Genomic DNA, 42,816 nt, shown 5'->3' with positions numbered 1-42,816 from the left:
AGCTCACGTTCTCATTGGCGAGAAATCGGCCGTATCGGACTATCTTGGCCCGATCGCCATCCGCCGCTCGACGCAGGCACGAGCTCGCGCGCGTGACCATCCCTTCGAGCAGGGCCGCCCCCCTTTATCGAGACGACCATCCCCGAACCGCCCAAGCCTGAATTGTTCATTCAACATCTTGGCACCTCAATGGAATCGAAGTGCCAGATACAGAATCACAGCAGCCCGTCGCCGCGGAAGGCCAAATCAAAACACCGAGTCATTCCGTCGCAGCCGCAATCTGTGCATCTGCTAGCGCTTTTCGCGGGGACGACGGAGAGATATCACTCCGCCGCGGTCACCGCGCCCTCGGGGGTTTTGTTGCCCTTGCCATAGCGCTGGTCGATGTAATCGATCACCAGTGCCTTGAAGTCGGCGGCAATCGTCGGCCCGCGCAGCGTGCGGAACTTCTTGCCGTCGACGAACACGGGCGCTGCCGGTGCTTCGCCGGTGCCAGGCAGCGAGATGCCGATATTGGCGTGCTTTGATTCGCCGGGGCCGTTGACGATGCAGCCCATCACGGCGACGTTGAGCTGCTCGACGCCGGGATACTGCGTCTTCCAGGTCGGCATCTCGTCGCGGATGAAATCCTGGATCGAGCGTGCCAGCTCCTGGAACGTGGTCGAAGTCGTGCGGCCGCAGCCCGGGCACGCCGCAACCAGCGGCACGAAGGTGCGGAAGCCCATGGTCTGCAGGAGCTCCTGCGCGACCTGCACCTCAAGGGTACGATCGCCGCCGGGTTCGGGCGTCAGCGAAATGCGGATGGTGTCGCCAATGCCGTCCTGCAAGAGGATACCGAGCGCGGCAGAGGAAGCGACAATGCCCTTCGATCCCATGCCGGCTTCGGTGAGGCCAAGATGGATCGCATAGTCCGAGCGGCGGGCCAGCTCCTGATAGACCGCGATCAGGTCCTGCACAGCGGAAACCTTGGCCGAGAGGATCATGCGGTTCTTGGGCATGCCGAGCTCTTGGGCGCGCGCGGCCGACAAAAGCGCGGACTGCACCATGGCCTCGCGGGTCACCGCGCGGGCGTCGCGCGGATTCGGCGAGGCCGTATTCTCGTCCATCAGCTTGGTCAGCAGCTCCTGATCGAGCGAGCCCCAATTGGCGCCGATGCGGACCGGCTTATTGTTCTTGTTGGCGATCTCGATGATGTCGGCAAATTGCGTGTCGCGCTTGTTCTTGAAGCCCACATTGCCAGGATTGATGCGGTACTTGTCGAGCGCCTCGGCGCAGGCCGGATACTCGGCGAGCAGCTTGTGGCCGATATAATGGAAATCACCGATCAGCGGCGTAGTGATGCCGCGCTTGCGCAGGCCGTCGCGGATGTGCGGAACGGCGGCAGCCGCCTCCTCGCGGTCGACGGTGATGCGCACCATTTCCGATCCGGCGCGGGTCAGCGCCGCGACCTGCGCGATCGTACCTTCGACGTCGGCGGTGTCGGTGTTGGTCATCGACTGCACGACGATTGGAGCACCGCCACCGACGGCAACATTGCCGACCATGACCTGGGTGGTTTTGTGCCGGGCCTTCGGGCCGGCGACGTCATCTTGCGGGATAATTTCGGGCTTGTTCATGGGGCCTCGAATATCAGGTTTTGGTGACAATCACCAAGGGGGCGGCGAAGGCACAGTGCGCCTCGTCACACATGTTTTTTCGTTTGCATATTCAATAGCTTAGGCCATGCATCGCGGCCAAAAGCAGGGCGAAAGACCTCAGTCTTTCGTTAACCGCTATATTGGACAGGAATCGCCGAATTGAAAGGGTAAGCATGCAAAGGTGCATCTTTTCATGACCCGATGCGGGTTTTAGCATTGCTGAAACATAAATAATGGGAGGCGGGCGTGCCGGCGCGAAACGATCTGATCACGACGGCGGAACTCGCCGACATCCTCGGCCAGCCTGCTCTGCGCCTGTTCGATTGCACGACCTATCTCGAGCCTGCCCCTGACGGCTCCAGCCAACCCTATCTCACCGTGCCCGGGCGACACACGTTCGAAGCCGGACATATTCCCGGCGCGGATTTTCTCGATCTGCAGGGTGAATTCTCTGATGCCAGCACCGAGCTGCGCTTCATGATGCCTGATGTCGCGCAGCTCGAGCGCGCGTTCGGCGCTCACGGCGTCTCCAACGAAAGCCGGGTCGTGCTGTACAGCATCGGCACACCGATGTGGGCCACGCGGTTCTGGTGGATGCTGAAAGCGCTCGGTTTCGAGAACGCCGCTGTGCTCGATGGCGGTCTCGACAAATGGAAGCTCGAGGGGCGCCCACTCGAAACCGGACCGGCGAAGGGATACAAGCCGGCAACCTTCATAGCCAAACCGAAGCCGGGATTCTTCGTCGACAAGCATCAGACGCTCGCCGCCACGACCGAGCACGGCACCATCATCGTCAACGCGCTCGGCCCGCAATTCCACAAGGGCCTGGAGCCCAGCCGCTACGGCCGGCCCGGCCGCGTGCCCGGCAGTTGCAACGTCTCGGCGGCCACACTGCTCGACCCCAAGACCAAGGCCTTCGTCCCGCTCGGCGAGGCGGAGGCGAAATTCAAGGCGCAGGGCATCACCAAGGACAAGCGCGTCCTCGCCTATTGCGGCGGCGGCATCTCGGCGACGGTCGATCTATTCCTGCTACACCGCCTCGGCTACGACAACCTCACCCTCTACGATGGCTCGATGGGCGAATGGGCCAGGGACTGGTCGCTGCCGATCGAGACGGGTTAACTGCGTCCCTTCGGGTTCGTTCATGGAACGTTTAGCAGGCGGTTGACAACGGTTCTTGTCAGGCCAATCTAAGGCTTAGAGGTGAAAAATGAGCCCTGCCTTGGTACTAACGACGGTTAATGCACCTCATAGCAAGCAGCTAGATGCGCAGGAGCTTGCCTTTTGTCTTCTCCATCCCGAAGCGGCACAGGCAGTACCCGGGCACATGTCTGCGTTTTTTGGTGAAGTCAGTCCAAAGCTGCAAATCGAGTTTGCCAGCTCTTGCAATATTTCCGAGCAACAGCTCGCGGCGGCAGCCAAGGCGTTCGCCATCTATTCCGGCGAATCATATCCACACATCTCGTGAGCGCTCCGAAACCTTTGCCTGATTGGGCGCGGTTATTCCGCATAGCTCGCCGCCTTGAGTAAATTGAACCCGGACTTCGTGAATGGCGCGATTGCGGACCTGGCAATCAAGACCCCCTACAAGTCGATAGCCAAAGCAGCGATCGAGCGGACAACAACGATTCTCCGCGCAGTCTAACCAATCAATCCGAGATGGCTTTGGGCGCAGAACGGGTGTGTTGTGGCAGATCACGCCGGCACGTTCGGATCCGGCACAACCTTCGGATCCGGCTTGTTCACGAGATAAAGCCCCGCGATGACCAGCAGCGCCGCGACACCGAAGGCAATCGTCAGCGTGTCGTGCAGGATAAAATAGGCCGCGACGACGCCGAACAATGGCGTGAAGAAGGTAAACGACGAGAGCTTGCTCGCCGAGTAGGTCTTCACCAGAGCGAACCACAGCACGAAGGTGCAGCCCACTACCCAGATCGCCTGATAGGCCAGAAGCGAGATCGACAGCGCGCTTGGCATGTGGGTGATCTTCTCGCCGAACAGCAGGGATGCGCAGCCCAGGATCGGGATCGACACGGCGACCTGGTAGCTCAGCGCCTTCTCCGGCGCTGCGTTGCGAAGTTTCGTAGCCTTGACGATGAGCGTAGTCGCGCCCCACAGCGCTCCTCCGCCGACCACCAGCAGATCGCCCAGCAAGACTTTTGCGTCGACATTTGCCTGCGGCACGCCGATTGCCAGCGCCACACCTGCAAAGCTCAGGCCCAGCCCGCTCCATTGCAGCAGGCTGAGGCGCTCGCCGAGAAACTGATAGGAGCCGAGCGCGACGAAGAATGGCGCGGTGTAGAGAAACACGGCCGCGCGCGATGCCGAGGTGAACACCAGCCCCGTGAAAATCAGCACGAACTCGATTCCGAATAACATGCCGGCCAAGAGGCCGGGCCACAGCGAACCGTCGCGCTCGAAGAATTTCACGCCGCGCAGCCACCCTGCGAACAGCATGACCGGCAACGCGCCGGCGGAGCGGATCAACGCCTGTAGCATCGGCGGGACGTCGGGCAGCGCGAGCTTGACCGCGATCTGGTTGAACCCCCAGCTCAGGCACAACATCAGCACCAAGGCGATGGCGCCCGGTGTTAGCGCACGCCCGGCGGAAGGTGCTATTTGCTTGGAAGACATCTCTCCTCGTGGCCGGCCTGGCGCCGCTTCTTGTTATTTCTGGCAATGAGCGCAGGTGCCGGCGATCTCGACGACGGAGAGCTTTGGCGCGAAACCCGATGCCCGCGCTGCTGCATTAAGGCTTTGCGCGACAGGGGCTGCGGGAATTTCGCCGACGGAACCACAGAGCTCGCAGATCAGGAACGCCACCATCGAGGTCTCGTCATGATCATGCGCGCAGGCGAGAAAGGCGTTGCGGCTTTCGATGCGGTGAACGAGGCCGTTTTCCATCAGAAAATCGAGCGCGCGGTACACCGTGATCGGCGCCGGCCGCGGCATCGATTTGGCGAGTTCGTCGATCACCTCGTAGGCGCCGAGCGGACGGTGGCTCGACAGCAGCGCGCCGAGCACCTGACGCCGGATCGGGGTGAATTTCTGCGAACGCCGTGCGCACACCGCCTCGGCATGTGCGATCGCTTCCGCAGTGCAGCGGCCGTGGTCGTGACCAGGCGCGGGAAATGTAGGCTTTGTCAGGCTCATATCAGCCTTTTGTAGCAGTTTGAGAGCCAATCCCAAAGCCCGGCCGGCTGGATGGTTCCCAGCCATGTGCTGGAAGCGGATCAGGCCGCTGTAAACTCAGCATGCGCAATTCATAAGCAAGCTTAATATATCGCTAGCTTAGGGAGGCTGAGGGCATGCGCAGTTCCGTGGATATGAATTTCCTGTTCACGCTCGGCGAGGTGCAGCGGATGGTGCGCGCCTATGCCGACCGGCAGGCGGCACGCTATGGCATCACCCGCGCGCAATGGGCGGTTCTGGCCAAGGTCGAGCGCGCCGAAGGCCTGAAGCAATCCGAACTCGCCGAGCAGATGGAGATGCAGCCGATCACGCTGACGCGGCTGATCGACAAGCTTTGCGACAATGGCTGGATCGAACGCCGCGGCGACGAGAACGACCGCCGCGTCAACCGCCTCTATCTGCGCAAGGCCGCGCGGCCGCTGCTCGGCAAGCTCGCCGGGCTTCGCTCCGAGCTGACGGCGACCGCGCTCGATGGCATCAACCCGGCTGATGCGCATCGCCTGCTCGACCAACTCGACCTGATCAAGGAAAACGTTCGCAACGCGATCCAGATTCCGGCGAACGAGGCTCCACGAAAGGAGCAGCGTTATGGCTGATCCCGTACTCAAATTCCCGCCCGAGCAGAAGGGTGCGCCTGCGTCGCGGCCGAAACTCGCGGCCGAGCCGCGCCGCCGGCTGATGGCCGGCTTGCGTCGCTACCGCCGCTTTCTGCTGCTCGTGGTGCTGCCGCTGGTCGCGCTGGTGGCCGGCGTGACCTTCTATCTCAATGGCGGCCGCTACGTCACCACTGACGATGCCTATGTCGGCGCGCAGAAGGTCCTGATCACGCCCGACATCTCCGGCAAGATCGAGAAGGTGGTGGTGAAGGAAGGTCAGCAGGTCAATCCGGGCGACGTGCTGTTCGAGATTGATCCCGTCCCGTTCCGCCTCGCGCTGGCGCAGGCCAAGGCCAACCTCGCGCAGGCAAAGGTCACCTATGACAATCTGATCGCCGACCTCAAGATCTACGGCCAGATGAGCGAGCTGTCGCAGCAGGGCATGGAGTTGAAGCGGCGCGACGTCGAACGCAAATCTTCGCTGGTGAAGAACAATTTCGGCTCGCAGCTCGATCTCGACAATGCCTCCACCGCTCTCGTCACTGCGAGTGCGCAGTTCCAGTTGCTACAGCAGAAGATCGCCACCGCCAAGGCGCAACTGCTCGGCAATCCCGATCTGCCGCTCGAGGAATTCCCGCCTTACGCGCAGGCAAAAGCCGCGCTCGACCAGGCCCAGCGCAACCTCGACCACACGGTGATGCGCGCGCCGATGGCCGGCATCGCCACGCAGGTCGAACAGATTCAGCTCGGTCGCTTCGTCACTGCCGGCACGCCGGTGTTCAGCATCATCGACACCGCTAATCCCTGGGTCGACGCCAACCCGAAGGAATCCGACTTTACTTATGTCGCGGTCGGCCAGTCCGTCACGCTAGAGGTCGACGCCTTCCCCAATCACCCGTTCAAGGGCACGGTCGGCTCACTTTCGCCCGGCACCGGCGCACAATTCGCGATCCTGCCGCCGCAGAACGCGTCGGGCAATTTCGTCAAGGTGGTGCAGCGCGTACCGGTGCGGATCTATTTCGACAAGAACGACAAGTTCGTCCGCAAGCTCAAGGCCGGCATGAGCGTTTACGCCACCATCGATACCCAGCATAGCCGTTCGCTGTCGGCGCTGCTCGGCCTGTCGCCGGCAGCAGCGAACCAGGATCACGAATAGCGCGATGGCAACGCCGGGGCAGCCATCGGCATCCGTTCCCGGCCTGCGCCGGAACATGGTGACGATCTGCGCCATGACGGCGACCATCATGCAGGCGCTCGACACGACCATCGCCAACGTCGCGCTGCCCTACATGCAGGGCTCGCTGTCGGCTTCTCAGGACCAGATCAACTGGGTGCTGACCTCCTATATCGTCGCGGCGGCGATCATGACCGCGCCGGTCGGCTGGATCGCCAACCGTTTTGGCCGCAAGAATATCTTCGTCATCTGCTCCGCCGGCTTCACCATCGCTTCCGTGATGTGCGGGCTGGCGCAGGACATCACCCAGATGGTGGTGTTCCGTCTGCTGCAGGGTGTGTTTGGCGCGGCGCTGGTGCCGCTGTCGCAGGCCGTGATGCTCGATTCCTACGCGCTGCACGAACGCGCCAAGGCGATGGCGATCTGGGGCATGGGCGTGATGATGGGGCCGATCATGGGCCCGTCACTCGGCGCCTGGCTGACCGAGACCTATTCCTGGCACTGGGTGTTCTTCGTCAATCTGCCGTTCGGCGTCATCACCGTGCTCGGCCTTTTGATCTTTATGGATGAGACCAAGAAGGATCTCGACCTGCGCTTCGACTGGTTCGGCTTCACCGCGCTGGCAATCGCGATCGGTGCGTTGCAGCTTGCACTCGACCGCGGCGAGCAGCTCGGCTGGCTGGAATCCAACGAGATCATCGCCGAGTTTATCATCGCCGTGATCGGCTTCTATTACTTCCTCGCCCATTCGCTGACGACGCAACATCCGTTCATCCAGTTCGCGCTGTTCAAGGACAAGAATTTCGTCGCCGGCTGCGTGTTCATGGCCGTGATGGGGCTGGTGCTGTTTTCCACCATGGCCCTCTCCTCACCGTTCCTGCAGAACGTGATCGGCTATCCGATCATCACCGCCGGGCTTCTGCTGGCGAGCCGCGGCTGCGGCACGTTCGTGGCGATGATGCTGGTCGGCCGCATGATGAACCATATCGAGGCGCGGACGCTGATCGTTGCAGGCCTCGGTATCACCTGTCTGTCGCTGTTCTACATGACGGGCTGGACCGACCAGACCGGCGTGACCGAGATCGTGATCATCAGCGTGGTGCAGGGCTTTGGCTTTGGCCTGGTGTTCGTGCCGCTTTCCACCGTGGCATTCCTGACGCTGCCCAATCATCTGCGCACCGACGGCACCTCGATGCTGACATTGATGCGCAATGTGGCCAGCTCGATCGGGATCTCGCTCGTGATCTCGCAACTGACGCAGGGCACGCGCTACACCTACGCGGTGCTGTCGGAACACGTCAATCCGTTCAATCACGCCCTGCAGATGCCCGGGGTGCGCGATATGATCGATCTCGCCACCGACAAGGGCCGCGCCATGGCCGACATGATGGTCAAGGTGCAGGCGCAGATCATCGCATTCTCGTACGACTACCAGCTCGTGATGATCTTCACCGCCTGCGCCATACCGCTCGCCATCATGATCGGTTCGACCAAGGCGACGCTGCGCAAGCAGTCGATCGCGCCGGATCATGCGGTGATGGAGTAGGCCGCCGGCTCGCGGTTACGGCCGCGTCGGTACAGAAAGTGCGTCAAGCCGCGCGTAACTCGCTTCCATTCCATCTTCCATGCCGGTCGCCAGCATCGCAGCGCGCGTCGCGGCATCTGGCAAGGTCATCCGCATGGTCATCAATGTACCGGTGCCGTCGGGTGCGAAATTCGTTTCGACATGATTGTCCGGCGTTGGATCGGGCATATGCATCCGTTCAACGTGAACGAGCCGGCTGAACGGCACCACCTCGATAAACTCCCCAGTCAGGTAGAACCCACCTCCCTTGCCGTCGCTCCATTCGTAACGGATCTTGCCGCCCGGTCGCGCCTCATTGATGCAGACCGGCATCGTCCAGCCTTCCGGACCAAGCAGCCATTTCTGGATCAACGCGGGTTCGGTGTGCGCGCGATACACCGCCTCGGGCGGAGCGGCGAAATGCCTGGTAACAACGACGTGGGTGTCGCCTTCGGTCTTCAGCGTCAACTTGCCCATCGGAATGCCTTTCATTCTTCGGTTTTCATGGCGGCCAGAACGTCGTCCAGCCGGTTGTAGTTCGCGGTCAGGGTCTGCCGCAGCATCCCGAGCCATTGGTCGATCTCGGCAATGGCCGTCGGCGCCAGTCGGCACGGGCGCTTCGTGCCTTCGACCCGCCGGAGGATGAGACCTGCGCCCTCAAGCACCTTGAGGTGTCGGGAGATGGCGGGCTGCGTCATCTCGAATGGCTCGGCCAGCTCCATGACGGTGGCTTCGCCCAACGCGAGACGCGCCAGGATCGCGCGACGAGTTGGGTCAGCCAGCGCGGAAAAGGCTGCATCGAGGTTCGACATCGACCATCTCAGATCAGTTATATAAAAGATATGTTATATAATAGGTCGGTTATTGTCAAGCTCATGCAAAAGGGACGACGCCGAAGGAAACGGCTATGCGCATCGCGCGCGAAAGATGCCACGAGATCGACCGAGCCGATGTTGCTTTAGGGTGGTGATCCGCTCTGCTTGGCCTGCAGGCTCAGCCACATGCCGCCGAGCGACAGCGCGCCGCCGATCAGATGGATCATGGTCGGCGCCTCCCCGAGAAACAGGATCGACAGCAGCGCGCTGACGATCGGCCCGAGGTAGAGGCTCAGCGACGTCGACACCGCGCCGAACTTCGCGCCGAGATAGGCATAGGCCGAATAGGCAAACAGCCCAGGAACAAGGCCGGCGAACAGATAGGCCAGCGCCGCACGCCCGCTGAACGCGGCTGAAGGCGCCGACCACATTTCATGGACAGCGAAGGGTAGCGAGAATAGCGCGCCCGCGGCCGCGAACAGGCCGATCCGCGCCAAAAAGCTTATCCCGCTGCCGACGCGGTTCTGTAGCAGGGTGTATCCTGCCCAGCCCAGCATCGCCATCAGTGCGAGCAGGTCCCCGGTCACCACGCCTGCCCCGATGGCGTGCTGCCCTTTGGTAATGATCAAGGCAGCGCCCGCCAGCGACAGCAGCATGCCGATGATCTGATTTCGACGGATCGATTCCTGGCCGGATACAAAAGAGAACAGCAGGACTGCGAGCGGCGACAGCGCCATGATCAGCGCCAGGTTGATCGCCGAGGTCGTGACGCCAGCGAGATAGACCGGACCGCCGCACACGAACATGCCGAGAAATCCGGCCGCCACGATCCCGAACGTCTGTCCCTGCAACAGGCCGGGCTTTTCCCGCAACGCCATCACGATGGCGGGAAGCAAGCCGAGCGCGACGATGCTCCAGCGGAAGAAGGCAATCGAGAACGGCGGAACGGTTCCGGCCACGCCGCGCGCCAGGATCATGTTGGAGACCTGGGCGGTTGCAACCAGCAGGAAGCCGAGCAGGCCCAGCACTTCACGCGCTTTGCTGGCGGCTTCCTTGGGTTCGACCATGCCGGATCCATTATCTGCGAAACCGAGGCGACATTCTTCACGCCGAAGAGTATCTGCTTGCCATCACGGCGTCGAACGCGTTCTGGATTACGTCGACCGGCGGCTTCAATCCAGTAAACAATTCAAACGCTTCCGCGGCCTGATAGATGGCAAGCTCGCGCCCCGTCATGAGTCTGGCGCCTCTTGCCCTTGCTGCGGTTAGCAGCGGCGTCCATAGCGGCGTATAGACCGCATCGGCCACCCACAAACCGCGATTCAACAGCGCTTCCGGCACAGCCATGCCGCGATCCGGCAACATGCCGACCGGCGTTGCGTTGACCACGCCCACAACACCCTGCAGCGCGTCCGCGATGTCATCGGCAACCCGCGTTTCCAGACGGTCGCGCAATTGCATCGCCAGCCGTTCGGCCTTGCCGCGATCGACATCGAAGGTACTGATTCCGACAACGCCAAGACTCGCGAGCGCAAATGCGATCGCCTTGCCGACTCCGCCGGCGCCGATTAGCGCGACCGCTCCACGATTGGAAGCAGCGACCAGATCGGCAATAGCCCGCTCGAAGCCTGTGGTGTCTGTGTTATGTCCGATCAGCCGTCCATCGCGCACGACGACGGTGTTCACCGCGCCGATGTCACGCGCCCGTGCCGACATTTCATCGAGTAATTGGACGACGGCTTCTTTGTATGGAAACGTGACGTTCACGCCGGCAAAGCCAAGGCGTCTGACACCCTCGAGCAACGCTCGCAAGCCGGCTGCATTGGCGCCCGCGACCTCGATCAGTTGATAGTGGCAGCGAACGCCCAACGCGTCGCCGGCCTGTTCATGCATTGCCGGCGCTGCAGACTGCGCGATCGGCGCACCGATCAACCCGGTCAAAAATCTTTCACGGGCCGAGCTTGGAGTTTGAGCCATCAGCGCCATGTCCTGCGGCAATTGAAGACATCAGCGCAAGCTTCCGCGCCAACGCCGATTATACGTCGAAAAATACCGTCTCTTTGTCGCCCTGCAAATGAATGTCGAAACGATAGACCGGATTGCCGTTGCCCGGCTGTCGCGTTGCGATCAGCGTCGAACGACGATCGGCCGGCACCAGCGCAAGCACAGGATCGGCGGCGTTGGCGGCCTCGCCGTCGAAATAGATCCTGGAATAGAGGTGCAGCAGCATGCCGCGTGCATACACCGCAAGCACGATATGCGGCGCCTGCGGCTTGCCGTCGGGATCGGGCACAACGCCTGGCTTGATGGTGCCGAAGGCGTAAGCCCCCTTTGCGTCCGTGCCGATGCGGCCGAAGCCCTTGAACGATGAGTTCGGCAATGCCCGCTTGTCCTGCGGATCGGAGAAGCGCCCCTGCGCGTCCGCCTGCCAGATCTCCAGCATGCAATCGACAACAGGCACGCCGTCGCCGTCGAACACCGTTCCCTCGACGCGGATACGTTCGCCCGATGTATCCGGCGTGACGAGGTTGTTGTTGAACGCGTCGTTCCAGTCGTATTTGCCGCTCGGCGTCAGGCCATAGGCGAAATAGGGACCGACGGTTTGCGACGGGGTGACCCCGTCAGGTTTGGCCTGCGACACTTACTTGTTCTCCATCGGCGTGGCGTTGCGCCCACGCAGCACAATGTTGAAGCGATAGCACAGCGCCCAATCCGGCTTGGTGTTCTCCAGATCAAACGAGGAGATCATCCGGTTGCGCGCCTTCTCGTCGGGGACCGAATTGAAGATCGGATCGAATGGGAACAGCGGATCGCCGGGGAAATACATCTGCGTCACCAGACGCGAGACGAAGGAGTGGCCGAACACCGAGAAGTGGATGTGGGCGGGACGCCAGGCGTTGTGATGATTGCCCCAAGGATAGGCGCCGGGCTTGATGGTGATGAAGCGGTAATAGCCTTCCGCGTCGGTTTGCGCGCGGCCGGCGCCGGTGAAGTTCGGATCGAGCGGCGCGGGATGCTGATCGACGACGTGGACGTAGCGCCCGCAGGAATTGGCCTGCCACAGTTCGACCAGCGTGTTCGGTACGCCGCGGCCATCCTCATCGAGCACATGGCCGTGCACGATGATGCGCTCGCCGATCGGCTCGCCCTTGCCGTGGATGGTGAGGTCGTGATCGCCCTCGCGCACCGTCTCGTGGCCATAGACCGGCCCGGTCAATTCCGACAGCGTATGCCGCATCGGGATCAGCGGCTTGGTAGGCGAGCGCTTGACCGTGCTCTTGTAGGCGGGAGATAGCCGCGGCGGATGTGCCGCGAGACTTTGCACTGGATAGACCAATGTCATGACCAACTCCTCCCTCGCATCGCGCTATCAGCGCAAAATTGTCTTGGCAATTTTGTCGCGGAGCGGCGCCCGCCAGATCATTATATGACATAACTAATTTGGGAAAGCGTTGTTTTTCGCCCTCCCAAACAGCTGTTTCAATTGACCTTTTCGATCGCCACCGCGACGCCCTGGCCGACGCCTACGCACATGGTTGCCAAGGCAAGCTTCCCGCCCCGCTTCTCCATGCCGTGCACTGCCGTTAGCGCCAGCCGCGCGCCGCTCATGCCGAGCGGATGACCGAGCGCGATCGCGCCGCCATGCGGATTGACGAAGTCCGCATCGTCCTTGACGCCCAGTTGCCGCAGGCAGGCTATGCCTTGCGAGGCGAAGGCTTCATTGAGCTCGATCAAATCGAAGTCAGAGATCTTGATCCCGAGCCGCTCCATCAGCTTCTTGGTCGCCGGCACCGGGCCGATTCCCATGATGCGCGGCGGCACGGCGGCCGAAGCTAGGCCGAGGATGCGCGCCCGCGGCGTCAGCCCGTGCTTCTTCACCGCAGCTTCCGAGGCGAGGATCATCGCGGCGGCGCCGTCATTGACGCCGGATGCATTGCCGGCGGTGACCGTGCCGGGATTGCGCACGATCGGCTTCAACTTCGCGAGCCCCTCCAGCGTGGTTTCGGGACGCGGATGTTCGTCCTTGTCGACCGTGATGGGACCAGCCTTGCCACCGGGCACCTGGATCGGCGTGATTTCTTCGGCGAAATAGCCGGCCGCGATTGCCGCGCCCGCACGCTGCTGCGAGCGGATCGCCATCGCGTCCTGATCGGCACGCGACACCTGGAATTCCTCGGCGACGTTCTCGCCGGTCTCCGGCATCGCATCAACGCCATACTGCGCCTTCAGCAAGGGATTGATGAAGCGCCAGCCAATGGTGGTGTCGTAGATCTCGGCCGAGCGGGCGAAGGCTTCCGGCGCCTTGCCCATCACGAACGGCGCGCGCGTCATCGATTCGACGCCGCCGGCAATCGCGAAATCGATCTCGCCGGCACGGATCGCCCGCCCCGCCGCGCCAACCGCATCGAGGCCTGACGCACAGAGGCGGTTCAGCGTCTGGCCGGGAACCGATTCCGGCATGCCCGCCAGCAACAGCGCCATGCGCGCGACGTTGCGGTTGTCCTCGCCGGCCTGGTTGGCGCAGCCGAAAAACACCTCATCCACTTGCGACCAGTCGAGATTGGGATGCTTCGCCATCAGCGCCTTGATCGGCGCGGCGGCCAGATCATCGGCGCGGACCTTGGCGAGCGAGCCGCCGAAACGACCGATCGGGGTCCGGACGGCATCGCAAATGAATACATCACGCATAGAATCTCTCCCTGAATGCCGTGCTTTAGGCGTTTGATCCAGAATTGATGGCGAGTTTTAGGAGCGTGCCCGCGACAGGTCAATTGACGCACCCCTGTCCCGCGGCGCTTTCGCGGCGGGGCCGTCATGCCCAGAGCGTATGATCGTCGAGCCGCCAGGCGTGGAAAACTCTGACAACACAGGTATGGGAATAGGACCGGGCTGTGAAATTTTGTAGCTTGCCGCCCTGGAGCCTTGGCGGCTCCAGCTTCTCGTTTGGACGCGTTTTCTTCACGCGAACCGGTACCCACTTCACTTGAAAACGCTCTGATGACGATCCAGCAATCCATTCCCGCCCCCGCAGCTCCCGAGGTCACGCCGGCATCCGACACGCCTTCGCGGGTGACGCCGATGATGGAACAATACCTGGAGATCAAGGCCGCCCATCCCGGCCTCCTGCTGTTCTACCGGATGGGCGACTTCTACGAGCTGTTCTTCGAGGACGCCGAGATCGCCTCGAAAGCGCTCGGCATCGTGCTCACCAAGCGCGGCAAGCATCAGGGCATGGATATCCCGATGTGCGGCGTGCCGGTGGAGCGCTCCGAGGATTATCTGCACCGGCTGATCAATGCCGGCCACCGCGTCGCCGTCTGCGAGCAGACCGAGAATCCCGCCGCGGCACGCGCCCGCGGCAACAAGAGCGTGGTCGCCCGCGGCGTGGTGCGGCTAGTGACGCCGGGCACGCTGACCGAAGACACGCTGCTCGACGCCCGCACCAACAATTACCTGCTCGCCATCGCGCGCGCCCGCGCCTCTTCCGGCGGTGACCGCATCGGACTTGCCTGGATCGACATTTCGACGTCCGAGTTCATGGTCACGGAATGCTCGACCACGGAACTCGCCGCTACGCTGGCGCGGATCAATCCGAACGAGGCCATCGTCACCGACGCGCTCTATGGCGATGCGGACCTCGGGCCGATGCTGCGCGAGCTACCCTCGGTGACGCCGTTGACCCGCGATGTCTTCGACAGCGCCACCGCCGAGCGGCGGCTGTGCGATTATTTCGCGGTAGCCACCATGGACGGTCTCTCCGCGATGTCGCGGCTGGAAGCAACCGCGGCGGCGGCCGCCGTTACCTATATCGACCGCACGCAGGTCGGAAAACGTCCACCGCTGTCGCCGCCTTCGCGCGAAGCGGCCGGCACCACTATGGCGATCGACCCCGCCACCCGCGCCAATCTCGAATTGACGCGGACGCTCGCCGGCGAGCGGCGCGGCTCGCTGCTCGATGCGATCGATTGCACGGTGACTGCCGCCGGCTCGCGGCTGTTGGCGCAACGCCTCGCAGCTCCGCTCACCGACAGCGCGGCGATCGCGCGGCGGCTGGATGCGATTGCGACATTCGTTGCCGACAGCGCCGCGCGCGACGATATCAGAACCACGCTGCGCGCCGCCCCCGACATGTCGCGCGCGCTGGCGCGCCTATCGGTTGGACGTGGCGGCCCGCGCGACCTTGCAGCTTTGCGCGACGGCATCCTCGCCGCAGACCAGGCGCTGGCGCGGCTCGCGCAGCTCGAAGCGCCGCCAACTGAAATCATCGCCGTGATGGAGGCGCTGCGCCGCCCCTCGCGCGACCTCGCGCGCGAATTCGAGCGCGCGCTCGGCGAGCAACTGCCGCTGATCAAGCGCGACGGCGGCTTCATCCGCGAAGGCTATGAGGCTGCGCTCGACGAGAGCCGTAATTTGCGCGATGCCTCCCGCCTCGTCGTCGCCGCGATGCAGGCGCGCTACGCCGAGGACACCGGCATCAAGGCGCTCAAGATTCGCCACAACAACGTGCTCGGCTATTTCGTCGAGGTCACCGCGCAACATGGCGAGAAGCTGATGGCGCCGCCCCTCAACGCGACCTTCATCCATCGCCAGACGCTGGCGGGACAGGTTCGCTTCACCACAGCCGAGCTCGGCGAGACCGAAGCCAAGATCGCCAATGCTGGCGACCGCGCGCTCAACCTGGAGCTGGAAATCTTCGAGCGGCTTTCTGCGATGGCCCTTGCCGCCAGCGACGATCTACGCGCCGCGGCGCATGCGTTTGCAATGCTTGATGTCGCAACGGCGCTGGCGAAGCTCGCCGTCGATGACAACTATGTGCGGCCTGAGGTCGATAACTCGCTCGGCTTCGCGGTCGAAGGCGGCCGGCATCCCGTGGTTGAACAGGCGCTGAAGCGCGACGGCCAGCCGTTCATTGCCAATGCCTGTGATCTCTCGCCGGGACCTGCGCAGAAGTCCGGGCAGATCTGGCTGATCACTGGTCCGAACATGGCGGGCAAGTCGACCTTCCTGCGTCAGAACGCATTGATCGCGCTGATGGCGCAGATCGGCTCCTATGTGCCCGCGTCGCGGGCGCGGGTCGGCGTCGTAGACCGCTTATTCTCGCGCGTCGGCGCGGCGGATGATCTCGCGCGGGGACGCTCCACCTTCATGGTCGAGATGGTCGAGACTGCCGTGATCCTCAACCAGGCCAGCGAGCGCTCGCTCGTAATCCTCGACGAAATCGGCCGCGGCACCGCGACCTTCGACGGCCTATCGATCGCATGGGCTGCGATCGAGCATCTGCACGAGGCCAACCGCTGCCGCGCGCTGTTCGCCACGCATTATCACGAACTGACCGCGCTGTCGGCCAAGCTGCCGCGGATGTTCAACGCGACGGTGCGGGTGAAGGAGTGGCAGGGCGATGTCGTGTTCCTGCACGAGGTGCTGCCGGGCTCGGCCGACCGATCCTACGGCATCCAGGTCGCTAAACTCGCTGGCCTGCCGCCGGCCGTGATCGCGCGCGCCAAATCGGTGCTGGCGAAACTCGAGGCGCAGGACCGCGGCCAGACCGCCCGCGCGCTCGTCGACGATCTTCCGCTGTTCGCCGTCCCCTCCCGCGCCGCCGCGGAGCCGACGCCGCCGAGCGAGGCGGAGCTGTTGGTCGAAGCCGTGAAGGCGCTGCACCCCGACGAGATGTCGCCGCGCGAGGCGCTGGAGGCGCTGTATGCACTGAAGGCGAAGCTGCCGAAGGGGTGAGGCTCTCACCCCGTCATTGTTAGCGAGGCGAAGCAATCCATCTCTCCGTGCGTGCGGAACGATGGATTGCTTCGTCGCTTGCGCTCCTCGCAATGACGGTCTAGCCAGTGGCCTTCTTCCTTCGCCCCAGCCACCACAGGCCGAGATTCCATCCGACACATGTCGCGAGCGCCAGGCTCAGCCCGATCGCCGAGCCGAACTGCAATGCCGCGACATGCAGGACCGCAATCGCAATGCCCAGCCCGATCAAGCCCCAGGCGCTGTTGGCAAGCACGGCGGCCGTCGGCGGGCCGCCGATGCGTGGATGCAGGATCAGCATCATCGAAGTGAACACGATCGGAAACAGCGCGATCATGCCGCTCACCTTGGGGCCGACCCAGCTTGATGTCGTGACCACGGTCGCGACGAGCGTTGCGACCAGCGATGCTCGCAATGGAATGTCGTACCAGCGGCGCCGGATCGGCGGCATCTTGGCGTGGCGATAGCGCGCGAGCAGCGGCACGCAGATGCCGAATGCGATCGCGTTCACGATGAGTCCGCCTGCGAGCGACCATTGCACCGAGCGGATGATCGCGGCGAGCACGAGCCATACGGCAACGGCCGCGAGGCAGCTCACTAGCGCGCCGTGGCGCTGCGCCAGCACGACATAGGTCAGCCCGAGGAAGATGGTCGCGGCATTGATCGGTAGGCTCGCCAGCGCGCCCTCGGCGATGAAGGCGGCGTCGTGATCGAGTGCGAGGAATACGTAGGACGGCCCGGCCGAGATCGGCAGCGTCGCGATTAGCGCGCCGATCACCGGTCCCGACCGCTCGGTGATGATCGAGGCCGTCACCACGAACGCCGCGGTGATTGCCATGCGCAGGCCGAGCGTGAGGATGAAGGCGAGTTCGGGGGACATGCTCTATCCGTCGTCCCTGCGAACGCAGGGACCCATACGTCGCGGCGTCTCGATTTTGGACAGTGCGGATCGATACTACCCGCACCCATTGGCGTCGGTGGTTATGGGTCCCTGCGTTCGCAGGGACGACGCCGAGCTAGACCCGCTTCATCGATACCGCCACTTTCGGGCCGTTCTTGATGGTCTGATAGACCACGCAATACCGCTCGGTCAGCTTTTGCAGCAGGTCGAGCTTGTCCTGCGGCGCGTCGGTGCCGATTTCGAAGCGCAGGCGAATCTCCTGGAAGCCGACCGGGGCTTCCTTGTCGACGCCGAGCGTGCCGCGAAAATCGAGATCGCCCTCGGCGATGACGATGCCGCTCTTGAGCGGTACTTCGACGGCGGTAGCGACCGACTTCAATGTCACGCCGGCGCAGGCAACCAGGGCTTCCAGCAGCATATCGCCGGAACAGAGCTCAAGCCCGGAGCCGCCGGTGGCGGGATGGAGCCCCGCAACCGCCAGCGCGCGACCGGTCTCGACCTTGCAGGCGATGCCTTCATTGTCGATCGAGCCTTTGGCTTTGAGGGTGATAACGGCGGCGGAGGGATCGGACTTGTAGCGCTCCTTGATCGGGGCCTGCATCGCGCGAAGTTCGGCGGCGTCCATGTTGTTCTCCCGACGTTGTTTGTGCACCGGATATAGAGGGCTATCGACGCGCTGTCATCTCGGGGCCATGGGCCATCCACACGCCGCGTCGGAAATCCACGTTTTCCCAACAGCTTATGGCTGGCATTCGGGTCGGCGACAGCATAGCTTTGATCTGACCGTACAATCCTCCGTGACAGCTTTTGTGCCGTCCGTTATCGGGTAGCCATGGACAGCATCGTGATTGAGGCCCCCTCGGGGGAAGATGATCGTTTCGATACCGCGCGGATCACCGCGGCGGTCGATGCCCTCGCCGAGAAGCATGCCGGCCGCGAGGACGTGTTTCGCTCGGCGCTGGCGCAATTGCTCAAGGCCGAGATGATCGCGGCGCGCGCCACCGCGCAGGCCATTCTGCTCAGGGATCGCCACGGCCGCCGCTGCGCCGAGCGGCTCTGCTTCATGCAGGACGAAATCATCCGCATCCTCTATTCCGCCGCCACCCGGCATCTCTATCGCTCGCATGTCCCCTCCGGCGCCGAGCGCATGGCCGTGGTCGCCACCGGCGGTTATGGCCGCGGCCTGATGGCGCCGGAATCCGACATCGATCTCTTGTTCATCCTGCCCTACAAGCAGACCGCCTGGGGCGAGCAGGTCGCGGAAGCCATTCTCTATTGCCTGTGGGACATGGGGCTGAAGGTCGGCCACGCGACGCGCTCGGTCGACGAATGCATCCGCCAGGCCCGCGGCGACATGACGATCCGCACGGCGATCCTGGAGACGCGCTTTCTGACCGGCGACCGGCCGCTCTATGACGAACTCGTCGCGCGCTTCGACAGGGACGTGGTGCAGGGCACGGCTTCCGAATTCGTCACCGCCAAGCTCGCCGAGCGCGAGGAGCGGCATCGCCGCGCCGGGCAATCGCGCTATCTGGTCGAGCCCAACGTCAAGGACGGCAAGGGCGGCCTGCGCGACCTGCATACGCTGTTCTGGATCGCCAAATACGTCTACCGCGTGCGCGAGACCGGCGAATTGGTCGAGCGCGGCGTGTTCGACGCGCAGGAATACCGGACCTTCCGCCGCTGCGCCGATTTCCTGTGGTCGGTGCGCTGCAACCTGCATTTCGTTTCGGGCCGCGCCGAAGAGCGGCTGTCGTTCGACATGCAGCGCGAGATCGCGGTCCGCCTCGGCTACACCTCGCATCCCGGCCTGCAGGATGTCGAACGCTTCATGAAGCACTACTTCCTGATCGCCAAGGACGTCGGCGACCTGACCGCGATCCTGTGCGCCAAGCTGGAGGACGAGCAGGCCAAGCCCGCGCCGGTCCTGAGCCGGATGGTGGCGCGGCTGCGGCCGGGCGCCAAGCGGCGGCGGGTGCCCGACAGCGATGACTTCATCATCGACAATAACCGCATCAATCTCACCGCGGCCGACGTCTTCAAGCACGATCCGGTCAACCTGATCCGGATCTTCCGCCTGGCGCAGAAGAACAACCTCGCCTTCCATCCCGATGCGATGCGCACGGTGACGCGCTCGCTGAAGCTGGTGAACACCCAGCTTCGCGAGAATCCGGAAGCCAACCGTCTCTTCATGGAGATCCTGACCTCCGAGAACGCCGAGATCGTGCTGCGGCGGATGAACGAGACCGGCGTGCTCGGTCACTTCATTCGCGCCTTCGGCAAGATCGTCTCGATGATGCAGTTCAACATGTACCACCATTACACGGTGGACGAGCATCTGATCCGCTGCATCGGCTTCCTGCAGGAGATCGAGCGCGGCGGCAATGACGAGTTCACGGTCGCGAGCGACTTGTTCCGCAAGATCCAGCCCGAGCATCGGCCGGTGGTCTACATCGCTACGCTCCTGCACGACGTCGCCAAGGGCCGCCCCGAGGACCATTCGATTGCGGGCGCGAGGGTGGCGCGACGATTGTGCCCGCGGCTCGGCTTCAGCGCTGGCGACACCGAGCTCGTGGCATGGCTGATCGAGGAGCATCTGACGATGTCCACGGTGGCGCAGTCTCGCGACCTCTCCGACCGCAAGACGATCGAGAATTTTGCCGCCGTGGTGCAATCGGTCGAGCAGATGAAGCTTTTGACCATCCTGACCACCGCCGACATCAGGGGCGTCGGTCCCGGCGTGTGGAACGGCTGGAAGGCGCAACTTTTGCGCACGCTCTATTACGAGACCGAGCCGGTGCTGACCGGCGGCTTCTCGGAAGTGAACCGCGCGCAGCGCATTGCACTGGCCCAATCCGAATTTCGCGCCGCCTTCAACGAGTGGCCGGAGGCCGAGCTCAACGCCTATATCGCGCGGCACTATCCCGCCTACTGGCTCAAGGTCGATCTGCCGCGAAAAATCCGCCAGGCGCGCTTCATCCGCGCCAGCGAGCAGGCTGGCCATCAGCTCGCGATCAATGTCGGCTTCGACGAAGCGCGCGGCGTCACCGAGCTGACGATCCTGGCAACCGACCATCCGTGGCTGCTCTCGATCATTGCGGGCGCCTGCGCATCCGCCGGCGCCAATATCGTCGATGCGCAGATCTACACGACCACCGACGGCCGCGCGCTCGACACCATCTCGATCTCCCGGGAGTATGACCGCGACGAGGACGAGGGACGGCGCGCGACTCGGATCGGTGAGATGATCGAGCAGGTGCTCGAGGGCAAATTGCGGCTGCCGGAAGTGGTGGCGCGCAAGGCGGCGAACCGCGGCAAGGTCCGCGCCTTCGTGGTCGAGCCCGAGGTCACGATCAACAATCAGTGGTCGGACCGCTACACCGTGATCGAAGTCTCCGGCCTCGACCGGCCGGGCCTGTTGTATCAGCTCACGACCGCGATCTCGAAGCTCAACCTCAACATCGCCTCCGCCCATGTCGCGACCTTCGGCGAACGCGCCCGCGACGTGTTCTACGTCACCGACCTGCTCGGCGCCCAGATCACCGCACCGACCCGCCAGGCCGCGATCAAGAGCGCGCTGCTTCATTTGCTCTCCGCCGAGGACAAGGTCGCGCAGCCGGCAGCGTAGCTTCTTGGTGGCTTTGTTCCCAATCACTGCTCGTCACCCACAAAGGTGCGTTCCCTCTCCCCTTGCGGGAGAGGGCTAGGGAGAGGGGTGGCGGCAACGGCGGTGCGCGTGGCTTACCCCTCTCCCCAACCCTCCCCCGCAAGGGGGGAGGGAGCGCAGCTTGCGTGCGGCGACAGCGTGGTACGTCATTGCGAGCGCAGCGAAGCAATCCATCCTTCCGCGTATGAGCTGACAATGGATTGCTTCGCAGAGCCTGTCATCGGGCGCGCATTCGCGCGACCCGTTGGCTCGCAATACGTGGAGATCGCGCCATACATACGACCGTCATCCCCGCGCATGCGGGAGATCCAGTACGCCGCGGCTTATCGGTTTGGTCACTGACGTCTCTGGAATACTGGGGTCACCCGCCTTCGCGGCTGACGACAACTGAATGTGCGTTCGCGATCTCGCGACATGAACTGCCCGAGGTTTGCATCGTCTTGCCCTCACCGAATTCAGAGGGCGCAGGGAAGACCGGGTGCGCGCCGCACCCGCGGTCTCGTGTGCTGCTTGCGCATAAAGAAAACGCACACGAGCATACAGGTTCGGCGGGAGCATCCCGGCCTTCCCTGCGCAATGGCTTTACGGCTTATACGCGCTCTCTCTGGTGAACGGCTCTTTTGCCACCATCGCCCGTAAGCAGCTTTCGCTCCTTAAGGACTTAACGCCAGCACCGCGGCGTCCAGACCACACGACTTCGCCGTACGCCTCCGGCGCGCAACGTCTCTCGCGCCATCCGCGTCCATCGCATCTCACCGCGCGTTCGTGACGTTCGCGAGCGCCCCTCATCTTGCGGTGAGACGGGCGCAGTTATGCCGCTGATTTGGGTGAGAACGGAAGCGGAATATTTTTGACGCTTATCGATTTTTGGCTTGACACGATTTCTGAAAATCAGAATTGATTTGCCCGTCGTGCCAGCTTGTCGCAGTCCGTCACATGAGATTGCGCTTGCGCCGGAGGCAAATCAGTTGGCCCAGGCGCGACTCTGCTCAAGCTGTTCGGGATCACTCCAACGGTGGACCTCGATGGTTGCCAGGCTCGCCGCGACGAAGGCGGCATAGTTTGCTTCGGCAACGAGGATGGCCAGATCAAACAGACCGATCAAGCCTTCCCACGGGTTTTCTCGCTCTGCGGCAATTGCCCGTTTGCCTCCATCTATAATCGATAGCTGGAAGCGGCGTTGACGCCGCCGAACCCTCGCTTGAGGTTCGATCTTATCGGAGCAATGGATCAAGTGCAGGCGCGCTTTCGACATCTTCGACCCCGGAAAAAGTTACGGTTCGGCAATCTCCACTGCAGTTACTCCAAAACGTAATTGGCTCGGATGGAACCGACCATTGAACGGAGGTTGATCCGGACGTTACCATGGGTTGGCGGGATCATACCGAGGTTTAGGGTCGCCCCGGCCTCCGCCCGCTGTGGCCGCCCGGCGGCTGAGTGCCGCGGCAGGGGTGCTGCATTTTATACGTACGGCACGGAAAAACTGCTAGCATCCAGCCTGTTAGGGGGTGACGTCGTTGCTGCTGATGATGCCAGTCACCTAGCGACGCGGCGCGACCCGGCTTGCGATGTATTCTGTGCTGCCGATGATGCGTTATCCGACCATCAGTTCCTCGCGCTTGGCCGAGCAGTGGCTGCTCGGCGGCATGGCGCTGGCATTGGCGGCGGCGGCCGGCATTTGGCTCCTGCTTGGTCCGGCCCCGACGGCTCCCGCCTATTTCATTGCCGTCGCGCTGCTTGTCCTCTCCCTTGTCGCCTCGTTGATCATGATGCGCCTGGTGGGCAGCGCCCACAGGCAGATGGAGGCCGTACTGCGCGGCCGAACCAAGGCCGAAGAGCGCGCGATCGAGGCGCTCCGCAAGAGCGAGGCGCAGTGGAAGGAGGTGTTCGAGCACAATCCGGTCATGTACTTCATGGTCGATGCAGCCGGCACCGTGCTCTCCGTCAATACATTCGGCGCCGCGCAACTCGGCTATTCCGTTCAGGAATTGCTTGGACAATCCGTTCTGAAGGTGTTTCCCGCCGAGGAGCGACAGATGGCACAGAGCAACGTTGCCGTGTGCCTGGAAAACATCGGCCGCACCCACACTTGGGAAATCTGCAAGGTCCGCAAAGACGGTTCGACGCTATGGGTTCGTGAAAATGCCAAGGCCGTGCGTCTGCTGGATGATCAACCGATCGTCCTGATTGCCTGCGAGGACATCACCGAGCGCAAAAAGGCTGAGAACGCGCTGCGCCAGAGTGAAATGTATCTGGCCGAAGCCCAGCGATTGAGCCACACCGGCAGCTTTGGCTGGCGCGCCGGCAGCGACGAAATCATCTGGTCGGAAGAAACCTTCAGAATCTTTGGATTCGACAAGGCGCCTTCAATCAAGCGGGCCACCGTGATTCAACGCATCCATCCCGATGATCGCGAGCGCGTTCTGCGGATCACCGGGCGTGCGTTGAGCGATTCGAAGGATTTCGAGCATGGCTATCGGCTGCTGATGCCTGACGGCTCAGTCAAGCATGTCCACGCCAGGGCCCATGCGGTGAAGGATACATCGAGCGGCATCGATTTTGTCGGGGCAGTTTCGGACGTTACCGCCCGCAAGCAAGCCGAGGCCGATTTGCATCAAGCGCAGGCGAATCTCGCGCATGTCACGCGTGTAATGGCGCTCGGCGAGCTGGCCGCGTCAATCGCCCACGAAGTGAACCAACCCCTCGCTGCCGTCGTTACCAATGCCAATGCTTGCCAACGCTGGCTCAAGCGCGAACCGCCAGATCTGAACGAAGTGCGCGAAATACTGCAAACGATCATCAAGGACGGCAATCGGGCAGGCGAAGTGATCCAGCGCGTCCGGGCGCTGGTGAACAAGACCAGCGACCAGAAAGTGCCGCTGGATATCAACGAAGTCGTCAACGACGTCGTCAGCCTGGTGCAGCATGAGCTGCTCAGTCACCGCGTCCTGTTGCGGCTGGAACTCGCGTCCGCTCTCCCGCCGGTGCTTGCCGACCGGATCCAGCTGCAGCAGGTCGTGCTTAACCTTGTCATCAACGCCATTGAAGCCATGCAGCCGGTCGCCGATCGTCCGCGGGAACTGATGATCCGAACGAGCCGTGACGACGCCGGGCAGATCGCGGTCGCCGTGAAGGACTGCGGTGTGGGACTGGCTGCCGAGAACGCCGACCGAATGTTTGATGCGTTCTTCACCACAAAATCTAGTGGCATGGGAATGGGACTGTCGATCTGCCGCTCGATCGTCGGCGCCCACGGAGGGCGGCTGTCGGCTTCTGATAATGCTGCCGGCCCCGGCGCGACATTCCAGTTCACTCTGCCGTTGCATCAGGAGGAAAGTCCATCGTGACCGGGCGCTCCGTACCGCCGCCAGATTCCGTTGCAAGCGCCGAGGAGGCAGTCGTTTTCGTCATCGACGACGACGAATCGGTACGTCAGGCGCTGCGAAACCTTTTCCGATCGATTGGCTTGCGAGTCGAGGTGTTCGGCTCGGCTCATGAATTTCTGCAGCACAAGCTTCCGAATGTCCCGAGTTGCCTGATCCTTGACATCAGATTGCCCCGCTTGAGCGGCCTCGACTTCCAGGCCGAGTTGGCAAAAGCCGACATTCATATTCCCATCATTTTCATGACGGGTCATGGCGATATTCCAATGACGGTCAGGGCGATGAAGGCCGGGGCTGTCGATTTCCTGACCAAGCCATTCCGCGATCAAGACATGCTGGACGCCGTAGCAGCGGCGATCGAACGCGACCGGGCCAGACGCGACGAAGCAAAGGTCCTTTCGGAGCTGCAAGCCCTTTTCGCGACCCTGACCCCGCGGGAGCGGCAGGTGATGAAGCTCGTCACGGCTGGGCGCATGAACAAACAAATCGCAGCCGAAATTGGAATCGCCGAAATCACCGTGAAGATACATCGCGGGCACATCATGCGGAAAATGGGGGCGAAGTCGTTGCCCGATCTGGTGAGGATGGCCGAGCTGCTCGGGGTTGGACCCGCATCCGAGGGGCCGCAAACCTAAGTATGATTCTCCAGCCGCAATTTGCGGCGCAATCTCCCGTTAGTGCGGTTCGCCAAAGGACAACCTCGAGCCGTCTCCAGGAAAATACTTTCTTGTCCAACCCACCAGTCATATCGATCATCGACGATGATGGCTCGGTTCGGGCCGCCACTGGAAATCTGGTCAGGTCGCTTGGCTACGTCGTCCATACATTTGCCTCGGCCGAAGATTTCCTGCGATCTCTCCACTTCCGCAACACATCCTGCGTGATAACCGATGTCAGAATGCCGGGTATGAGCGGGCTCGATCTGCAAGCCCACCTGCTCGCCAAAGGTCAGACCCTTCCTTTCATCTTCGTCACGGCGTTTTCCGTCGACAGCGATCGCGATCGGGCGCTGAAAGCGGGAGCAGCCTGCTTCCTGAGCAAACCATTCGACGGTGAGACCCTGATCGAATGCCTCGAAACCGCGCTGGCGCAGCGGGGCCGGGCGGCGAGCAAATGAGCCAGTCCGGCGGCGCGCGAGGCGTCTATACGCAAGGATGATCTCGCCAAACATCTAGACAAGTTGAGGAAAAACGGAGATGGCGCGAGACTTCGCAGCGTCCGCCCTCGATATACGACGGCGACCGCAAAGCATCACATTGTTAATCGGCAAGTGGCAGTTCCTTAAGAGGAGGTCGCCATGCGTTTAGAACCGCGTTGCTTACATTGCGACGGTGAAGACCCGAAGATCATCTCTCTGCGAAATCCCACACGTGAACGCTACTGCGGACGTTTCTGTCTGAACAAAGGTCATGAAGAGTTCATTCGCTGGATACGGCGTGCAAATGCGGAGATCACGTCATGAACAATTGTTGCGGCAATCCGGAATGCAAGCGCCCCTTCGGTCTCGTCCGGCGCAGCTGGTACTTCGAGCAGTTTTGTTCGGTGAAGTGCCGCGAGATGTACAAGCGTCAGGTCCAACGCAACCGTGCCTACTGGAAATGGCTCTACCAGATTCCAGAACCTGCGACCCAAAGAGAACTTTGATCCGAGAGGCCCATGCGGAGAAGCCACCATGGCGACGGTAAACGCGATGCTGGTCGGCGCAATCCTCGCGTGGGCTCCCATGCTGATCGTCCTGCTCTATATCCTGCGCGATCTGCGAAACGCCCCTCGCGATCGGGATTAACTTAGAAGCGGCGGTCCGGGCGTCTTTTGCCGGCCGCCCCGCCATTCCGCCGCTCACATTCCCGGCCGCTCAAATCGCCACGCCCTCGTGCCTGAGCAGCCAGCGCTTGCGCTCCAGCCCGCCGCCGTATTTCACCAGCGAGCCATCGGCGCCGATCAGGCGGTGACAGGGCAGGACGACGCTGATGGGATTGGAGCCGTTGGCATGGCCGAGCGCGCGAACTGCGCGCGGCATCCGAAGCTGAGCCGCGAGCGCGCCGTAGCTCAGCGTCGTGCCGGCAGGAATTCCGGGCAGCGCATTCCAGACCTTCTGCTGGAACGGCGTGCCGGCGACGCGCCATTTGACCGCAGTGAGACGGTCGAGGTCGCCTTTGAAATAGCCGGTCAATGCCGCACGCAGATCGCGCGGCGCGCGCGCATCTGTCAAGTCGACCGCGCCGTAGTGCAGGCGCAGCAATTGCCGCATGCGCAGCTCGTAATCTTCCCAGTCGAGCGCGCGAAGCAGGCCATCGGCATCGGTGACCAGCAGCGCTGTCCCGATGGGCGTTGCCAGGCGATCAAGGTTAAAACTCTCCGGCATCGTCATTCCCTGAGAATACCAGTCCATATCAGGCATTTTCACCCCACTGCCCGCCAGCATCCACCCGAATTCCGTGGCCAGCTGGGGGACCGCACCAGCTTGCATTGGCAAAACCGTTCCGCCACACTCCCTGCCAACGATGACGGCCGGCCATCCTGTGACCGGAGGGATCATCGACTGACATTAGGGAGATATCGACATGAGAAGCGGCAGTTTCCATCTGGTCGCCGGCGCGGCGCTCGCGCTTGCGCTATCGGCTTCGTCGGCTTACGCGCAGAAGAAATACGACCCAGGCGCGTCGGATACCGAGATCAAGATTGGGCAGACCGTGCCGTTCTCGGGCGCCTATTCCGTCTATGCCAATATCGGCAAGACGCAGGCCGCCTATATGAGAATGATCAACGAGCAGGGCGGTATCAACGGCCGCAAGATCAACCTGATCCAGTATGACGATGCCTATTCGCCGCCAAAGACGGTTGAGCAGGTGCGCAAGCTGGTGGAAGGCGATGAAGTCCTTCTCACATTCCAGCTCATCGGCACCGCAGCCAACGCCGCCGTGCAGAAGTATCTCAACAGCAAGAAGGTGCCGCAGCTGTTTGCCGCCACCGGAGCTTCGAAGTTCACTGACCCCAAGAACTTCCCCTGGACCATGGGCTACAACCCGAACTACTTCGTCGAGGGCAAGATCTATGGCCAGTACATTCTGAAGGAGCATCCGAACGCCAAGATCGGCATCCTCTACCAAAATGACGATCTGGGTAAGGACTATATCAACGGCCTGAAGGCTGGCCTTGGCGACAAGGCGGCGAAGATGATTGTCGCGGAGGCTTCCTACGAAGTCGCCGACCCGACCATCGATTCACAAGTGCTCAAGATCAAGGACGCGGGCGCAGATCTGTTCTACAGCGCCTCGACGCCGAAGCAGGCGGCGCAAGCGATCCGGAAAATCCACGAGCTCAATTGGAAACCGGTGCACATCCTCGACATCAACGCGAGCCCTGTCAGCGCGACGCTGAAACCGGCAGGCCTGGAAGCATCAAAGGGCGTGATCAGCGTCAATTATGGCAAGGATCCCGCAGACCCAACCTGGAAGGATGACCCCGGCCTGAAGAAGTATCTCGACTTCATGGACAAATATTTCCCGGAAGGCGACAAGATGAACACGGTCAACACCTACGGCTATTCGACCGCGCAGCTTCTGGTCCAGGTGCTCAAGCAGTGCGGCGACAATCTCACGCGTGAGAACGTGATGAAGCAGGCCGCCAACTTGAAGGATGTCGTGCTCGACCTCGGCCTGCCCGGCATGAAGATCAACACCAGCCCGACCGACTATCGCGTCAACAAGCAGCTTCAGATGATGCGGTTCAACGGCGAGCGCTGGGAACTGTTCGGCCCGATTCTCGAGGACGCCGGACCATCCGGTTAGGCCTGACCACTTAATCGATCGGCGGATCGCCGCCGGTGTCGTGGCCCTGCCCGACACCGGCGGTTTGTTTTTCGCGCGGCTCGATCGCGAACTTCTGCATCATTGTGCGGCGAACGAGCGCTACTGGATTCATTTTATCAGATGGAACTTACTACCTGCGTCGCCGCGCGACGCGTCTTGCAATGCAATATCGCTTCCGCCACTATTGTGGCAGCGATGGCATCCGGCCGGGTTGAAACTCCGGACAAGATCATCGGCTCAATCATAAACAGATGAGGAATTCAGCATTATGAGGAAGGGTATTTTCCATCTGGCCACCGGCACGGCGCTCGCGCTTGCGCTGTCGGTCTCGACGGCCTCCGCGCAGAAGAAATACGACACCGGCGCGAGCGACACCGAGATCAAGATCGGCCAGACGGTGCCATTCTCGGGACCAGCGTCGGCCTACGCCACGCTCGGCAAGGGACAGGCCGCCTATTTCAGGATGATCAATGAGCAGGAAGGCGGCGTGAACGGCCGCAAGATCAATCTGATCCAATACGACGACGCCTATTCGCCGCCGAAGGCGGTGGAGCAGGTGCGCAAGCTGGTCGAAAGCGACGAGGTGCTGCTCACCTTCCAGATCATCGGCACGCCCTCGAACGCCGCCGTGCAGAAGTACCTCAATTCGAAGAAGGTGCCGCAGCTGTTCGCGGCGACCGGCGCATCGAAGTTCACCGACCCGAAGAATTTTCCGTGGACGCTCGGCTTCAACCCCAACTACTTCGTCGAGGGCCGCATCTACGGCCAGTACATTCTGAAAGAACATCCGAACGCCAAGATCGGCGTGCTCTACCAGAATGACGATCTCGGCAAGGACTATCTGAACGGCCTCAAGGCCGGCCTTGGCGACAAGGCGGCGAAGATGATCGTGGCGGAAGCCTCCTATGAGGTCTCCGACCCGACGATCGATTCACAGGTCCTCAAAATCAGGGATGCCGGCGCGGATCTGTTCTTCTCGGCGACGACGCCCAAGCAGGCGGCGCAGGCGATCAAGAAAAACTTCGAGATCGGCTGGAAGCCGGTGCACATCCTCGACATCAACGCGACCTCGGTGAACGCGGTGATGCTGCCGGCGGGCGCGGAAGCTTCCAAGGGCGTGATCAGCGTCAACTATGGCAAGGATCCGATGGACCCGACCTGGAAGGACGATCCGGGCATGAAGAAGTACTTTGCCTTCATGGAGAAGTATTATCCGGAAGGCGACAAGTACTCCAGCTTCAACGCCTACGCCTATTCGACCGCGCAGCTGATGGTCCACGTGCTCAAGCAGTGCGGCGACAACCTGACCCGCGAGAACGTCATGAAGCAGGCCACCAATCTGAAGAACGTCGTGCTCGACCTCGCGCTGCCCGGCATCGTCGGCAACACCACGCCGAACGATTACCGCGTCAACAAGCAGTTGCAGATGATGCGCTTCAACGGCGAGCGCTGGGAACTGTTCGGCCCCATTATCGAGGACAAGGGCGCGGCGGGCTAGGCCCGTCGAGTCACAGGGAACGATCGGCGGAAAGAGGCGATCGGCGGCCCTTCGGGGCCGCCGATTTTTTTCGGCTGGTCATGGCCAGGCTTGACCCGGCAATGACGAAGCAACCCCCTACTCCGGAATCTCCCCGAACGTCTTGCCGACCGGCAGCACGGCGTGGCGGATCAGGCGGGAGTCCTCGACGGCGGCCTGACGGTGTTTGACCGCCTCGCGGTAGACGGGATCGCGGATCATCTCGGCGAAGGCGGCCACGCTCGGGTACTCGGCGATGAAGCAGTGATCCCAGCGCTCCTCCTGCGGTCCGATCAGCATCAGTTCGAACCGGCCTTGCCAGACGATGCGGCCGCCGAGCCGTTCGAACACCGGGCCGCTTTCGCGGCCATAGGCAGCATAGGCTTCCGCCCCCGTCACCTTCCGACCATCGGGGTAAGCGGCCATCGCGCGCAGCCGCACCAGATTAAGCATGTGGATCGGACCCGGCCGATCATTGGCGCGGAACTGCGCGAATACTTCTTTGGTCGGATCGATGTGGCCCATTTTAAAGTTTCCTCCAAGAACACCGTGGCTTGCGCTGATGCTAGCACGCCGTGCCGCACCTCCTAATCCCGCATTAACCTTTCCGTAACCGACCCTTAAACAGCCGCCGCTAGCCTGCGGCAGGGCGGGTATGAGCGGCGTTTGTCATGGCGTGGGGACGGAAAAAGAGCGGCGCACGCAAGGAGCCGCTATTCGGGCTTCCGGCCGCGCTCGCCGACCTGCGCCTCTCGCCCGCCGATCGCATCCCTGACGCCACGGACGACGACGAGAAACCGAAGAAACCAGTGGCCAAGCGCAAGATCGAAGAAGAGGACGACGAGCCGCCGCCGCGCGAGCGCAAGCCGCGTGGGACCAAAAGCGGCGCCAAGCGACGCGACAAATCGCGCGGCCGTATTCGGATCGGCCGGCTGGTCTATTGGGGTGCTGTGCTCGGCCTGTGGGCGGTGATCGCGGTCATCGGTGTCGTGGTCTGGGTCGGCGCGCATCTGCCGGCGATCCAGTCGCTGGAAATCCCCAAACGTCCGCCGACCATTCAGATTGTCGGCCTCGATGGCAGCGTGCTGGCCTCGCGCGGCGAAGCGCCCGGCACCAATGTCGCGCTGAAAGATCTGCCGCCTTATTTGCCGAAGGCCTTCATCGCCATCGAAGACCGCCGCTTCTATTCGCATTACGGCATCGACCCCGTCGGCATCGCGCGTGCAGCCGTCGCCAACATCCTGCATCGTGGGGTCTCGCAGGGCGGCTCGACGCTGACGCAGCAGCTCGCCAAGAACCTGTTCCTGACCCAGGAACGGACGATGACGCGCAAGCTGCAGGAGGTGGAGCTCGCGCTGTGGCTGGAGCGCAAGCATACCAAAAACGAAATTCTCGAGCTTTATCTGAACCGCGTCTATTTCGGCTCCGGCGCCTATGGCGTCGAGGCCGCTTCTCAGCGTTATTTCGGCAAGTCGGCGAAGAACGTCACGGTCGCGGAAGCGGCGATGCTGGCGGGCCTCGTCAAATCGCCGTCACGCCTGGCGCCGAACCGCAATCCCGAAGGCGCGGAAGCGCGCGCCCAGATCGTGCTGGCGGCGATGGCGGAAGCCAAATTCATCAGCGATGCGCAAGCCAAGGCCTCGATCGGCCATCCCTCCTACAAGGTGAAGCCGGCCGGCGCCGGCACCGTCAACTACGTCGCCGACTGGATCGGCGAGGTGCTGGACGATCTCGTCGGCCAGATCGACCAGAGCATCGTGGTGGAGACCACGATCGATCCGAAGCTGCAGAGTGTCGCTGAAGCCGCCATTATCGACGAACTGGCGGCCAAGAGTGTGAAATTCAACGTCACGCAAGGCGCGCTGGTGGCGATGACGCCCGACGGCGCGGTGCGCGCGATGGTCGGCGGGCGGAACTATGCCGAGAGCCAGTTTAACCGTGCGGTCACAGCCAAACGCCAGCCCGGCTCGGCGTTCAAGCCATTCATCTATCTGACCGCGATCGAGGGCGGCCTGACGCCGGAGACGATCCGCCAGGACGCGCCGCTCGATCTCAAGGGCTGGCGTCCGGAGAACTACACCCACGAATATTTCGGCGCGGTAACGCTGACGCAGGCGCTGGCGATGTCGCTCAACACGGTCGCGGTGCGGCTCGGGCTCGAGGTGGGGCCGAAGAACGTGGTGCGGACCGCGCACCGGCTCGGGATCTCGTCGAAGCTTGACGCCAATCCCTCGATCGCGCTCGGCACCTCGGAAGTCTCGGTCATCGAGCTGGTCGGGGCCTATGCGCCCTTTGCCAATGGCGGGCTCGGCGTCTCCCCCCATGTCGTCACCAAGATCCGCACCAGTGAAGGCAAGCTGCTCTACGCGCGCCAGCCCGACCGGCTCGGCCAGGTGATCGAGCCGCGCCATGTCGCGATGATGAATACGATGATGCAGGAAACACTGGTCTCGGGTACAGCGCGTAAGGCGGAGATTCCAGGTTGGATGGCCGCCGGCAAGACCGGCACCAGCCAGGATTTTCGCGATGCCTGGTTCATCGGCTATACCGCCAGCCTCGTCACCGGGGTCTGGCTCGGCAATGACGACAACTCACCGACCAAGAAGGCAACCGGCGGCGGGTTGCCGGTGGAGGTATGGAGCCGCTTCATGCGCACGGCGCATCAGGGCGTGGCGGTGGCGGCGTTGCCGAACTCGCAGCGCGGCGGGTTCATGTCGAACCTGTTCCAGACCTCGCAGGTGACGCCGAGCCCAGCGGCGCCGGCTCCGTCAGGCAGTTCGTACCGACCGCCGCCCGCGCGAAGCGCCGCACCGCCGCCGCCCAATCCAAATGTACGCCCGGAAGCTGCGGCGGGACTGGATGGCTGGCTGGTGGACCGGCTGTTTGGGCGATAAGCGAGATCTCACGACTACCTCAGGCCGTCATACCCCGCGAAAGCGGGGTATCCAGTACGCTGCGGCATCTCGATTGATAACCACTATCTCTGGAATACTGGCTCGCCCGGTCAAGCCGGGCGATGACAGTGGTCTGTGTGGCAACCGCTAATCCTGAATCCCGTAACGGTGCAAATCGTTGCCGTAGGTATCAAGCCAGCGCTTGGCGCGTTCTACATGGTCGCAGATGCGGTCGACCACGCGCCAGAACCGCGGCGAGTGGTTCATCTCGACGAGATGGGCGACCTCATGGGCGGCGAGGTAGTCGAGCACATAGGGCGGCGCGAGGATCAGCCGCCAGGAATAGGACAATGAGCCCGCCGAGGTGCACGAGCCCCAGCGGCTCGATTGGTCGCGGATCGACACCCGCCTCACCCGCACGCCGAGTTCCGCCGCATAGGCGAGTGAAGCCTTGTGCAGATCCTTGCGTGCTTCACGCTTGAGGAAGTCATGGACGCGGCGATCCATGTGCTCATACCCGCCGGCGACGCACAGAATCTTCTCGCCGCTGTCGCGGGTCTCGGTCCACACCGTGCCGCGCTCGCCGGCGCGATGCACCAGGCGGTGCGGCACACCGCGCAGCGGCACGATGGTGCCGGGTTGAAAGGGCGCGGCCTTCGGCAACCGGCCGAGACGCGCGGCGATCCAGCCGCCGTGAAGCTGCGCAAAGTCCTTCGCTTCCGCGATCGTGCCGCGTGGCGGCATGGTCAGGATGGCTTCGCGATCGGTCGGATGAATGCGAAGCGTGTATCGACGCGCGCGGCGATGCCGGCGCATCCTGATCGCAAAGACTTGCGAGCCGTGTTTGACCAAAATAGTCGCGGGTTCGGCGGGCCGCCGATAAAGGAGGGCACGAGTAGCCATATCTTGGAGTCCGGGGAGTAAGAGTTCGCCCGGATTCTGCCATATCCGCCGCCAGGGAAATCGCATCTAAATTGCTCGGCGCAAAAACAAATCATTTGCCCAATATACAGGGGGTTTCGGCCAAACGGCCCCTAGGGGATGGGCCTGGAACCCAAAATTTCGGCTGGAACCTGACGTGAAAAGCGGCCTCAAGGAGTGAGTCTGAACTCACCCCTTGATTCGACCGGAATCTGGAATGTTTGAATCTTCTCAGCAACTTATTGGCGGCCCGGAATCGGCCCCGCCATCGCTGTTATTCGGCTGCACGGACCAATGTCGGCTTCGTAGTAGCCGCTGACACCATGGGATTGGCTGCCGACACCATGAAATCGGAGATGCGCGGCACGATTTCGGAACGGAATCGCGATCCGTTGAACACGCCGTAGTGCCCGACGCCCTTCTGCACGTAATGCACGCGGCGATGATCGGGAATATGCGGGCACAATGCGTGCGTCGCTTCGGTCTGACCGAGCCCGGAGATGTCGTCGTTCTCACCTTCCACCGTCATCAGCGCCACGCGGTGGATCTTCGACGGATCGACCGGCTTGCCGCGATGGGTCATCTCGCCCTTGGGCAGCGCGTGCTTGACGAAGACGACGTCGACCGTCTGCAAATAATACTCCGCAGTCAGGTCCATCACCGCGAGGTATTCGTCATAGAATTCGCGGTGCTTGTCGACCATGTCGCCGTCGCCCTTCACCAGATTGTTGAACAGCGCCTTGTGTGCGTCGGTATGGCGATCGAGATTCATGCTGATAAAGCCCGAGAGCTGCAAGAAGCCCGGATAGACGTCGCGCATCACGCCGGGATGCGGGAACGGCACCTTGGTGATGACGTGGTTGCGGAACCATTCGATGCCGCGCTGTTCGGCGAGGTTGTTCACGGCGGTCGGGTTGCGGCGGGTATCGATCGGGCCGCCCATCAGCGTCATCGACAGCGGCACGAAGGGGTCGCGCGCAGCCTCCATCACGGAGACAGCCGCCACCACCGGCACCGAGGGCTGGCACACCGCGATCACGTGCATGTTGCCGCCGAGCACGTGCAGCATCTCGATGATGTAATCGATGTAGTCGTCGAGGTCGAAACGGCCCTCGCTGAGCGGAACCATGCGCGCGTCCGACCAGTCGGTGATGTAGACCTCATGGGTCGGCAGGAAGGCCTCGACCGTGCCGCGCAGCAGCGTCGCGTAATGGCCCGACATCGGCGCCACGATCAGGACGCGCGGATGCGGCGCGCGCAGCGGCCGGGTCAATTTGCGATCGAAATGCAGGAGGCGGCAGAACGGCTTTTCCCAGATCGAGCGGACCTCGACCGGCGTCTGGATGCCGTTGACCTCTGTGAAGTCGAGCCCCCATTCGGGCTTGCCGTAGCGGCGCGTGGTGCGCTCGAACAATTCGCAGGCAGCGGCGATCGATTTGCCGAACTGCGTGTGCGAGAAGGGATTGAGCGGGTTTTGAAACAGGATCTTGGCGGCATCGGTCACGGCGCGTGCCGGATTGAGCGACGCGTGGGCCATTTCATACATCCAGTACATCGGCGTCGTGAGCGCCGGACTGCCTTCGGCCACCAGCGGCGGTGCGCCGCCAAACTCACCAATCGGCATTTTATTTCTGACCTTCTGTTTGCGCCGCAGCATAGTGCAGAATGCGTAATATTGCGTCAATGCACCGATCGGCCCCATGCAACCGCTAACGTGCCTAAAAACCCCGGGGATCCACGGGAATCTGTGACTTATTCGCCACCCCCGAGCAAAGAACCGTGATGTTTGGCACTGCGCAAAAGCGCAAGGAAGATCGCAAAGGAGGCAGCGAACAGCACCGCGTTGATGGCGAGGGACCAGACCATCAGGTCGCTCCTGAAGACGTGATCGATCAGAAGCGCGCGCATGCCTTCGAACACATAGGTCGGCGGCAGCAGCCAGGCAATGCTTTGCAGCCAGGCGGGCAACACCGCGACCGGATAGTAGACGCAGGCGAGCGGCATCAGGCCGAACATCAGCGTCCAGACAATGCTCTCGGCGCCCAGCCCATTGCGCAGCACCAGGCCCGAGACGAAAATCCCGATCGACCAGCTCGTGAAGATCAGGTTGCAGAAGAAGGCGATCAGCGGCAGGCCGATCGCGAAGAAATTGAAATCGAAGAAGAACAGCGCCAGCAGCGTCATCGGAATCACGCCGATCGCAAGCCGGATCAGGCTCATGATCATCAGCGCGATCAGAAACTCGATCGGCTTGAGCGGGCTCATCATGAGGTTGCCGAGATTGCGCGCCCACATTTCCTCGAGGAAGGAGATCGAAAAGCCGAGCTGGCCGCGGAACAAGATGTCCCACAGAATCACCGCGCCGATCAGCGAGCCGCCGGCACGGGCGAAGAAATTGTCGTGCTGCGCGATGTAGTTCTGCAGAAAGCCCCAGGTGATGATCTGCAGCGCCGGCCAGTAGATCAGCTCGAGCAGCCGTGGCCAGGACGACATCAGAAGATACCAGTAGCGCAGCACCATAGCCTGGATGCGATGCGAGGAGATGGCGGGACGGGTGACGATCTCGCTCATGGCGATGTCCCCTCCGCCACCCGGCCGCGCGCAACATCGAGGAATACGTCCTCCAGCGTGGTGCGATTGTAGCGCGCCATGATCTGGTCCGGGCTGTCGTCATCCTCGATGCGGCCGCGCTTCATGATGATGATGCGGTCGCACAGCCGCTCCACTTCCAGCATGTTATGCGACGCCAGCAGGATGGTGGCGTCATGGGTCTTGCGATAGGTCTGCAGATGCTGGCGTACCCAGTCCGCTGTGTCGGGATCGAGTGAGGCGGTCGGCTCGTCGAGCAGCAACAGCTCCGGCTCGTTGATCAGCGCCTTCGCCAGCGCGACGCGGGTCTTCTGTCCCGCCGAGAGCTTGCCATTGGCGCGATCGAGAAAATCCTTCAGATCAAGGTCGGACGCGAGCTGCTCGATGCGCTCGCGCAAATCCTTCACCGCATAGAGCCGGCCGAAGATGGTGAGGTTTTGCCGCACCGTGAGCCGCATCGGCATGTCGACATAGGGACTCTCGAAATTCATCCGGCCGAGCACGTCGGCGCTCTCCTCCGGCATCGCGTGTCCGAGCACCCGGACGCGGCCCGAGGTCGGCAGCACCAGCCCCATGATCATCGCAATTGTCGTGGTTTTGCCGGCGCCGTTGCCGCCGAGCAGCCCGGTGACGCTGCCGCGCGCGATCCGGAACGAGACATCGTCGACCGCTCGCGTGGTCTTGTAGAGTTTTATTAGATGCACGACGTCGATCGCGGCGGGGCCTTCCGGCCCGGCCGCGGGCGATGGCGCTGGCGTGGCGTCGCTGTTGACCATTTCGGCCTGTTCATTGAGCCATCATGGCTGCTAGCGCAAGGGTTGGAGCTGCCCGGCGACGCACGGGCGGTCGCCTGCGTTTGTGATCATCCGCCCGCGCGGCTAAACTCCTGAAATGTCCGACGTTGCCGCCTCTGATTTTCGTCTTCCGTATCGCTATGTCAGTCTCGATACGATCCTGCGGCTGCGCTGGCTGGCGGCGCTCGGCCAGATCACCGCGATCTTCATCGTCGGGCATGGCCTGGAATTCGACTTTCCGATCATCGCCTGCGTTGCCGTTGTCGGCGTCTCGGCGCTGCTCAATCTCGCGCTGCAGGTGGCGTTCAACCCGATGCAGCGGCTGGAACCGGTCCATGCCGCTGCGTTGCTCGCGCTCAACATTGTCGAACTGGCTGCGCTCCTGTTTCTGACCGGCGGCTTGCAGAATCCGTTTTCGTTTCTGTTCCTGGGGCCGGTGTTGATCTCGGCGACCGTACTGCCGGTCCGGCTGACCATGGGGCTCGGCCTTCTCGCGGTCGCCTGCGCGTCTGCGCTCGTGTTTTTTCATCTGCCGCTACCCTGGGATAGCGATGACCCGCTGGTACTGCCGCCGATTTATCTGTTCGGCGTCTGGCTCTCGATCGTGCTCGCGATCGGCGTCACCAGTCTCTACGCATTCCAAGCGACGGAAGAGGCGCGAAAGCTTTCCGATGCGCTGGCCGCGACCGAACTGGTGCTGACGCGTGAGCAGCATCTGACGCAGCTCGATGGGCTGGCGGCGGCCGCCGCGCATGAACTCGGCACGCCGCTCTCGACGATCTTCCTGATTTCACGGGAACTGGAAAAGACCGTCGACGGTAATGAGCAATTGGCCTCCGACCTGAAGACCCTGCGCGAGCAGGCACAGCGCTGCCGCGACATTCTGGCCAAGCTGACCCAGCTCTCTTCCTCCGGCGCGCCGTTCGACCGCATGCCGCTCTCGACGCTGATCGAGGAGGCAGTCGCGCCGCATCGCGATTTCGGCGTCGCGATCAAGGTGCGGCTAGCTGTCGCAGCCACCCGAGAGCCGGTCGGCGCGCGGAACCCGGCGATCCTCTATGGCGTCGGCAACATCCTGGAGAATGCCGTCGATTTCGCACGAACGACCGTCGAGGTTAACGCCTGGTGGAATGCCGATACCGTCGAAATCGTCATCTCAGACGACGGCCCGGGCATCGCGCCCGACATCCTGAAACGCATCGGGGAACCTTATTTATCGCGGCGGCGCACCGCGGATGACCCCCAAAGCACGCGCGCGGGGCTCGGCCTTGGCGTGTTCATCGCCCGCACGCTGCTGGAGCGCACCGGCGCCAAGGTTTCCTTCTCGAACCGGACGTTCCCCGATCACGGTGCCGTGGTCCAGATCGTCTGGCCGCGCGCCCGTTTCGAGGCGGAGGAAAGTGCTGTCGGACCAGCGGATTAGAACTGCCCCAAAGGGATGGGAAAGGTAACCAATCCGGCCAGGAGGGTCTTGGCACTGCAAACGGCCGCGCCATATGCTTTATTTCATGCTCAACATCCGCAACTCGGGGGATACCCTGCCTTGAACGCCATCGCCGAACTGAACGATGTCACCGACCGCTCGCTGCTGATCGTCGAGGACGACAAGCCGTTTCTGGAGCGCCTGTCGCGTGCCATGGAAACCCGCGGCTTCGCGGTGACCTCCTGCGACACCGTGTCCGACGGGCTGGCGCAGATCAACAAGGCCGCACCGGCCTTTGCCGTGGTGGACCTCAGGCTCGGCGACGGCAATGGGCTCGACGTGGTCTCGGCGCTGAAGCGCAAGCGGCCTGATGCACGCACCATCGTGCTGACCGGCTACGGCAACATCGCCACCGCCGTCACCGCGGTGAAGATGGGCGCGGTCGACTATCTCTCAAAGCCTGCCGACGCCGACGACGTGGTCGCCGCACTGCTTGCCAGCGGCACCGAGAAATCCGAGCTGCCGTCGAATCCAATGTCGGCGGATCGCGTGCGCTGGGAGCACATCCAGCGCATCTATGAAATGTGCAACCGCAACGTCTCCGAAACCGCGCGGCGTCTCAACATGCATCGCCGCACCCTGCAGCGGATTCTGGCGAAGCGCGCGCCGCGGTAGTTCGCTGCGCTGTAGCCCGGATCAGCGAAGCGACATCCGGGAAAGGTGCTCGTCAAACCCCGGATGTCGCTTCGCGCATCCGGGCTACAATTCCTTCCTAAAACTCTCCGTGTCCTCGCGGATCGATCAGACGGTTGATCCGTGGTGCAGCAGCTATGGCTGCGCACCGTCATCAGCTTGCGGGGCGTGGGCAGGCATCGGCTAAAATCCACCGGTATCTTGACGGAAAATCTCGCAAGGCACGGTATGCGTGAAGGCAAAGACCGGTGGCAACGGCGTGCGAGCCCGGCTAGCGAGCCCGACCGGGTTTGGGAGTGACCGGCAATGAAGCATTTGGTGCGCTGGCTGCCAGGTCTCGACACCTTCCGTCGATATGAAGCGGCGTGGCTCGGGCACGATATCCTTGCTGGGCTCGTGCTGGCCGCCATGCTGGTTCCGGTTGGCATTGCCTATGCGGAGGCCTCGGGCTTGCCCGGCATCTACGGTCTATACGCAACGATCGTACCGCTCCTTGCCTACGCGTTGTTCGGGCCAAGCCGGATACTTGTCCTCGGACCGGATTCGGCGCTTGCAGCTATCATTCTTGGCGTTGTCGTTCCGCAGTCGGGTGGCGATCCCGTCCGCGCCGCAACCTTGGCTGCCGCGATGGCAATCGTGTCGGGGACGATATGCGTTCTGGCAGGCGTCGCGCGCCTGGGCTTTGTGACCGAGCTTCTTTCCAAGCCGATACGCTACGGCTACATGAACGTAATTGCACTGACCGTACTGATCAGCCCATTTGCCAAAACTGTTCGGCTTCTCGATCGAGAGCGACGGACCTTTGCGGAGCTTATGGGCGATCGCCGGTGCCATCCTTGATGGAAAGACCAACTGGGTAGCTTTCGCGATTGGGCTCGGCACGCTGACCGTTATCCTGCTGCTTCAGGGATACAAGCGGCTGCCGGTCATCCTGATAGCCGTCGTCGGGGCAACGGCGGCCGTCGCTGCGTTCGATCTAGCGGCACGTTACGGCGTGACAGTTCTGGGTCCCCTGGCGCAGGGCTTGCCCGGCTTCACCATTCCCTGGATCGGCCCTGCCGACATAGTCCCGGTGCTGATCGGCGGGTGTGCGATCGCGATGATATCATTTGCCGATACCAGCGTGCTTTCGCGGGCCTATGCCGCACGATTGGGCGATCATGTCGATGCCAACCAGGAGATGGTGGGACTCGGCGCCGCCAATCTGGCAACCGGATTTTTTCAGGGTTTTCCAATCAGCAGCAGCGGTTCGCGGACGCCTATTGCCGAAGCCGCCGGCGCCCGCACCCAGCTGACCAGTGTCGTTGGCGCGCTCGCGATCGCCTTCCTTCTGCTGGCGGCACCAAACCTCCTTCAGCATTTGCCCAACGCTGCATTAGCCGCCGTCGTCATCGCTGCTGCGATCGGCTTGATTGAGATCACCGACCTGAAGCGGATCTACCGCATTCAGCGGTGGGAGTTCTGGCTTTCAATCGTCTGCTTTGTCGGCGTCGCCGTGCTCGGCGTGATTCCAGGAATAGGTCTGGCAATCGTTATCGCCATTATCGAGTTTCTATGGGACGGCTGGCGTCCTCACTCCGCCGTATTGGGCCGCGCCGACGGCGTGAAAGGCTATCACGACATCACGAGATACCCGAATGCGCGCCAAATTCCGGGACTGGTCCTGTTTCGGTGGGATGCGCCTTTGTTCTTCGCCAACGCCGAGTTTTTCAAAGAGCGCGCACTGGATGCGGTAGCGAAATCGCCGACGCCCGTACGCTGGCTGGTCGTTGCGGCGGAACCGGTCACCAGCGTGGACGTCACGGCCGGCGACACGCTCGCTGAATTGGATGAGGCGTTGCACGCACTGGGTATTGAGCTTTGCTTTGCCGAACTCAAGGATCCCGTGAAGGACAAGCTGAAGAAATTCGGATTGTTGGCGCAGCTTGGCGAGAATTGCTTTTTCCCAACCGTCGGCGCAGCCGTTTCCGGCTACCTCGACGTCCATGATGTAGAATGGACGGACTGGGAAGACCAAGTCAAACATTAAGCGGGCCTGAACCCGCCCGCCAGCTTTGCCAGCTGAATTTGGCAGACGCTCTCTCGAACTGCGGATGTCAGCCGGAGTGCCGGCTTCGCGGTCTAAAATTCCGCGTGCCCCTGCGGATCGACCAGACGGTTGATCCGCTGCGCTGCGGCCATCGCAAAACGCACCATCATCGATTTGCGCGTCGCGGCGGGCAGGCGATGCTCGGGCGCCTCGCAATGCAAATGCGCGCCATAGGCGTCGGCGATGATCAGGCCGGTATCTTCAGGAAAGATCTCGCAGGGCAAATCCTGCGTGAAGGCGAAGAACAGCCGGTCGCAATGCATCCGGTAGTCCTGCCATTTCTGGTCGGCGCGCAGATCTTCCACCGACGACTTGATCTCAACGATCCAGATCTCGCCGCGCTCGTTCAGCGCCACAAGGTCAGCGCGCCGGCCCGACGGCAGCGGCAGCTCGCTGATGCAGGAGAAGCCCAGCGAGCGTAACAACCGCGCCGTGCCGCGCGCAATCGCGAGCGCCGTGTCTGACTGACGGCGGTCGGGCGGAGGCACGAGGCTGATCTGGCGGGCGGGTGATTCCATGGTGCTCGAACCATAACCGATTTCGCAGCGTCCAACAGGCGGCACCAGCGCAACGTCAGCCGTAATTTTGACCCCCGCCCGCCTTGTTTTCGGCCCACCGGCCCAAGGTGAAGCCGGCGGAACTTGGGTTCCGAGGGGACGAAACATCTGGGGGAGACTTTATGAAGTCACGCATCACGCTTCGCTCGCTCGTACTCGCGCTCGCCGCCCTTCCGCTCGCCGCCGGCCTGTCACAAGCCAACGCCAAGCCCGCCGTTGAAGTCGCCTTCGTACTGGATACCACCGGCGCGGATGTCTCCGCCGGCCGCAGCAGCATTTCTGCGATCAAGGAGGAAGAGCTGCCGGACAATTTGCGCACCATGAAGCCGGAGCAGCGGATCGAGGAAATCAACAAGCAGATGACCCAGCGCAAGGCGCTCGATGAGAAGCTGGCGGCGCTGGTGGCCAAGCGCGACAAATACGTCGCCGAGCAACGCGCCAAGGCCCCACCGAAAGCCTCCTCGTTCGACCGCGTCGTCGAGGATACGCTGAAGGCGCAGATCAAGCGGTGATGTGACGATGGATTCCCCACGAGTCGTCCCCGCGAACGCGCTAGCAGATGCACAGATTGCGGCTGCGACGGAATGACTCGGTGTTTTGATTTGGCCTTCCGCGGCGACGGGCTGCTGTGATTCTGTATCTGGCACTTCGATTCCATTGAGGTGCCAAGATGTTGAATGAACAATTCAGGCTTGGGCGGTTCGGGGATGGTCGTCTCGATAAAGGGGGGCGGCCCTGCTCGAAGGGATGGTCACGCGCGCGAGCTCGTGCCTGCGTCGAGCGGCGGATGGCGATCGGGCCAAGATAGTCCGATACGGCCGATTTCTCGCCAATGAGAACGTGAGCT

At 62.5% G+C, this 42,816-nt stretch carries 36 protein-coding genes and 2 pseudogenes; 18 read left to right on the top strand and 20 right to left on the bottom strand.

All coding sequences use genetic code 11. The features are described 5' to 3' along the window. Positions 1 to 323: 323 nt before the first annotated feature. Entirely contained in the window at positions 324 to 1,616 is a 1,293-nt protein-coding gene (gene ispG / locus J6524_RS35920) for a flavodoxin-dependent (E)-4-hydroxy-3-methylbut-2-enyl-diphosphate synthase (RefSeq protein WP_225678604.1), read from the bottom strand. A gap of 267 nt (positions 1,617 to 1,883) precedes the next feature. Between ispG and J6524_RS35915 the strand changes: the two genes are divergently transcribed. Then, positions 1,884 to 2,759 (top strand): sulfurtransferase, encoded by an 876-nt coding sequence (locus J6524_RS35915; protein WP_225678603.1) that lies wholly within the window; start codon positions 1,884 to 1,886, stop codon positions 2,757 to 2,759. A gap of 88 nt (positions 2,760 to 2,847) precedes the next feature. Then, complete coding sequence (locus tag J6524_RS35910) at positions 2,848 to 3,105, top strand: hypothetical protein (RefSeq protein ID WP_225678602.1); 258 nt, start codon at positions 2,848 to 2,850, stop codon at positions 3,103 to 3,105. A gap of 227 nt (positions 3,106 to 3,332) precedes the next feature. Here the strand turns inward: J6524_RS35910 and J6524_RS35905 are convergent, their stop codons facing one another. Next, positions 3,333 to 4,271: a DMT family transporter gene (locus tag J6524_RS35905; RefSeq protein ID WP_225678601.1), complete on the bottom strand. Its 939-nt coding sequence runs from the start codon at positions 4,269 to 4,271 to the stop codon at positions 3,333 to 3,335. 33 nt (positions 4,272 to 4,304) lie between these two features. Then, the gene (locus tag J6524_RS35900; protein WP_225678600.1) at positions 4,305 to 4,790 is read right to left on the bottom strand and encodes a Fur family transcriptional regulator; all 486 of its coding nucleotides are present in this window, start codon (positions 4,788 to 4,790) and stop codon (positions 4,305 to 4,307) included. Positions 4,791 to 4,945: 155 nt separating this feature from the next. On the opposite strand from J6524_RS35900, the gene J6524_RS35895 reads away from it, so the two are divergent. The 3 genes from J6524_RS35895 to J6524_RS35885 are packed head-to-tail and all read left to right on the top strand — an operon-like array spanning position 4,946 to position 8,145. Next, on the top strand, positions 4,946 to 5,425 hold the full coding sequence (locus tag J6524_RS35895; protein ID WP_225678599.1) for a MarR family winged helix-turn-helix transcriptional regulator: 480 nt from the start codon (positions 4,946 to 4,948) through the stop codon (positions 5,423 to 5,425). Further along, positions 5,418 to 6,581: an HlyD family secretion protein gene (locus J6524_RS35890; RefSeq protein WP_225678598.1), complete on the top strand. Its 1,164-nt coding sequence runs from the start codon at positions 5,418 to 5,420 to the stop codon at positions 6,579 to 6,581. The genes J6524_RS35895 and J6524_RS35890 overlap by 8 nt, the downstream gene beginning before the upstream one ends. A 4-nt stretch (positions 6,582 to 6,585) precedes the next feature. Continuing rightward, entirely contained in the window at positions 6,586 to 8,145 is a 1,560-nt protein-coding gene (locus J6524_RS35885) for an MDR family MFS transporter (RefSeq protein ID WP_225678597.1), read from the top strand. 15 nt (positions 8,146 to 8,160) lie between these two features. On the opposite strand, the gene J6524_RS35880 is transcribed toward J6524_RS35885, so the two are convergent. From J6524_RS35880 to pcaF, 7 genes are all read right to left on the bottom strand, one after another. After that, the gene (locus J6524_RS35880; RefSeq protein WP_225678596.1) at positions 8,161 to 8,655 is read right to left on the bottom strand and encodes an SRPBCC domain-containing protein; all 495 of its coding nucleotides are present in this window, start codon (positions 8,653 to 8,655) and stop codon (positions 8,161 to 8,163) included. Beyond that, entirely contained in the window at positions 8,652 to 8,975 is a 324-nt protein-coding gene (locus J6524_RS35875) for an ArsR/SmtB family transcription factor (RefSeq protein WP_225678595.1), read from the bottom strand. The genes J6524_RS35880 and J6524_RS35875 overlap by 4 nt, the downstream gene beginning before the upstream one ends. Positions 8,976 to 9,121: 146 nt before the next feature. Continuing rightward, a complete protein-coding gene (locus J6524_RS35870; RefSeq protein WP_225678594.1) occupies positions 9,122 to 10,045 on the bottom strand; it encodes a DMT family transporter in 924 nt (307 codons plus the stop codon). A 37-nt stretch (positions 10,046 to 10,082) separates the two neighbouring features. Further along, the gene (locus J6524_RS35865; RefSeq protein WP_225678593.1) at positions 10,083 to 10,955 is read right to left on the bottom strand and encodes a shikimate dehydrogenase; all 873 of its coding nucleotides are present in this window, start codon (positions 10,953 to 10,955) and stop codon (positions 10,083 to 10,085) included. 58 nt (positions 10,956 to 11,013) lie between these two features. Then, entirely contained in the window at positions 11,014 to 11,619 is a 606-nt protein-coding gene (pcaG, locus tag J6524_RS35860; protein ID WP_225678592.1) for a protocatechuate 3,4-dioxygenase subunit alpha, read from the bottom strand. Beyond that, positions 11,620 to 12,321 (bottom strand): protocatechuate 3,4-dioxygenase subunit beta, encoded by a 702-nt coding sequence (gene pcaH, locus J6524_RS35855; protein WP_225678591.1) that lies wholly within the window; start codon positions 12,319 to 12,321, stop codon positions 11,620 to 11,622. A 137-nt stretch (positions 12,322 to 12,458) separates the two neighbouring features. Further along, positions 12,459 to 13,667, bottom strand: a complete 1,209-nt coding sequence (gene pcaF, locus J6524_RS35850) for a 3-oxoadipyl-CoA thiolase (RefSeq protein WP_225678590.1) — start codon at positions 13,665 to 13,667, stop codon at positions 12,459 to 12,461. Between the two features lie 309 nt (positions 13,668 to 13,976). Between pcaF and mutS the strand changes: the two genes are divergently transcribed. Beyond that, positions 13,977 to 16,712 carry a DNA mismatch repair protein MutS gene (gene mutS / locus J6524_RS35845; RefSeq protein ID WP_225678589.1) on the top strand — a complete coding sequence of 912 codons (2,736 nt, stop codon included), beginning with the start codon at positions 13,977 to 13,979 and terminating at the stop codon, positions 16,710 to 16,712. A 100-nt stretch (positions 16,713 to 16,812) separates the two neighbouring features. On the opposite strand, the gene J6524_RS35840 is transcribed toward mutS, so the two are convergent. Both J6524_RS35840 and J6524_RS35835 read right to left on the bottom strand, forming a co-directional pair. After that, positions 16,813 to 17,610, bottom strand: a complete 798-nt coding sequence (locus J6524_RS35840) for a hypothetical protein (RefSeq protein ID WP_225678588.1) — start codon at positions 17,608 to 17,610, stop codon at positions 16,813 to 16,815. Between the two features lie 136 nt (positions 17,611 to 17,746). After that, on the bottom strand, positions 17,747 to 18,256 hold the full coding sequence (locus tag J6524_RS35835; protein ID WP_225678587.1) for an OsmC family protein: 510 nt from the start codon (positions 18,254 to 18,256) through the stop codon (positions 17,747 to 17,749). A gap of 207 nt (positions 18,257 to 18,463) precedes the next feature. Between J6524_RS35835 and J6524_RS35830 the strand changes: the two genes are divergently transcribed. Continuing rightward, positions 18,464 to 21,259, top strand: coding sequence for a [protein-PII] uridylyltransferase (locus J6524_RS35830; protein WP_225678586.1), 2,796 nt, complete (start codon positions 18,464 to 18,466; stop codon positions 21,257 to 21,259). 1,003 nt (positions 21,260 to 22,262) lie between these two features. Here the strand turns inward: J6524_RS35830 and J6524_RS35825 are convergent. Beyond that, a complete protein-coding gene (locus tag J6524_RS35825; RefSeq protein ID WP_225678585.1) occupies positions 22,263 to 22,553 on the bottom strand; it encodes a hypothetical protein in 291 nt (96 codons plus the stop codon). Between the two features lie 313 nt (positions 22,554 to 22,866). Here J6524_RS35825 and J6524_RS35820 point away from each other — a divergent pair, with 313 nt between their 5' ends. The 4 genes from J6524_RS35820 to J6524_RS35805 all read left to right on the top strand — a co-directional run bounded on the left by J6524_RS35820 (position 22,867) and on the right by J6524_RS35805 (position 26,325). Next, on the top strand, positions 22,867 to 24,645 hold the full coding sequence (locus J6524_RS35820) for a PAS domain-containing sensor histidine kinase (protein ID WP_225678584.1): 1,779 nt from the start codon (positions 22,867 to 22,869) through the stop codon (positions 24,643 to 24,645). After that, positions 24,642 to 25,316 (top strand): response regulator transcription factor, encoded by a 675-nt coding sequence (locus J6524_RS35815; protein WP_376712123.1) that lies wholly within the window; start codon positions 24,642 to 24,644, stop codon positions 25,314 to 25,316. Before J6524_RS35820 ends, J6524_RS35815 begins: the two co-directional genes overlap by 4 nt. 2 nt (positions 25,317 to 25,318) lie before the next feature. Next, on the top strand, positions 25,319 to 25,798 hold the full coding sequence (locus J6524_RS35810; protein WP_312002538.1) for a response regulator transcription factor: 480 nt from the start codon (positions 25,319 to 25,321) through the stop codon (positions 25,796 to 25,798). A gap of 341 nt (positions 25,799 to 26,139) precedes the next feature. Then, positions 26,140 to 26,325, top strand: coding sequence for a hypothetical protein (locus J6524_RS35805; RefSeq protein ID WP_225678583.1), 186 nt, complete (start codon positions 26,140 to 26,142; stop codon positions 26,323 to 26,325). A 211-nt stretch (positions 26,326 to 26,536) separates the two neighbouring features. Here J6524_RS35805 and J6524_RS35800 read toward each other — a convergent pair whose 3' ends face one another. After that, positions 26,537 to 27,082, bottom strand: a complete 546-nt coding sequence (locus J6524_RS35800; protein WP_376712124.1) for a methylated-DNA--[protein]-cysteine S-methyltransferase — start codon at positions 27,080 to 27,082, stop codon at positions 26,537 to 26,539. A gap of 163 nt (positions 27,083 to 27,245) precedes the next feature. Between J6524_RS35800 and J6524_RS35795 the strand changes: the two genes are divergently transcribed. Continuing rightward, entirely contained in the window at positions 27,246 to 28,472 is a 1,227-nt protein-coding gene (locus tag J6524_RS35795) for an ABC transporter substrate-binding protein (RefSeq protein WP_225678581.1), read from the top strand. 289 nt (positions 28,473 to 28,761) lie between these two features. Continuing rightward, positions 28,762 to 29,991 carry an ABC transporter substrate-binding protein gene (locus J6524_RS35790; RefSeq protein WP_225678580.1) on the top strand — a complete coding sequence of 410 codons (1,230 nt, stop codon included), beginning with the start codon at positions 28,762 to 28,764 and terminating at the stop codon, positions 29,989 to 29,991. 117 nt (positions 29,992 to 30,108) lie between these two features. Here the strand turns inward: J6524_RS35790 and J6524_RS35785 are convergent, their stop codons facing one another. Beyond that, positions 30,109 to 30,534 carry a DUF1330 domain-containing protein gene (locus J6524_RS35785; protein WP_225678579.1) on the bottom strand — a complete coding sequence of 142 codons (426 nt, stop codon included), beginning with the start codon at positions 30,532 to 30,534 and terminating at the stop codon, positions 30,109 to 30,111. 146 nt (positions 30,535 to 30,680) lie between these two features. Between J6524_RS35785 and J6524_RS35780 the strand changes: the two genes are divergently transcribed. Continuing rightward, complete coding sequence (locus J6524_RS35780) at positions 30,681 to 32,903, top strand: transglycosylase domain-containing protein (protein ID WP_225678578.1); 2,223 nt, start codon at positions 30,681 to 30,683, stop codon at positions 32,901 to 32,903. Between the two features lie 147 nt (positions 32,904 to 33,050). Here J6524_RS35780 and J6524_RS35775 read toward each other — a convergent pair. From J6524_RS35775 to J6524_RS35760, 4 genes and pseudogenes are all read right to left on the bottom strand, one after another. Continuing rightward, a pseudogene (locus J6524_RS35775) lies at positions 33,051 to 33,901 on the bottom strand (M48 family metallopeptidase). Between the two features lie 197 nt (positions 33,902 to 34,098). Beyond that, entirely contained in the window at positions 34,099 to 35,448 is a 1,350-nt protein-coding gene (locus tag J6524_RS35770) for a polyhydroxyalkanoate depolymerase (RefSeq protein ID WP_225678577.1), read from the bottom strand. A 128-nt stretch (positions 35,449 to 35,576) separates the two neighbouring features. Then, positions 35,577 to 36,395, bottom strand: a complete 819-nt coding sequence (locus J6524_RS35765; RefSeq protein WP_225678576.1) for an ABC transporter permease — start codon at positions 36,393 to 36,395, stop codon at positions 35,577 to 35,579. Then, a complete protein-coding gene (locus J6524_RS35760; RefSeq protein WP_225678575.1) occupies positions 36,392 to 37,189 on the bottom strand; it encodes an ABC transporter ATP-binding protein in 798 nt (265 codons plus the stop codon). The genes J6524_RS35765 and J6524_RS35760 overlap by 4 nt, the downstream gene beginning before the upstream one ends. Before the next feature lie 115 nt (positions 37,190 to 37,304). Here J6524_RS35760 and J6524_RS35755 point away from each other — a divergent pair, with 115 nt between their 5' ends. The 3 genes and pseudogenes from J6524_RS35755 (at position 37,305) to J6524_RS37525 (ending at position 41,352) form a co-directional block, all read left to right on the top strand. Next, positions 37,305 to 38,630, top strand: coding sequence for an ActS/PrrB/RegB family redox-sensitive histidine kinase (locus tag J6524_RS35755; RefSeq protein ID WP_225678574.1), 1,326 nt, complete (start codon positions 37,305 to 37,307; stop codon positions 38,628 to 38,630). A 120-nt stretch (positions 38,631 to 38,750) separates the two neighbouring features. Further along, positions 38,751 to 39,305, top strand: coding sequence for an ActR/PrrA/RegA family redox response regulator transcription factor (locus J6524_RS35750; RefSeq protein WP_225678573.1), 555 nt, complete (start codon positions 38,751 to 38,753; stop codon positions 39,303 to 39,305). A 324-nt stretch (positions 39,306 to 39,629) separates the two neighbouring features. Then, positions 39,630 to 41,352 (top strand): annotated as a pseudogene (locus J6524_RS37525) (SulP family inorganic anion transporter). A gap of 92 nt (positions 41,353 to 41,444) precedes the next feature. Here the strand turns inward: J6524_RS37525 and J6524_RS35740 are convergent. Then, entirely contained in the window at positions 41,445 to 41,930 is a 486-nt protein-coding gene (locus tag J6524_RS35740; protein ID WP_225678572.1) for an MmcB family DNA repair protein, read from the bottom strand. A gap of 161 nt (positions 41,931 to 42,091) precedes the next feature. Between J6524_RS35740 and J6524_RS35735 the strand changes: the two genes are divergently transcribed. Further along, on the top strand, positions 42,092 to 42,481 hold the full coding sequence (locus J6524_RS35735; protein WP_225678571.1) for a hypothetical protein: 390 nt from the start codon (positions 42,092 to 42,094) through the stop codon (positions 42,479 to 42,481). Positions 42,482 to 42,816: the final 335 nt, after the last annotated feature.

Source organism: Bradyrhizobium hereditatis, from assembly GCF_020329435.1.
Lineage (GTDB): Bacteria > Pseudomonadota > Alphaproteobacteria > Rhizobiales > Xanthobacteraceae > Bradyrhizobium > Bradyrhizobium hereditatis.
This window is presented reverse-complemented; position numbering and strand designations above follow the sequence as displayed.

Bases quoted from the DNA above. Each gene is read 5' to 3' on its own strand.
- ispG (WP_225678604.1), bottom strand. From the start codon at position 1,616: ATGAACAAGCCCGAAATTATCCCGCAAGATGACGTCGCCGGCCCGAAG.
- J6524_RS35910 (WP_225678602.1), top strand. From the start codon at position 2,848: ATGAGCCCTGCCTTGGTACTAACGACGGTTAATGCACCTCATAGCAAG.
- J6524_RS35905 (WP_225678601.1), bottom strand. From the start codon at position 4,271: ATGTCTTCCAAGCAAATAGCACCTTCCGCCGGGCGTGCGCTAACACCG.
- J6524_RS35900 (WP_225678600.1), bottom strand. From the start codon at position 4,790: ATGAGCCTGACAAAGCCTACATTTCCCGCGCCTGGTCACGACCACGGC.
- J6524_RS35895 (WP_225678599.1), top strand. From the start codon at position 4,946: ATGCGCAGTTCCGTGGATATGAATTTCCTGTTCACGCTCGGCGAGGTG.
- J6524_RS35890 (WP_225678598.1), top strand. From the start codon at position 5,418: ATGGCTGATCCCGTACTCAAATTCCCGCCCGAGCAGAAGGGTGCGCCT.
- J6524_RS35885 (WP_225678597.1), top strand. From the start codon at position 6,586: ATGGCAACGCCGGGGCAGCCATCGGCATCCGTTCCCGGCCTGCGCCGG.
- J6524_RS35880 (WP_225678596.1), bottom strand. From the start codon at position 8,655: ATGAAAGGCATTCCGATGGGCAAGTTGACGCTGAAGACCGAAGGCGAC.
- J6524_RS35875 (WP_225678595.1), bottom strand. From the start codon at position 8,975: ATGTCGAACCTCGATGCAGCCTTTTCCGCGCTGGCTGACCCAACTCGT.
- J6524_RS35870 (WP_225678594.1), bottom strand. From the start codon at position 10,045: ATGGTCGAACCCAAGGAAGCCGCCAGCAAAGCGCGTGAAGTGCTGGGC.
- J6524_RS35865 (WP_225678593.1), bottom strand. From the start codon at position 10,955: ATGGCTCAAACTCCAAGCTCGGCCCGTGAAAGATTTTTGACCGGGTTG.
- pcaH (WP_225678591.1), bottom strand. From the start codon at position 12,321: ATGACATTGGTCTATCCAGTGCAAAGTCTCGCGGCACATCCGCCGCGG.
- pcaF (WP_225678590.1), bottom strand. From the start codon at position 13,667: ATGCGTGATGTATTCATTTGCGATGCCGTCCGGACCCCGATCGGTCGT.
- mutS (WP_225678589.1), top strand. From the start codon at position 13,977: ATGACGATCCAGCAATCCATTCCCGCCCCCGCAGCTCCCGAGGTCACG.
- J6524_RS35840 (WP_225678588.1), bottom strand. From the start codon at position 17,610: ATGTCCCCCGAACTCGCCTTCATCCTCACGCTCGGCCTGCGCATGGCA.
- J6524_RS35835 (WP_225678587.1), bottom strand. From the start codon at position 18,256: ATGGACGCCGCCGAACTTCGCGCGATGCAGGCCCCGATCAAGGAGCGC.
- J6524_RS35830 (WP_225678586.1), top strand. From the start codon at position 18,464: ATGGACAGCATCGTGATTGAGGCCCCCTCGGGGGAAGATGATCGTTTC.
- J6524_RS35825 (WP_225678585.1), bottom strand. From the start codon at position 22,553: ATGTCGAAAGCGCGCCTGCACTTGATCCATTGCTCCGATAAGATCGAA.
- J6524_RS35820 (WP_225678584.1), top strand. From the start codon at position 22,867: ATGTATTCTGTGCTGCCGATGATGCGTTATCCGACCATCAGTTCCTCG.
- J6524_RS35810 (WP_312002538.1), top strand. From the start codon at position 25,319: ATGATTCTCCAGCCGCAATTTGCGGCGCAATCTCCCGTTAGTGCGGTT.
- J6524_RS35805 (WP_225678583.1), top strand. From the start codon at position 26,140: ATGAACAATTGTTGCGGCAATCCGGAATGCAAGCGCCCCTTCGGTCTC.
- J6524_RS35800 (WP_376712124.1), bottom strand. From the start codon at position 27,082: ATGCCTGATATGGACTGGTATTCTCAGGGAATGACGATGCCGGAGAGT.
- J6524_RS35795 (WP_225678581.1), top strand. From the start codon at position 27,246: ATGAGAAGCGGCAGTTTCCATCTGGTCGCCGGCGCGGCGCTCGCGCTT.
- J6524_RS35790 (WP_225678580.1), top strand. From the start codon at position 28,762: ATGAGGAAGGGTATTTTCCATCTGGCCACCGGCACGGCGCTCGCGCTT.
- J6524_RS35785 (WP_225678579.1), bottom strand. From the start codon at position 30,534: ATGGGCCACATCGATCCGACCAAAGAAGTATTCGCGCAGTTCCGCGCC.
- J6524_RS35780 (WP_225678578.1), top strand. From the start codon at position 30,681: ATGGCGTGGGGACGGAAAAAGAGCGGCGCACGCAAGGAGCCGCTATTC.
- J6524_RS35770 (WP_225678577.1), bottom strand. From the start codon at position 35,448: ATGCCGATTGGTGAGTTTGGCGGCGCACCGCCGCTGGTGGCCGAAGGC.
- J6524_RS35765 (WP_225678576.1), bottom strand. From the start codon at position 36,395: ATGAGCGAGATCGTCACCCGTCCCGCCATCTCCTCGCATCGCATCCAG.
- J6524_RS35760 (WP_225678575.1), bottom strand. From the start codon at position 37,189: ATGGTCAACAGCGACGCCACGCCAGCGCCATCGCCCGCGGCCGGGCCG.
- J6524_RS35755 (WP_225678574.1), top strand. From the start codon at position 37,305: ATGTCCGACGTTGCCGCCTCTGATTTTCGTCTTCCGTATCGCTATGTC.
- J6524_RS35740 (WP_225678572.1), bottom strand. From the start codon at position 41,930: ATGGAATCACCCGCCCGCCAGATCAGCCTCGTGCCTCCGCCCGACCGC.
- J6524_RS35735 (WP_225678571.1), top strand. From the start codon at position 42,092: ATGAAGTCACGCATCACGCTTCGCTCGCTCGTACTCGCGCTCGCCGCC.